Origin of the sequence: Bacillus sp. RCC_6_1 (assembly GCF_041360755.1) — a bacterium.
Classification (GTDB): Bacteria; Bacillota; Bacilli; order Bacillales; family Bacillaceae_G; genus Bacillus_A; species Bacillus_A cereus.
The window spans coordinates 62,648-120,318 of record NZ_JBFUPV010000008.1; the positions used below are offsets into that span (position 1 = coordinate 62,648).

The window sequence follows — 57,671 nt, forward strand, 5'->3', positions numbered from 1 at the left end:
AGCTCCTGACGTAGAGGCGCTTTTTGCCTCGCAGGAAGGCGCGAAGCCACCGAACATTCTTGCCGCTGGAGCTGGATTTCATATAAAGCGGAAGCGGCTCGTTTAGAATGCGAGGGGGATAGAGCTCCTGACGTAGAGGCGCTTTTTGCCTCACAGGAAGGCGCGAAGCCACCGAACATTCTTGCCGCCGGAGCTGGATTTCATATAAAGCGGAAGCGGCTCGTTCAGAATGTGAGGGGGATGGAGCTCCTGACGTAGAGGCGCTTTTTGCCTCGCAGGAAGGCGCGAAGCCACCGAACATTCTTGCCGCTGGAGCTGGATTACTACAAAATTAAAAAACCGCCAATTGGCGGTTTTTTAATTTACCTTTTGCTCATTTTCCATTTCCCATAACTTTTCAAAAAATGGCTGTCCTTTTACGAGACGCTCGCATAATTGTTCATGCTTATCAGACCAGCCTGTTTTCGCTTCATCATACAGCTTAACCCAAATATCTTCAAATTCCATATGTTGAACCATTCCATATGCTGATGGATCCCACTCTGTGAACCAATAGCGAATTTCTGCTGTATTTTTCGTTGTATGTAATTGATCTAACGCCATAAATAATAATTGTTTTAGCTGTCTTTCTTTACGAGTCAAGCCATTCATAATGAAAGGCGATGGTGATAAAATGTGATGTTCTTTTTCTGTTTCTTCTACTTGGAACTCATACTTTTCTGCTTGTACGTTTTCTACCATCTCATATACCATCTGCTCTTGGCGTGGTATAAGTCTGCTTTTGCGAATTGGTACATTGTAACCAATTGTGTCAATCGCAATAATTCCTTTTCCATCTGTAACAACAAAGCAATACTCTTGCTGCAAACGTTCATGATTTTTACGAATATAAGCCTTATGATGTACGTCTTCCAGCATTTTTTGCGGAAGCTCTAACAATTCGTTCTCGATGTAATGATATAATGTGGCATCTACTTTTAATAATGGCACTTGATCTAATAGCTCAATCGTATCATCTTTCCGCCATTCGTAAAAATGACAAACGTTATACCCATTTTCTTCACCTTCAAACCAATTTACCCATACATCATGTAGATATAACATTCACTACCCCTCACTTCACTACTGTTTGTACCAATCATTATGTTCATTTTCGCTTAACTTTATTCCACTTGAGGAAATATATTCTAATTATTATTTTTTCTTCTATTAATACTAAAAAAACAGGAAATAGAACTCCTGTTTTTTTATATATGAAATGTACTTGCTTTATTCAATATTTCTTTTGCATCTATAGATAATAAAGAAAGTGTATCTTCTCCTTCCAAAGTTACACAATCTTTGACAATATGAAATCCAAGCGCATAGCCAAGCATCTTCGGATAAGAGTGAAAGCCATTTAATAAGATGTCATGTTCCCTTGTTCCTCGTTTTATACTTATTCTTTCATGTACAATATTTTTCCAATAATAAATAGCCTCTTCCTTTGAAAGATACGCCGTCCACGGTGCATTGTTTTTTTCTGTATACCTTTCTGTTACTGCTTGTTCAGCTAGCCCTTCCATAATCATCGTATCAAGTAATGTATATTCTGTTTCTTTCGTCTCAATTTGATGTAACCTGCATATGTGATGATATTCATGCGCTAATAACACTTTTAATTCTTCTACCGAATTCCGTCCACATACGAATAAGAAAATAACATGACGCATAGATAATCCAGCCCTACCGTTATACTCTTCTTGTACAGTTCGATTATAGGAATCTGATAATAAAATAAAGACAGGGACATCTGGACCTTTTAACCAGTTTTTCAGTTTATCATACTCCAGGCTCAATTCTTTCCAAATTTCCTTTTCCTCTAATTCTTTAATTTCCTTTTCTCCGCGCATGATCGGGCGATACATCCCTTTTGAAATTAAAAAGCGATACAACCTTTCTTTTGGCAACGGAATATACTTCGTAAATTTCTCACAAAGTTTTTCTGGCCGCCCATAATATAAATGTAGCCATTCAGCTGTTTCAACAATCCCCATCTTTATCCCTCCTTTTTCTTATGTATATGCTACAGGAGAAAAAGGCGTAAAAATAAATAAGGAGTTTTTTCGCAATATATTGCGAAAAAACTCCTTATTTCACCTATTATTTATACGATTTAAATACTAACACTGCGTTATGACCACCAAATCCTAATGAGTTACTTAATACTGCATTTACTTCTTGGTGTCTCGCTTGATTCGGTACGTAATCTAAGTCACATTCTGGATCTGGTGTCTCATAGTTAATTGTTGGCGGAATTACTCCGTCTGTAATTGATTTAATAGAGAAAATCGCTTCAACAGCACCAGCTGCTCCTAATAAGTGACCTGTCATTGATTTCGTTGAGCTAATCGCTACTTTATACGCGTGCTCACCGAAAGTTTCTTTAATTGCCATCGTTTCATATTTTTCATTCGCATCCGTACTTGTACCATGCGCATTAATGTAATCAATATCTTCTGGCTGTAGGCCTGCATCAGCTAAAGCTTGACGCATTGCACGCACTCCGCCTTCACCACCAGGAGCAGGCATTGTAATATGGAACGCATCTCCAGTTGCACCATAACCAGCAATTTCCGCGTAAATGTGAGCACCACGCGCTAATGCGTGCTCTAATTCTTCAAGAATTAGAATACCTGAGCCTTCACCCATTACAAAACCGCTACGGTTTTTATCAAATGGACGGCAAGCCGTTGCTGGGTCTTCATTAAATGTTAATGCTTTCGCTGAGCTAAATCCTGCGAATGCCATACTTGTTAGCGGTGCTTCTGCTCCGCCTGTAATCATTGCATCAGCATCACCACGCTGAATTGCTTTAAATGCATCACCAATTGAGTTTGCACCAGATGCACAAGCCGTTACAGAACAAGTGTTAATTCCTTTTGCTCCTGTTGCGATTGATACTTGACCTGCTGCCATATCCGGAATCATCATCGGTACGAAGAATGGGCTCACGCGGCGTGGGCCTTTCTCAGTAAAAATCTTAAATTGTTCTTCGTATGTTTCCATACCGCCAATACCTGATCCAATCCATACACCAATTCGAGGTCCGTTTTCTTCTGTAATTTCAAGCTTTGCATCTGCAACTGCCATTTTCGCTGCTGCTACTGCATATTGTGTAAAGCGGTCCATACGGCGCGCTTCTTTTTTATCAATATATTTCTCGACTTCAAAGTCGTTAATTTCCGCTGCTACTTTTGCTGGAAATAGTTCCGGATCAATTCTTGTAAGTCGTCCGATTCCAGATACACCCTTTTTAATGTTTTCCCATGCTGTTTCAACATCTGTTCCGACCGGTGTAACAGCTCCTAGTCCTGTAATTACGACCCTCTTTTTTTCCATACAAAATACACTCCTTTTTTTCTCTCAGTCCTTATTTACCCCAACGAAGAGCGACTGCTCCCCATGTTAATCCGCCACCAAAACCAACAAGTATAATTAAATCACCATCTTGAATACGTCCATTTTGCAATTCCTCTACCATTGCAATTGGAATTGAAGAAGCTGATGTATTACCAAACTTTTCAATTGTCATACTCATTTTTTCTTGTGGTAAATTTAATCTCTCTCTTGCAGATTCCATAATACGAATATTCGCTTGATGCGGTACTAAGAAATCCACATCCTCTTTTGTAAGACCAGCCTTATCTAAAACGCGAAGACAAGATTCACCAAGTTGACGAACGGCAAATTTAAAGACTTCTCTGCCATTCATCATAACATACTCGTCTTGATATAGATGCTTACCGCCGCTTCCGTCTGCTCCTAATTCGAAAGATAGAACGCCTCTTCCTTCTGAAACTGCTCCCATTACGATAGCACCGGCTCCGTCTCCAAATAATACCGCTGTATTTCGATCATTCCAGTCTACAATTTTAGATAGCTTATCACTACCAACTACTAATACGTTTTTATAAGTCCCCGTTTTAATAAATTGCTGCGCTGTAATCATTCCGTACATAAAGCCAGCGCATGCTGCACCTACATCCATTGCAGCTGCATGTTTCGCTCCAATCGCTTCTTGAATGACACAAGCTACTGCTGGAAACGCACGATCTGGTGTTACTGTCGCCACTAAAATAAGATCGATATCTTCTCCGCTAACCCCTGCATCTTCAAGTGCTTTTTTTGCAGCCTCTACGGCCATATATGAAGTATCTATTGTATCATCGGCAATGCGTCTTTCTGCAATTCCCGTTCTCGTACGAATCCATTCATCGGATGTATCCATTATTTTTTCTAAATCGTGATTTGTGACTACTTTTTCTGGCACATATCTTCCGATCCCTAAAATGCCCACGTTCACATCGCAGCCCTCCGTTTTATATCAATTATTATGACTTGGTACTAATTTTAAAACATAAATGTATTTTTGTCTAGAATATATTTCGCATAAAACAGAAAGCTAACGCATTATCCACTTTATTTTTCATTAAAAGAAACAGAATCATACCTTTTCGTGTTTCATTCCAAATAAAAAGGCCCGAACCGCTTCTACTCACGATTCGAGCCTCCCCTCCATCAAAAAAGAAGGATTTTATTCTTTATCTGCTTTCCCAAGCTCATAAGCCTCGTTCATAACTTTCATTAACAACTCTAACACCGGCTGTGCCTTCTCCATATCAAGTGCAATTCCATTATCATCTAAAATTGCCTTTGCTTCCGGTAAATGCTTCATTGCAATTTGTAAAAACTGCATGCTTTTTTCGTTCATATTATACTCTTCCTCTCCATTAAAACTTTCACATACAATAGTGTAACACGCGTACTACCCTTCGTATAACTCTTTATATTTTTTCATGTGTGCCAGTTGCTTATTTAAACCGTATTCTAACGGAGTATTTCTTTTTATTGAAATTACTTCGATAGCCTCATCTCTTACTTCGTTATTATTTTTATTTACTTTATCATCCGCGCGTAAAAGATTCATACCTTTTTCCCATAATGACTGTTTACCACTAAGTAAATTGTATATACCAAGATGCGCCCCGTTCGTTCCATGTTCCCATAAGTATTCACATACATCTTCAACGTAAAGTAAATCATTCCCCTTTTCCTCAATCGTACAACGCCACTCTTTTTCAACTAATTCTGATAAAATAAGCTGATGAAACATCATAAAGGACGGTTGCCACGGTCCATATAATGTTGGAACTCGAAATACACTATATTGTAAATTCCCTTTTTTCAATCCTTCTTCTACTTTCAAAAATAGGCGCTTATTTTCGGATTCATCTGTACTGCCTACTTCAATAGAAGAAATTAAATTTAACTTCACTTTTTGTTCTTCACACATTCTTATAATTCGCTTTAAATATTGTAATATGACTCTTTCATTCCGAAATCCACTTTGCTGATTTGGCTCATATAAGCAAAAATAAACAGTATCGAATCTCTCTTCCTCAACCGATCTCCATCCATCTTCATCTCTTATCGAATAATACGTAAATAACGCATTTCGCCCAATTAATAATAACTTCTCTTCATTAATTTTGGTCATACTATCGAATTCATCAAAATCAAGACCATAGACTTCCACTTCTTCTGCAATCATTTTATTTACAAGGTGATAACCTACAAACGTAAGTGCACCTATTATCAGCACGCGTTCCATACCACCAACCCTTTCCCTCTGAAACAAATAGCTCCTCATTTATGTATATGGGAGCTTCATAATTCTTCTTCATATTTTTTAAAGAAATCAGTCGTTTGCCTAACCATTTTATATTTCACATCTTGCAGATGGAACAAGACAGAAGTATCACATTGATTTAGTTGCCTCATTTTCTCATATCTACGCAACTGCTGTTTTCTTCCTCTTTTTTCTTGTGTTGATACGAAAATTTTAACAGGTACACAAGATGGAAGAAGCGTAAATGATTTCTTATTTATTTTTGATTCTAATTCTTCTTCTTTGGCATCATACGCCAAACTTAATTCCTTCACGAGTCTCTTGTAAAAAAATTTATGCTCTTTCTCAAAACTTACATATTCCGGTAAATCTAAACACGGATTTAGCATAACAACAGAACGAATACATTCAGGATATTTGTTCATCATTTCAAGTGCTACAAGCGCTCCCATACCATCTGCCATAATGTGCATTTTCGCATTTAACGTCTCTTTTCTCAAAACAACATCATATAAACGTTTTGCCAGACGAACAGATTGATCGTTTCCCCAATGTCTTCCGTATAAATTAGAGGAAAAGACCGTGTAGCCTTGTTCAATAAGACCATGTAAAAAATAAGATTTACCCGCATGTTGTGTCCATAAACTTGTACCATTCTCAATAAAGTAGTTATAATCACCGAGGAGCATAACAGAAAATCCATTTGGCTTCTCCGGTAAATAAATGACACATGGTTCTTTTTCTAAGTAAAAAAAACGTTCCGTAATACTCATTTTTCCCCCGCCTTATTTTCTAAACATATAAAAGTACTCTTTTATAATGTATGAACGGAATGCAAATTTGCGTTGAAAAATCTACAAATATTTTTCTATATTCTTTTTTCAATTGTGTTACAATAAGGACAGATTGAACGAATAGAGGTGTAAAATATGCGTTTCATTTGGGCATTAATTTGGTCGTTCTTACTTGTACATATGATGAGCTATGTAATCGGCTCTATGACTGGCGGTACATACGACTTTAACCAAGCGTCTATTTTCTCAGTTGTTCTTGCTGTGTTAGTACTAGCAATTTCAGCTGCAATTCCAAACGAGCCAGTAGAACAACACTAAAAAAAGAGTCCGGATTTTATCCGAACTCTTTTTTATTTTTATTTCACATGAACGACTAATTCGTTATTTTCTACATCAACAACTACGTGACTATTGTCAGTAATTGTTCCTGCAATTAATTCTCGTGCTAATTTCGTTTCCACTTGACGCTGTACGTATCGTTTTAATGGACGAGCTCCGTACATTGGGTCGAAACCAGCTTCCACAACAAATTCTTTTGCTGCATCTGTTAATTCTACTGTAATGTGACGGTCAGCTAGACGACCTTGTAGTTCTTTTACAATTTTATCAACAATGCTTTTAATTTCATTCGTTGTAAGAGGTTTGAATAAAATAATTTCATCAACACGGTTTAAAAATTCAGGGCGGAAATGTCCTCTTAATTGCCCCATTACAAGGTCTCTTGATTCCTCTTTAATCGAACCATCTTCTTCTAATCCATCTAGTAAATGAGCAGATCCGATATTTGAAGTCATAATAATAACTGTATTTTTAAAATCCACTGTACGACCTTGCGAATCTGTAATGCGTCCATCATCTAACATTTGTAATAAAATGTTGAATACTTCTGGATGTGCTTTTTCAATTTCATCTAATAAAACAACGGAATATGGTTTACGTCTTACCGCTTCTGTTAATTGACCGCCTTCCTCATATCCTACATATCCAGGAGGTGCACCAATTAAGCGTGACACTGCGTGTTTCTCCATATACTCAGACATGTCAATGCGAATCATTTGCTCTTCACTATCGAATAAAGACTGGGCTAGCGTTTTTGCAAGTTCTGTTTTACCAACACCTGTTGGTCCTAAGAAGATGAAAGAACCAATCGGGCGGTTCGGATCTTTAATACCAGCGCGAGCACGAAGAACTGCGTCTGACACTAAGCTTACTGCTTCCTCTTGTCCGATAACACGCTCTGATAAGATTTGCTCTAAGCGTAATAATTTCTCGCGTTCACCTTCCACGAGTTTCGCAACAGGAATACCCGTCCAGCGTGAAACAATATCTGCAATTTCTTCTTCACTTACTTCCTCACGTAATAAACGATTTTCTTGTTTATTATGCGCGCCCATTTCTTCCGCTTCTTTTAACTCTTTTTCAATTGCTGGAATTTTCCCGTGACGAAGTTCGGCTGCTTTATTTAAATCGTAATTACCTTCTGCTTCTTCTAATTCACGACGCAGACGTTCTAAATGTTCACGTAAGTCACGAACTTTGTGAATTTCTTCTTTTTCTTTCTCCCATTTCGCTCTCATACCACTTGCAACTTCTTTTAAATCCGATAATTCACGTTGCAATGTTTTTAGACGCTCTTGGCTACCACGATCCGTTTCTTTTCCAAGAGCCGCTTCTTCAATTTCCAGCTGCATAATGCGTCGCGTTACTTCATCTAATTCTGTCGGCATAGAATCAATTTCTGTACGAATTGTTGCACATGCTTCGTCAACAAGGTCAATTGCTTTATCAGGTAAGAAGCGATCTGAAATATATCGATCTGATAAAACTGACGCCGCTACAATCGCACGGTCATGAATATTTACACCGTGATAAATTTCAAAGCGTTCTTTTAATCCACGTAAAATTGAGATTGTATCTTCAACAGTTGGTTCTTCTGCTAATACTTGTTGGAAACGTCTTTCTAGTGCTGGATCTTTTTCAATATATTTGCGATATTCATCGAGCGTCGTCGCCCCGATACAATGCAGTTCACCACGCGCAAGCATCGGTTTTAACATATTTCCTGCATCCATCGCACCTTCTGTTTTACCAGCTCCAACTATTGTATGAAGTTCATCAATGAATAATAAAATGCGGCCCTCACTCTTTTTAATTTCATTTAATACAGCTTGCAGACGCTCTTCGAACTCACCACGGAATTTCGCACCTGCTACGAGCGCACTCATATCTAACGCAAAAATCGTTCTATCTTTCAATCCTTCAGGTACATCCTTTTTCACGATACGCTGTGCTAGCCCTTCAACGATTGCTGTTTTACCAACACCTGGCTCCCCAATTAAAACAGGATTGTTTTTCGTTTTACGTGAAAGAATACGAATTACACGTCGTATTTCACTATCACGGCCGATTACAGGATCAATTTTCCCTGCTCTCACTTCCGCCACTAAATCACGACCATATTTTTCTAACGCTTCATAAGTTGCTTCTGGATTTTGACTCGTCACTCTTTGATTCCCCCGAACTGTCATTAAAGACTGTAATAAGTTATCTTTCGTAATATGCAATCTTGTAAATAATTGATTTATATCGCCTTTTTCTTCAGAAAAAGCAAGCAACACATGTTCTACTGAAATGTAATCATCCTGCAGTTTTTCTGCTTCTTTCCCTGCTCTTACAAGCAGTTGTTGCAGAGCGCTCGTTACATACAATTTTCCAACTTCTGCACCGCTCCCCGTTACAGAAGGTTTCTTTTTAATTAAACTTTCAGCACCTTGCTTTAATGCTTCTATATCAACATTCATTTTTTGAAATATACGTACTGCTAATCCATCTTGCTCTTCTAATAATGCAAGTAATAGATGAACAGTATCCACCTCTTGGTGATGATGAGATACCGCTAAAGATTGGGCACTCATAATCGCCTCTTGTGTTTTTGTTGTCATTTGATTTAAGTCCATCTTTACAGCCCTCCAAAAGTTTGACTTTCTTTGACCTTTGATTTGATTATACGCCAACTGACTTTTTTATACAATAATTTTGCCTATGTATTTTCAAACTTATTATTTGAAAAAGAAAAAGAGAGCATTCATTATACTGTTAAAAATACGGTAAATGAAATTACAATGTGTAACGACAAAAAAGCCGCAATAATGATTGCGGCTTCTGTTACGGTTTTCTTTTATATGTCCACTGGCGGTTATGATTCGTGTTATCCGGAAACTTTTCACCGGCAGTTAATTTCACCATTTGCGGATCTTTCACCATACTTCCCGTTTCACCAATTTCTACGTAAATGCCATCATTCGGCGCTTTTTGTCCAGAACGAAACCTGCGATTTTGTCCCATCTTCATTCTCCTTCCATGACGTCTTGCCTCATTAGTATATCCATTTTAAAAGAAAGCTTTTCTGTCATGTTTAGGAAACAGTACTACATCTCATTCTTGTACATATATATGAATGACACAAGCGTAAGCAGGGATTTCTTTCCTACTTGTAGAAAAAAAAGAAACCAACCTACTCTAGGCTAGTTTCAAAGGAGAGTCAAACATATACGAGAAGATTACATGTTCATTATATGCCTCACCACACGAGCAATGTAACCCTTTTCACAATTTGTACATAATGAAAGAAACATTGTTTGAACTTTCTAAAAAGATGTTGACTTTTCTTAATTTCCAACGATAAATAGTAGACACCACAGCGCTTTGAGACGTAAGATGGATATATAGTGAAATTTCCATCTATGGTGATTTCACCGAGCCTAACCTCTTATTTCTGCATATTAAAAACGGAAATACAGATAGATACAAAAAAATTATTATAAGAGGTGAAATTATGAACAAACAACATTTAATCGCATTAGACTTAGACGGCACTTTATTAACAGACAACAAAATAATTTCCACTCGAACGAAACATACAATTGCAAAAGCAAAGGAACAGGGACATATTGTTGTTATTTCAACAGGACGTCCATTCCGTGCTAGTTACGATTACTATAAAGAACTTGATCTTAACACACCTATCGTAAACTTTAACGGCGCTTACGTACATCATCCTCTTGATTCAAACTGGGGAACACATCACTCTCCTCTTGAGCTAGCAACAGCGCAAGAAATTGTCCGAGCTTGCTTTGATTTTGGCGTAAAAAATATATACGCGGAAGTAATGGACGATGTGTATGTTCGTGAAATTGATGAAGATAAAAAACATATTTTCGAATTCGGCTCTCCTAAGATTTTTACCGGAGACTTATTAAATATTTTAAACGATCATCCAACTTGCTTATTAATTGACGCACATGACGAGCATTCTACTGCAATTCGTCAACATTTAACGGATATGCATGCGGAAGTAATCGACCATAGAAAATGGGGCGCACCTTGGCCGATTATTGAAATTGTGAAAAGCGGATTAAATAAAGCAGTTGGATTACAAAAAATTTCTAGTCATTACAACATTCCACAAGAGCGCATTATCGCTTTCGGTGATGAAGATAATGATTTTGAAATGATTGAATTTGCTGGTCATGGCATCGCAATGGGAAATGCCATCCCTGAATTAAAATCACTCGCAAACCATACGACGTTAACGAACGAAGAAGATGGTATTGCTTTATATTTAGAAGAGGTTCTTGGGTTGTAATCTAAAAATTCCCTACTTATAGTTTCCTGCCAAATGTCCATACTATAAGTAGACGCATGAGACATTGCGTCGATTGTTTTCAGCTAAATAAAGGGGGTTTTTCGAATGGGTAAAAAGAACAAATCAAAACGTTTTATCCAACAAGGAGCCGATGCTGTTATGAAGCATGATGCAAGATTCCCGTACAGAGGTACATTAGCTGAGGCAGAAAAAGCAAGAAGTAACTCTTCTTTTGGAGGGGTTTAAATGGGGAACTTACTATTCCAACAAGCTAGAGATGCCGTTGAAAATGCCGTATCTTGTTCAAGCGGTACTGAGCAACAAGATCTCGTGTATAGAGCAAAAAATGCTTTGCAATCCGCTTACGCAAACTCTTCAACTGCTGAAAAAGTTCAGCTCCGTGAAATGCAAGAGCAATTGCAAAACATTACGAATTTACATTAAAAAAGAGGACCAACTTTGGTCCTCTTTAATCTTTCCGAAACAATCCGAACACCCCAACTGTTTGCAGTATATTTGTAAATGCACCTGGGTCCACTTGTCTAATAATCCTCTCTAATTCGTATAACTCGTAACGGGTAATAACCATCATTAACATTTCTTTATTTTCATTCGTATAAGCACCTGTTGCTGGTATCGTTGTAATCCCTCTTACTAATCGCGAGTGAATCGCCTTTCTTACGTCTGCCCCATTCTTCGTAACAATTAATGCTGTAATCTTTACATGACGAGTATGAATTGCATCAATAATTCTCGTTGATACATATAAAGTCACTAGCGTATACAACGCTTTTTCCCATCCATATACATAGCCAGCAGCGATAATGATAATTGCATTAAAAAAGAAAAAGTATGTACCGACAGGCTTATCTTTTATTTTTGATAAAATCATGGCGATAATATCTAATCCACCTGTAGAAGCACCCCACTTTAAAGCAATCCCTACTCCAATTGCCGAAATAATCCCACCAAAAATCGCATTTAATATGATATCATTCGAAACCGCTCTAACAGGGATGATTTCTAGAAACAGAGTCATAAATATAACACAAAGAAAACTAAAAAAGGTGAAGGCCTTTCCAACCTTTTTCCACGCTAAAATAACGACAGGAATATTAAATAAGCTAAACAATACTCCCGTAGATATGTGAATCGATAAAAAATCACCTAATATTTGCGATAATAATTGAGACAATCCAGCAAAGCCGCTCGCATACACTTTTGCTGGTGTTAAAAATAAATTCATCCCAATCGCGTTTAATAAACCTGCGATGATTACAACGATTAACTTCTTTATAAGTTCAGTATAATTCAACTTCAAATCCATTTCGAATCCACCTTTACCCTTCATAAATGCACCGCTATACATAGTCTTTACGAAAAAGGAAATGATAAACGTACAACGTTTAGAAATGGAGTTGATACATATGCCACATACGAGTGATAACGACAAAAAAGCACGCGATAATAACGCAAAACGCACACAAAAAAATGAGCAAGAGCAAAAAAATATTCAGCAAGGTAAACGTGCATACTCTAAAAAGACCGATCACCTTTGATTCCATCGTACATCAACAATTATGTTGATGTACTTTTTTACATTTTAAAGGAAAAAAACATTAAAAATTCACTTCATGTTCACTTCTATATTCTACAATAGCGATAACATATTCGGATGAGGTGTTGGCATGAGAGGGAAACATATTTTCATTATTACTGCACTAATAAGTATATTGATGTTATCTGCTTGCGGACAAAAAAACGGCTCAGCTACAGTCGCTACAGCAACAGACTCGACCATTACAAAGGATAACTTCGAAAAACAATTGAAAGATCGTTACGGAAAAGACATGCTATACGAAATGATGGCACAAGACGTCATCACAAAAAAATATAAAGTATCTGATGAAGAGGTAAATAAAGAAGTAGAAAAGGTAAAAAAACAATATGGAGATCAATTCAAAAAAGTATTAGAAAATAATGGTTTAAAAGATGAAGAGGATTTTAAAAATCAAATTAAGTTCAAACTTGCTATGAATGAAGCGATTAAGAAAAGCATTACAGAGAAAGACGTAAAAGACCACTATAAGCCAGAAATTAAAGCGAGTCACATTTTAGTAAGTGACGAAAATGAAGCGAAAGAAATAAAGAGTAAACTAGATGCTGGTGCTTCATTTGAAGAATTAGCAAAACAAGAATCACAAGATCTACTATCAAAAGATAAAGGCGGAGACCTTGGATACTTCAATTCAGGTACAATGGCTCCTGAATTCGAAACGGCTGCCTACAAACTAAATGTTGGACAAATTAGCAATCCCGTAAAATCATCAAACGGTTATCACGTTATTAAATTAACTGATAAAAAAGATTTAAAACCTTACGATGAGGTAAAAAACTCTATTCGCAAAAACTTAGAGGAAGAACGTACTGCTGATCCTGTATTCAGCAAAAAATTGTTACAAGAGGAATTAAAAAAGGCAAATATTAAAATAAATGATAGTGATTTGAAAGATACATTTACTCTTGTTTCTCCGCAAGGAAATTAAAAAAAGCACACCCTTATCTTTTTAGATAAGGGTGTGCTTTTTAATCTTTCATCTTATTTCTTAAAGTACGTCCAACCTTCTTCTTGGTAAACCTTTTCTTCTTTCATCAACTTACCAAGTGCGCGCTTAAATGCAGCTTTACTCATGTTAAAGCGTTCTTTAATATCTTCTGGATGGCTCTTATCCCAAAACGGCATTGCTCCGCCTCGTTCTTCCATATATGCATAAATTACTGCAGCATCATCTTCCATTCCTTCTTCTTTACGAGGAAGAAGTGAAATGTTAATTGTACCGTCATCTTTTACGTCAATAATACGGCCCGTTACACGCTGACCGATGCGGACTTGTTCTTTTCTTTCTGTATGGTGTAGGAAAGCACGGAAATGCTCATCCGTTAGTATGAATGAACCAACTTGAAGTGAACGATATACACGTCCGTTTACGTTTTTATTACGCATAGATGGCGTTGCATCTACGATAATTTCTTGCATATCACTGTCTCTTGCCGGAAGAGCAATTAAACGATCACGATTCGTTAATTTTAACGTACAATATAATTCGTCGCCTACTTCTGGCCATACCGGCATATAAATCGGGAACTCATCAGCTGGAATTAGTATATCTTTTGACACACCAATATCAACAAACACACCTAAACTAGGAATAACTTCTACAACCTTTACCCAGTTCCAATCATAAGTTGTAATAATCGGTTCCTTCATTGTTGCTGAAATACGATTTTGGTGATCAAGGTATAAGAATACATCAATCGTATCGCCTTCTTCAATTTCTCCAGCCACTTCGTTTTTATGTAGGAAAATTTCTTCTTCTTCATTCCCAACCATATATCCGATTTCCGTTTCGCGTAAAACAGTTACCTGTTCAATCGATCCTATTTGCAAATACATATTTTTTAATTCCCTTCTATATATATAAAATTATCTTTTTTATCATTCCAAACAAAAGTTAATTATAACATGATTTTTCCTATATTTGTCCAACTGCCCAAAATTCACTATAATAAAATGAGGTTACATGAATATAAGTACGAAAACACTTAAGTCTAGACTCGTTTTCAGCTATACTTTAGTATGTACAGTACATAAAAAGATTAGAAATTTATTTGGAGGTGCTAACTATGGCAAAAGATAGTTCTTTTGACATCGTTTCGAAAGTAGAATTACCTGAAGTAACAAACGCAATTAATATCGCATTAAAAGAAATCCAAAACCGATATGACTTTAAAGGAAGTAAAAGTGATATTAAATTAGAAAAAGAAGTACTTGTTTTAACTTCTGATGACGAGTTTAAATTAGAGCAAGTAAAAGACGTTCTTATCTCTAAACTTGTAAAACGTAACGTTCCAATTAAGAACTTAGATTACGGAAAAGTTGAAGCTGCAACTGGCAACACTGTTCGCCAACGCGCAACACTTCAACAAGGTATCGATAAAGATAACGCGAAAAAAATTAACAACATCATTAAAGAAATGAAATTAAAAGTAAAAACACAAGTACAAGATGATCAAGTACGTGTTACAGCAAAAAGCCGTGATGACTTACAAGCAGTAATCGCAGCTGTTCGTAGCGCTGATTTACCAATCGACGTACAGTTCATTAACTACCGCTAAAAAGAAAACTCCTCTTAATTAGAGGAGTTTTCTTTTTTGTCTTGTAGAGACAATATTACGAGAACAAACTATAGAAAAAGGTATATGCGGTGAAAATCGCTAAGTGAACAGAGTCTAACCATACGCATACTTTACAAGTGACCGTATGATTAAACTAGGCCTTATTGTAGAATTTGTTTTATACATGTATTTAGCAGACCTTATTGAAAATAAGAAAAAGACACCTCAAGACGTTTCCCCCTTCGATTTGAATTACTTTTCTTAGTAACTACACCCTAGACCAAAGTCATCTTAAAAATCGCTGTAACTCATAATTCCTCCCCCCGCCAAAACGTAACAATTTATGAGTATAAGAATATTTCCCAACCTTTAATGTATTGTAAAATTAATAAGGAACTTAAAAAATGTTAATTAAAAAAGAGTTAGAAGTGGTTATATGAAGAAATTAATACTATGGTTTTTATTGGCCACATTCTCCCTAAATACTGTAGGATGTTCTAATAATGCGAATTCACTAACGGATAAGTCTAACTGTATCAACAAAGCTTGGTACAAAAAAACTATGTCATGTAATCATTTAAAAAAACATTAAATAGTTAATGATAAAAGTCATAAAAAAAGACACCTCAAAGCGCCTTCCTCCGACTTGAACCATCTTAATTTTAATTATATTTGGATGGAGTTAAAAAGAAGCATAAATGGTTAATAAAGATGCAGACTTCAAAATAAAAAGTACACTAAGTAAACTCTTATTCAAAAATTTATATTAAACACTAATATTTTAGAAGAAAGTTTATAAGTTTAGAACCTACAGGGATTTTCCCTGTAGGTTCTATTATATTTCAAGTAATCCCCAAATGAATTATGAGTGACTTTTTTCATTTTGGTTTTCAAAATATTTTTCTTCAACCATTTTTATCAGATTTTCTTTTTCTGTTAGTTCAAATATAAATAATGCTTTTTTCATGTTATTTGCAATATCTTCTTCATTCTGTTGTTTAAATCTTAATAAATTCCATCCCTTTAAATAGTAAAGTTCACCTAATAAGTATAAAGTATTTAGATTAATAGCTAATTTGACTTTGTGAACATATTCCATGACATAATTCGGATTGTGATATATTTTTTTTAATTCTAAGCTCTTTAATGGTAATACCCAAATCGTAAAATTCCATTTTCCACCTACTATTTAGCACTGTATTAGTATAAGAGTATTCTCTAACTTTTAATGTAATGTAAAATCAATATAGTTACAATTATTGATTGCTTCAAAGATTTTTCCCTATCGGTGCTAACACAAAAAACAGGTTAGGAAGAACATCCCCTTCCTAACCTGGCCCTCCTCTCACTAGGGACGTTTTCATTCTCACATCGTTTCTCTTAAGAAATTTCATATCAACAGAATAAATACTATCGCGCCACCGAACAAACTTACATATACAATAAGAAGACATGAACATAGAGCCAGCAACTTCTCATCTACGTTTCCTTTTAACTGCAATTAAAAACGCAATAAATAATACATTCACACCAACGATTAAGGAGATAAATAACCAATTCACACCTGTTTCTCCGTTAACTTTATACACGTTTGATTCTTCACGCTTTAAAACGAGATAAAATTTTCCGTTTTCCTCTCTTATAATTTCATCCTGCAACAATCCTCTTAACTCTTGTTTTTCACCAATTGCACTTGCAGGTAAGGAGACTTTTTGTGTTTCTTTCGTATTATTAATTGCTACTAAAGTTACTTCATCTTTATATTTTCGTTTTAGTATGCTCATCCCGCTCTTATCATACAGAAGCTCAAACGTACCGCGTCGTAAAGACGGTCTCGCCTGCCTAAGTTCACCTAGTTTTGTTATGTGCTGCATAAATTTTTCGTCTGACTTAAAATCCATTAATCGTCTATTATCGGGTACACTTCCTCCATCTAATGCAATTTCAGTTCCGTAATAAAAATTCGGAATTCCAGGTGATGTTAACAAATAAGTAAGCGCCAGTTTTAAACGTGATGGCGGATAATACATATTTTCTTTTGCAATACGCGCATATCTTTTTGTTTCTTGATCATCTAAAAACGTAACAAATTCCCCTTCTTTTTTACTCACATCGTATAACGATTTCACCGATACATCCGCTTTGGAAAACGATTCTACTATTTTTTCGTTGTATTCGCTATCCTCCTTTGTCATAATACGAAAATCTTTCTTTATCACTTGCATATCTTTTTGCGCGTTATCCCAAAAGGAACGCGGCTTTTTTTCACTATGTATAACATAGCTTCCGTCTAAATCAACTTCTTTTATCCACCATTTCATTGCGTCAATTACCTGTCGTTCGTTTTCTCCAAGTGGAAATTGAAATACAACTTTCATTCCTTTTGCATGAACTTCTTTTACAAGTTCTTTCACATCATTGTCTGTCCCGAAATGTTCATTTACCTTTTTAAAATTTCGCACGTCTAATCCATCGTACTTTCCACTTTCAAAAAGTGGCGAAAGCATAACGGTAGTAAAACCCATTTCTTTTATGTAATCCAACCTTTTTATAATTCCTCTTATATCCCCGCCTTGATACCCTTCTAAATTACCAACTTCTAATTGTTTGTCATTTTTCGGTTCTCCATTATTGAAGCGATCAATCATAATGGAGTATATAACTTCATCTTTCCACTCTCTTTTTTCGTCTGCAAAAGTATGTATTGGTACAAACAAAACAAAAGCTAAGCAAAAACAAATGAATAGTTTCCTAGTCCGTATTTTTCCCACACGCATCCCCCAAGTTTTTAATTGTAAGAATATTATACCAATTATCCAAGTGAAACGCATATGTCGATTTCAATCCTCACAAAATAATATATGTTACATTTTCTAACATCACGTATATATTTTTCTGAATTTTTAGTTGATTTTTAATTTCTTTTCGAATATGATATGAAACATAACAAAACGATGTTATTTTTTCTAACATTATAGGAGGAGAGCTCATGAATATGGGAGATACAGTTTTTATGTTTGTGACGACAGTAATGGTCATGTTGATGACACCAGGATTGGCACTTTTTTATGGAGGTATGGTTCGCAGCAAAAACGTACTCAGTACAACGATGCATAGTTATAGCGCAATGGCTATCGTTTCGATTCAATGGATTGTTATCGGCTATTCTTTATCATTCGGACCAGATTGGCACGGGCTTATCGGTACACTTGATTGGTTCGGTCTAAACGGAGTTACCTACGCACCAAATCCAGACTACTCATCTACTATTCCTCACAATTTATTCATGATGTTTCAACTCATGTTCGCCATTTTAACTCCAGCTTTAATTTCAGGTGCATTTGCTGAAAGAATGCGATTTTCTGCCTTTCTTATTTTTATCCTTCTATGGACAACAATCGTTTACAATCCTGTCGCTCATTGGGTATGGGGCGTCGGTGGGTGGCTAAGGGAACTTGGCGCCCTAGACTTCGCTGGCGGAAACGTCGTTCACATCACTTCCGGAGTTGCTGGTCTTGTATTAGCTATTTTCCTTGGAAAACGAAAAAACATAAATGGTTCTTCTCCTCACCATTTGCCATTTACAATGTTAGGCGCAGGTTTATTATGGTTTGGCTGGTTCGGCTTTAACGTCGGCAGCGCATTATCCTTAAACGACGTAGCGTTAACTGCATTTATTAATACAAATATAGCCGCCGCTGCCTCGGCTCTAACTTGGATGCTTTCTGAATGGTTCTTCCAATCAAAACCGACCGCAATGGGAGCTGCTTGCGGAGTTGTTTCTGGTCTAGTCGCTATTACACCAGCTTGCGGGTTCGTTACACCTTTCTCCGCCCTTCTTATCGGAGCAATTGGTGGCATATTATGCTTTGGCGCCGTTTTCTTCTTAAAAACAAAATTCGGTTATGACGATACACTTGATGCCTTTGGATGCCACGGCATCGGAGGAACTTGGGGCGGTATTGCAACAGGACTATTTGCAACTACTGCCGTAAACGGGGATGGTGCGAACGGATTGTTTTACGGAAACGCCGCGTTACTGTTTAAACAACTTATAGCGATTGGCGCAACATATGCATTCACAATCATCATGACGTATGCCATTATTAAAGCGATCAACTTCTTCCTCCCTGTTCGAGTAGATGAACATGAAGAACACATGGGTCTTGATATTTCAATGCATGGTGAGAAGGCTTATGAACATGCAGAGCGAGCAAACTAAAAAAGAGATGCAATCTATCGATAGTAGATTGCATCTCTTTTTTGCGCACCGGGCAACATACCCCACCTAGTATAACCGGAAATATATTAACGGTTTTTTGGATATATCAACGATTTTTCAAATATATCGATTGTTTCTTTCAATATATCAACGGTTCGACACAACATATCGATTTACCAACAAATTCCGACATGTTTTACATGCGAAATACCCCACATAACTTTATACAAAAAAGACGACCGAAGCCCGGTCGTCTTTTCCTATTTATTTCGGAGCATTTCCTACATATTGCGTAATATCAACATTTAATGCCTGTGCTAAACGCATACCGTATTCTTGATCTGCACGGAAGAAGTTACAAACAGCTAATAATTTTGTGCGTTCATTTACGTCTTTTAGATCATTTGTTAAGTTTGCAATTAAGTTATCTTGCTCTTCTTTAGAGAATGAACGGTAACGCTCACCTGCTTGTTTGAAGTCATTTGGTTTCTCAATTTTTTCACGAGATACATAGCCTTCTACTTTCATAGTTGAATCGCGGTAAGTTTTATCTTCAACTGGATTCTCTGCATGACGACTCGGTTCGTAGTTGATTGTAGATGGGTTTTGATTCACTTGCATCGCACCATCACGTTGTTGATTATGAACAGCTGCGTATGGGCAGTTTACAGGAATTTGTAAGTAATTTGCACCAAGACGATAACGCTGTGTATCTGGGTAAGAGAATAAACGACCTTGTAATAATTTATCTTCCGATGGCTCAATACCATTTACAGTTGCACTTGGAGAGAACGCTACTTGCTCTACTTCTGCAAAGAAGTTTTTCGGATTACGATTTAACGTCATTGTCCCTACTTCCCTTAATGGGAAGCGATCTTCTGGCCATACTTTCGTTGGATCTAGTGGATCAAAGTCTAAAGAGTCCATTTCATCTAATTGCATAACTTGTACGTGTAAATCCCATTTTGGGTAATTTCCTTTTTCGATTGCATCGAACAAGTCACGAGTTGCATGATTGAAGTCTTTCCCTTGTACTTCTTGCACTTCTTTCGCATTTAAGTTACGTACACCTTGCTGTGGTTTCCAGTGGTATTTAATATAAACAATTTTGCCTTCTTCATTAATCCATTTAAATGAATGGACGCCGAAACCTTCCATTTCACGATAGCTTGCTGGTGTACCGTAATCAGAAAATACCCATGTCATCATATGTGTAGATTCTGGACTTAACGTCATGAAATCCCAATAACGATCTGGCGTTTGAATATTCGTATCAGGTGCTGGTTTTAAGGAATGTACCATATCAGGGAATTTAATTGCATCACGAATGAAGAAAACTGGTAAATGATTACCTACGATATCGTAGTTTCCTTCTTCTGTATAAAATTTAACAGCAAACCCACGTGGGTCACGTGCTGTTTCAGGAGAACCTTGACCATGAATAACCGTTGAAAAACGAACAAATACAGGCGTTTCAGTTCCTTCATTTTGTAAAAATGCTGCTTTCGTATATTGCTTCATACTATTTTTCGTTACGAATACACCGTGAGCACCTGCACCACGTGCATGCACAACACGCTCCGGAATACGTTCACGATCAAAGTGCGCAAGTTTTTCTACTAAATGATAGTCTTCTAATAATACTGGTCCACGACGACCAGCTGTACGAGAATTTTGGTTGTCTCCAACTGGAGCACCTTGGTTTGTTGTTAAGCGATTATTTGGATTCATCTAGGGGGATCCTCCTCTTTCTTTCGTAGTAATCATTATTTATTTAAAATTATTATAAATTAATTATTATTCAAAACTAAATCTTTGTCAACTATTTCCTTCACTTTTTTGGAAACAATTTCAGCCAAACAGTCGATAAATGCAGATTGTGCATTCGGCATATTTGGTCTGAAATATTTGGCATTTAATTCATCCGTTACAACTTTACATTCATAATCGTTGTCATATAAAACTTCTAAATGCTCCGCTACAAAACCAACTGGGCAATATACGAAAGATTCGTACCCATGCTCTTCATATAAATCTTTCGTTAAATCTTGCACATCTGGACCAATCCACGGATCTGGAGTATTCCCAGCACTTTGCCAACCGATTGTATAGTTTTGAATATTTGCAGCTTCTGCAATTAAATCTGCCGTATGCTTTAGTTGTTCTACATATGGGTCTCCTGTTGCAATAATTTTTTCTGGCAAACTATGCGCTGAAAAAATTACGACTGCTTTCTCTTTATTATCAATTTCTGTAAACGTCTCTTTTATTTGGTCTGCCCAATACGAAATAAATTTCGGTTCATCATACCATTGTTCAACTGGTTCAATAACAGGACCACCAATTTCTTGCGAAAGACGAATAGCACGGTCATTATACGCTTTAATGCTAAATGTAGAGTAATGTGGCGCTAATACGATACTAATCGCTTGCTCAATCCCATCACGCTTCATTTCTTCTACCGCATCTTCTATAAATGGTGCAATATGTTTTAAACCTAAGTAACAAGTAAATTCATACTCTGTAAATATGTTATTCATTGAATCTGTTAATTTATGCGCCTGCTCTTTCGTAATTTTTGCAAGCGGTGAAATTCCACCAATCGCTTTATAGCGCCCAATTAAATCTTCAAGCGCTTCTTCTGATGGCGTACGCCCGTGACGGATATGTGTATAATATGCCTCTACATCGTCTAATGATTCTGGTGTTCCATACGCCATTACGAGTAAACCTATTCTTTTCTTTGTCATCTATATAACACCTCAATTTTATAAATGAGAATCTTTTTCCGAACGTTTGTTTCCAATTATAACAAGTAATAATAAGTACGTCAAAATAATAATTCTAATTAAGTATTATTTATAAGGTGATTTTGAATTTTATATGACAATTTCTTTAATAAAAAGCGACTTACATAATTGTAAGCCGCTTTTCCCTTATTCCTTAATATTTACCCCATATTCTTTAAACCAAACATGAATTTGTGCTAAATGAGCTAAAAGCTGTGGCCCAGTCATCAATTGACCAAACCATGGTGTTTGAAATGCACTGCCGCCAGACTGAATCAATCCGCTCAACTGCTCTTTATCAAACAGTTCGTGTAAAATTGAACCTTTATCCGTTAATATATTTTGAAGCCATACTGTTACTGCGTTTGTATAGTGTGGATTGTGCGTTTTCGGATACGGACTCTTCTTTCTATATAAGATGTCATGCGGAAGTACATCTTCTAACGCTTTACGTAATAGACCTTTTTCGCGGTTTTTATACATTTTCATTTCCCAAGGAATATTCCACGCATATTCGACAAGACGATGATCTGCAAATGGAACACGTACTTCTAAACTTGCCCCCATACTCATGCGGTCTTTTCTGTCTAATAATGTTGTCATAAACCATACCATATTTAAATAAAATAATTGGCGTCTTTTTGCTTCTAGCGGACTTTCCCCCTCTAAAATAGGAACTTCTTGAATCGACTCTTCATAACGCCTTTGTACATATTGTTGTAAATTTAATTTATTTCTCCATTCTTTTTTTAGAAGTTGTTCACGTGCCTCTGTAGAACGCATCCATGGAAATGCACTCGATTGTAAATCATCTTCTCTATAAAACCACGGATATCCACCAAATATTTCATCTGCACATTCTCCAGATAAGCCAACGACAAAATCTTGTTTAATTTCTCGGCAAAACCATAATAATGACGAATCGATATCTGCCATACCAGGCAAATCACGAACAAGTACTGCTTCAGTTAAATACTCTGCTAATTTTTCATTCGAAATGACGCAGCGATGATGGGTTGTTTGAAATGTCTCAGTCATTAAATTAATAAACGGAGCATCTGAATTTGGCTGGAATGCATTTGCTTTAAAGTATTTGTCATTATCTTCGTAATCAATAGAATACGTGTGTAATTGCCCTTTTCCCGATCTCTCATATTCTTTCGCTGCAATAGCTGTAATAGCGCTCGAATCTACACCACCTGATAAAAAAGTACATAGTGGTACATCAGAAACAAGCTGTCTTGTAATAGCATCTTGTAGTAAAAAGCGCGTTTTCTCTACTGTTTCTTCAAAAGAGTCTTCATGTTTTTTACTTTCTACATTCCAATATCTCCATATACACAAACCGTTCTTTGAAAATGTCATCGCATGACCTGGACGTAATTCTTTTATACCAGCATAAATACCGTGGCCAGGCGTTCTTGACGGTCCGAGTCCGAATATTTCTGATAACCCTTCTAATGTTACTTCCGCCTTCACATCTGGATGCGACAATATCGCTTTTAACTCCGAACCAAATAGTAAGCGTCCGCTATCATATTTATAAAAAAGTGGCTTTACACCTAATCGATCTCTCGCAATAAATACTTGTTCTTTCTGTTCATCCCATACTGCAAACGCATATATACCGTTTAAATGATCGACACATTCTTCTTTCCATTCAATATAAGAAGCTAATAATACTTCTGTATCAGAATGACCTTTGAACGTATACCCTCTTCTTAATAATTCCTTTCGAATGTCTTCTGTGTTATAAAGTTCACCGTTATAGCAAATGGCATAATTCGTTTCATCTTTTAAACAAGTCATCGGTTGTTTCCCCCCCTCAGGATCAACAACAATTAACCGTTTATGCCCAAATGCGACATTTCCTTTAATCCAAACTTTATTATCATCCGGCCCCCGCTTCGCTAACGTCTCAGCCATCTTCGTAACGACATCTCTTTCTCCTTCTAATGAGCGTTTATAATCCACCCATCCTGTAATCCCGCACATATAAATCATCCTTCCATCTTATTTCTTTTCTTGAACGTGCAGTAATCCCCACCCTAAGAGTGCGGATCAAAAAATGAAAAACTTGACGATAACCTACTATCCACATATGGAATAGCATTCTCACTCAGTAAAACGTGTTTTATTGTATGCCCACCTATGTCTAGATGTGTCTAGTTATAAAGAACGCACGAACTGTCTATAACAGGAATAACTACTTTTCATAAAGGAGAAATCGTATATGATACAACGTAAACATATTTTATATAACCAGCCCCGTGCTCATACAGTCGGTAATGTAGAATATATAAACAATGAATGGGTATTCTTTGATGATGAAAATGATGAAGCGTTTCTATTAGAAGATATTGCCGAAGATGGGTTTGAAATTTTGTATAATAACAATTGGTTACCAGCCCGTTTCTATGAACAAGATGTATTACAAATCGCCAACGAGCAACACCATTTGCAAAATGGTGAAATGGTACGTATTCGAAAAAAGTTACTTCTTAGCTATAATGAATGGCTCGAGGAATTACCTGACTCTGTCTTCACATTATTAACTGAATCATTGCAATCACTTCACTACTCTTTATATGATTGCATGTATTGTCATAATTATTTATCTTTCTTACCGAAAGAGGAGTCACGCGAAGGAGTAAATATTCTTTTGTTTGATAACGACGAAATGATCTGTACACTGCAGCACCATTTCGTCCGTCACACTACGTCAAATAAAAATATGTTCCGTTTTACGAAAGTAAATGGAGAAGAGTTGCATATCGATGCGACATAAAATAAAAAACCACCTTATCTCCCAAGTCTTTGAGATTATAAGGTGGTTTTATTTTTATTTGAATACGTACCAGCCAAGTGGCAATTTCAGTCCTAAGTATAATACTGCTACTAGCGCAACAATAAATAAGCCCCAAACCGCCCCTGTTGGTTTGTTTTTGCTCATTTTCACAAGAACCATTTCCATTCCGCCGATAACTAAAATACCAGCTAACATTTTCAGGCCGTACCACATGTGCATGCTACCTGTTGCTGTCTTCACAATACTCATGTACAACATGAAGCCTGTCACAATAATGATGATATACATTAGGCGAAGCCCCATATGTACACCCTTACCTTTTCTTCCTGCTGAATAAAGTGAATACGCAACGAAGAATAAAATTAAACCTAACGCCCATGCTGTAATATGCATATGTACCATCGTATCCCTTACCTCCTCTTTTCACACTTTTTCACTCTATATGATAACATGTTCATTTATTTTCAGGAAATGTTTCGCTTTTTTACATTTAAATGCTATAATATTTAGAGTATTTACAAACTTCTTGTAATAACAAAAGGGGGAACAATCATGATTCAAACTAAGGATATTATCGAACTTACAGACACATACGGAGCAAATAACTATCACCCACTTCCAATCGTTATTTCTAAAGCAGAAGGTGTTTGGGTAGAGGATCCTGAAGGAAACCGCTATATGGACTTATTAAGTGCATATTCTGCAGTAAACCAAGGTCATCGTCACCCGAAAATTATTAACGCTTTAATTGACCAAGCTAATCGTGTTACGTTAACTTCTCGTGCTTTCCATAGCGATCAATTAGGTCCTTGGTACGAAAAAGTTGCGAAACTAACTAATAAAGAAATGGTACTTCCAATGAATACAGGTGCTGAAGCTGTTGAAACTGCAATTAAAACAGTTCGTCGCTGGGCTTACGATGTGAAGAAAGTAGAAGCAAACCGCGCTGAAATCATCGTTTGTGAAGATAACTTCCACGGACGTACAATGGGTTCTGTTTCTATGTCTTCAAACGAAGAGTACAAGCGTGGATTCGGTCCAATGCTTCCTGGCATCGTTGTAATTCCTTACGGTGATTTAGAAGCATTAAAAGCCGCAATTACACCAAACACAGCAGCATTCATTTTAGAGCCAATTCAAGGTGAAGCAGGAATTAACATCCCACCAGCTGGTTACTTAAAAGAAGCTTTTGAAGTATGTAAAAAAGAAAACGTTTTATTTGTAGCAGATGAAATCCAAACTGGCTTAGGCCGTACTGGTAAAGTATTTGCTTGTGACTGGGACAATGTAACTCCTGACATGTACATACTTGGTAAAGCACTTGGCGGCGGCGTATTCCCAATCTCTTGCGTAGCAGCAAACCGCGACATTTTAGGCGTATTCGAGCCAGGTTCTCACGGTTCTACATTCGGTGGTAACCCACTTGCATGTGCTGTTTCTATCGCAGCTCTTGAAGTGTTAGAAGAAGAAAAATTAACAGAGCGTTCTCTTCAATTAGGTGAAAAATTAGTTGGGCAATTAAAAGAGATTGATAACCCAATGATCACTGAAGTTCGCGGTAAAGGTTTATTCATCGGTATCGAATTAAACGAACCAGCTCGTCCTTACTGTGAACAACTAAAAGCAGCTGGTCTACTATGTAAAGAAACACATGAAAACGTAATTCGTATCGCACCACCTCTAGTAATCTCTGAAGAAGATTTAGAGTGGGCATTCCAAAAAATTAAAGCTGTATTATCGTAATGATAGAGAGGTTGTCCGACATGTTGGGACAACCTCTTTCTTTTTATATTCATTTACATTAAGATAATTTTGTAATTTTCTGTATTTTAAAATCGTAAAGGAGATGCGATATGCTATTAAGATATGGTAAACATATTAACTATTTAGCTACATCTTTTATTTTAGTTACATTCTTTGGCTTCCTACTTTCCACAACATGGCTTACTCACTACTCAACTCCTACTACATTCACACTACTGAAAGCATCATTTTGGACTGCTGTTATTCTTACTATCATTGGTTTTGGACGAGAAAAAAGCGCACTTACGGTTATACTATTTGGCATTTGTACACTTGCATTCATTGGTCTTTACACTTTTTCCGTTATTGATTACCTCTATAACCCAAGGCCATAAAAAAGAGCTATCTTTTAACAAGATAGCTCTTTTCTTCACTTCACTACATTTCGCAAAGTACCAATTCCTTCTACTGTAATAACCACTTCATCACCAGCATGTAAAAACTTCGGTGGTGTGAAACCTTTTCCGACACCAGCCGGGGTTCCTGTTGCGATAATATCGCCTGGTTCTAAAGTCATTCCTTTACTTATCGTTGAAATAATTTCTTCTATTGAAAAAATCATTTTATTTGTGTTGGAAGTTTGCCTTACTTCTCCATTTACTACCGTTTCAATGTGTAATGCATTCGGCGCATTAACCACCGATTTATGAATTAAATACGGTCCCATCGGACAAAATGTATCGAAGCTTTTCCCAAGGAAAAACTGTTTATGTTTTCTTTGAATGTCTCGAGCTGTTACATCATTTATAATCGTATAACCAAAAACATGCTCAAGCGCTTTTTCTTTTTTTATTTGCTTCCCTCGCTTACCAATAATGATAGCTAATTCTCCTTCGTAATCTAGTTCGTCCGTTGCATGAGGGTGACCATTAATTTGCTCATTTATGCCAATAACTGTTGTTGGTGCTTTCGTAAAAATCATTATATTTTCTGGAATAGACTCTATTCCGCCCATTTCTATGGCATGCTCACGATAGTTTTTTCCAACGCACAAAATATTCTTTCTTGGCCTTGGAATCGGTGCTAATATTTTCACCTCTGTTAACGGATAATACGCCGCTTCCCCGTTCTCTTTTGCCCAATTTACAATTTCACATACTTTCTCAAAGCATTCAGTTCCTCTTTCAATACACTCTAACATTGTAATAGGGATTGTAACCTTTTCCCCTTTTTGTCTTTGCGCTTCTCTTAAGTGTAATACCTTTTTTTCTTCTTCATCCACAATACCTACAAATACCTTTTCTTCTTTCTTCGCCGTTACAAAACGCAATATTTCCACTCTCCATCCTAAAACTCATGCCCTTTAATTGTATTCGCATCCGTAAGAAAAAAACCTTCTCATACACGCTAATTTTTACAATATTCTTCTCATACCCTATTCGTTACGCCTTTATATTTGGCATAAAATGTAGAAATTTTACTTTTTTTAGCGAAGGTATTTCTTTTTTATGGAGTTTTTGTATAATATGTACTACATATATACTAAAAATTTCATTTAGAGATGGAGCCGATTTCAATGTTTGAGCAAGCGATTGAAAAAAAACGTGAAAAAATGATTTATTTTGCTGAACGCTATGGAATGACTTCTCAAAAAACAGTGGATTGTAGCCAAGAACTGGACAGGCTCTTAAATGTAATTTGGCATGTACATACGGATTTTCACCCAAATCAAACACTCGACACACACACGCAATAGCGTGTGTGTGTCTTTTATTTCAAAAAAACACACATTTTATTGAAAACGCCCATACAATAGTAGAAAAGAAAATTTTAAAAACGAAGGGTGTTTTATATGCCAGCTATGGTCGGACATATTCGTATCGTCAATATTGGATCAAGTGGTATTTTTCATATTGGAGATGTATTTGCGATTAGGCCTATTAGTTACTCACGTGCTTTCGCCGGGGCCGGCTCTTTCAACGTTGGAGACAATGTTTCTGTCTACAATTATCAAAGTGCAACGACTGTCAACGATTCAGATGTAATCGATCAAGCGATAATTGGCTCAACTTAAAGGAGGCAATTGCATTGAATTTTTATGTAAACCAAAGTATCATCATCAACAGTATTAAAATTGATAGCATTACAACCTCTTCTGTGTTCCAAATTGGTACTGCCGGAAGTATTAAAGCCCTATCTAAATTTTCAAATACGGGCGGATTTACGGAGCCGCTTCGCCCATTACAGGCGAAAGGACAAATTATTTCTATCAAACCATCAACTAGTTCTTCTTAAGACATCCTTGTCATAAATATATAGCAGGAATATTTTTACCCTCCCTATTGAAAAGGAGGTTTCACAAATGAATCAAGATATATATACTTACTTACACCAACTTCAACAAGCTCTTCAAACACAACAAGCAGCCATCCTGAATTTAGAAGATCAAGTGCGCCAACTCCAAGAAGAGCTTAACGAATTAAAAAATCGCCCCTCCTCTTCTGTAGGAAAAGTGGAATACAAATTCGATCAATTAAAAGTCGAAAATTTAAATGGTACTTTAAATATTGGTTTAAACCCATTTTCAGCAAAAGGACAACAAATTGAAGATTTTCAAGTGGATACAGAAACATTGAAGGTAAACCCTGAAACTGAAACAAACCCAGACTTTTATCAAGGTATCCTCCAAGAAATGCATCGATACTTAGATGAAGAAGCATATAATCGTATTCTCCATTTTGAACAAGAAGAGCGAACACCGCTTGATGAAATGTATCGACAAATGATGGTGGATGACATAAAAAAACAGATGGAGCATCGACTCCCTTATTATTTATCACAAGCGCAATCATATGAAGGTATTTCAACAGATCCAGATTATTTACGAGATATCATTATTCAGGCAATGAAACAAGATATTGACAAAGCCTTTCTCTCCTTTATTCAGCACATACCGGGAAATTTCCGAAAGGAGTAAGTATGTATGAACCTTAACGTTGTAAACCGTGAGTTAAAAGTCGGACAGATTAAAATGAACGGTGTATCGTCGTCCGCACTCTTTTTAATTGGAGATGCAAATCTCCTCATTCTATCTTCTATTCTCGATACACCATTTGAAACAGTTACAGAGGGTCCATTTGTACCATTAGTAACAGATGTCCCTCCTACTCCAGGTTAAGGAGACTGAGAAATTATGTTGCATCATGTGTCTATTGTCCAAAATGTTTCTATTATTTCTTTAGGGATTGCTGGTGTATTTCAAGTTGGAGATGCAAACCAAATGGAATTAAAAAGTAGAGCTATTGCCGTCCACCGTGAAATTCCTTTTTATATACGGGGAGAAGGTCGCTTTGATGCTTTTGAAATCTTTACAGATGAACACATTACAATTCCAAAACGAACGACAGATGTAAAATTAAACATTGTAAATGAATGCCCTTTTATTGAAGTTAATAACGTTGAATTACGCACACTTTTAAATTCTGGTTGCTTTCAAATTGGAAATGTTGATTATGGTTTTAATAACTCTCGTATTATACAAATCCGCCAATATATTACGGATGAACCTTCCGCACAATAATTCATATAGTAATTAAAAAGCTTAGTAAAGTAGGTGGATGGTATGCCTTCGGTTGTAGGAAATCTCGTCGTGCAAAACAGTAACGGCTCTTTCAACTTAGGAGATTTTTATAACGTATCTCCGAAAGAAAACACGAAAGCCTATAACGGATCTGGAGCTTCCAATGTTGGGTTTGTCGTGAATACGTTTAACGGTGTTAGTGCAACGAATACATTTGATTCTGATGTGGCAGATCAAGATCAGATTGGAACAGCGTAAAAAAAGTAGGAGATATTCTCCTACTTTTTTCTTTTATCTAATTCAAAATTATTAAAATAAAATTTTAATAAGCAAGAACTTTACTGTCCACAAATAGTGGTATAAACAAGTAAGTAGTGAAGAGGCACTATTTCATTTTATTTAAATGATAACCCGCTCTCCTCCAAAGCCCTCCTAAGCTTCGGCAAAGACGCATGTCCCATACCATGCAGTTTTAATATTTCTTTTTCACTATATTTTGAGAGTTCTTCTACAGTTTGAATTCCATGGTGTTCTAATGCCCTTCTTGCTGGCGCTGAAAGAAGAGAGAGAAAACCTTCTTTTGGTTTTCTCTCTTTCTCACAGACTGGACAAGTTGGACAATCGCTACTTTTATAGTACTCGTGTCCCTGTTCACAAGTTCTTAACGTTTTTTCCGTTACCATTTTCAAGCCCCTCTATTCTTCAATATTTACAACGTGATTCCCATCAAAGAAGTATAAACATTTCTCTTTTACAGGATGTTGTAAGCTTTTCTCCAGTGCTTTTGCATATAACGAAAGCTGCACTTTATATCGATCTTCTAAAATTGGTTTCGCTTGTTCGAATCCGCCTGGAAATTTCCCTTCAATCGTATCTGTTTTGAAGTCGATTAACGTAATGCCATCTTCCTCTTCAATCATGCAGTCGATAACCCCTTGGACAAGAATCGATTCCCCGCTATTCCCTTGCCAATCTTGATATGCTTCTTCTGCTGCAAGCATCATCGTAAATGGAACTTCACGCTCAACACTTTTCGCCGCTAATACCCTTTTACCTAAGTCACTGTCAAAGAATGAAATTACTTTTTCAATCGCTATTTCTTCCGCCTGCTCGAATGTTAATAATTCCTTATTTACCATTCCAGCAATTTGCTCTTGAAGAACTTCAACCGTAATCGGCTTCTTCAAATCAACATGCTGCATAACGGCATGGACTGCTGTTCCGCGCTCTGCGTACGTTAACCCTTTTTTCTCCATAAAGCGCGGACGTGTTTTAATTGGTGCACGTAGTTTTTTAATAAAGGCGTTATCACTACCATCTTCTGATTGATAATTTCTCTTTATTTCTGTAACAGATTGCTTCGCACGGTGAGATGTTGCTTCCTCATATCCGTACTTCCACATTAATCTGTCGTACACTTCATCTTTTCGTTCACTTTCTAACGGCACAGCCTTTTTCTCACGAAGCGCTTCTAACAATTCTTGTTTCTCTTCTTGAACTGGCTCTGGTGCAAGTAGCGTATTACCGTCCACAACTTCTACTTTCCAGCTCGTGTCATACCCGTAAATTTCATCTGGAATACTTCCTTGTCCTAATTCAAGAAGCATTTCACTATCACGGTGTCTATATAATGAAGGTGCAATCCAGTCTAAATAACAAGACGCCCCGGCACGTATGTGATCTGGTAATAACCATTCACTATGTTCCCTCGCATCAAGCCATTTTTCCATTTCCTTATTTGCATCCTTAACTGTTCCGATTAAAATTAACTTCTCTTTCGCGCGCGTCAACGCTACGTATAGTACGCGCATTTCTTCCGCAATTAATTCCATTTTCATTTTACGCTTAATCGCAAGCTGTGATAATGTTGTATATTTAATTCGTTTACGCGGATCGATAAATTGCGAACCGAAACCGAAATCTTTATGCAATAAGAAACGTTTCATTAAGTCTTGTGTATTAAAACGACGACCGAGTCCAGCTACAAATACAACCGGGAACTCTAACCCTTTACTTTTATGAATCGTCATAATGCGAACAACGTCTTCTTGTTCACCGAGGGCCCTCGCCGTACCCATGTCATCACCGCGTTCTAAAATACGTTCAATAAAACGTAAGAAGCGGAATAATCCTCTAAATGATGTTGCTTCGTATTGTCTTGCGCGGTCATATAGTACGCGTAAGTTTGCCTGCCTTTGCTTTCCAGCTGGTAAACCGCCAACGAAGTCGTAATAACCTGTCTCACCGTACACTTTCCAAATTAAATCAGAAAGTGATTGTTGACGTGCAAATTCACGCCATCCTTGCAGTAAGTTATAAAACCACTCTAATTTATCATGAAGTTCTTGCTCCTCTTCAAGTGGTGCCCCTTTTAAGAATGAGCTCATTACTTCATAAAACGAGCTTTTCTTTCCATGAGCACGAAGCGTTGCAAGTTCTTCATCGCTCAATCCAACGATTGGAGAACGAAGTACAGCTGCAAGCGGAATATCTTGCATCGGATTATCAATAACGCGGAATACGTTCATCATAATATTTACTTCCGTCGCTTCAAAGTAACCAGTCGCAAGGTCAGCGTACACTGGAATTCCTTGTAATTTTAACTCTTCCATAATTTGCGGGGCCCACGGCATGGAGCGAAGTAAAATAACGAAGTCGCGGTATTGTACTGGGCGCATACTATCATTTTTACGGTCATACACTTCATAACCTGAATCAACCATCGCTTTAATGCGCTGCGCCATAAGACGAGCTTCAAGCTGTGCTTTTTCGACTTCTGCACCTTCTTCTCCGTCTATTACTTCTTCTTCCGTTTGCTGAATGCACAGTAGTTCTGCCGCTACATCTTCACCTTCTGGATAGGTAGCACCTAACTTTAATTCAGCGTCTGCATCGTAGTCGATTTCTCCGACTTCTTCACCCATAATTTGTTTGAAGATAAAGTTCGTACCTGCTAACACTTCATGACGACTACGGAAGTTTTTCGCTAAGTCGATCTTCATTCCACCGCCCAATCCTTCTTGTGTGAAGCGTTTATATTTTCCTAGGAATAGTCCTGGTTCGGCTAGTCGGAAACGATAAATCGACTGCTTTACGTCACCAACCATGAACAAGTTTCCTTCACTCTCAGAATCTTTCGTTACGAATTTAATAATAGATTCCTGTACAAAGTTCGTATCTTGATATTCATCGACTAATACTTCAGCAAATTTATTACGATATTGGAGCGCCACTGCTGACGGATTCATTTCACCATTTTCACTTTGTTCACTTAAAATTTGTAAACAGAAATGCTCTAAATCTGTGAAATCGACCATTCCTTTATCTCGCTTCATCGCTTGGAAACGCTCTGTAAATACTTTTACAAGTTGAACAAGCTTTTCTAATACTGGGTGCATATCTTGAAAATCTCGTAAGAAACTTTCAGGTTTTCGGCTAAATAACTCTTCTTGTAATTTCTTCACTTCATCTTTCGCTTTATTACGAAGAGAGTCTACTTGTTTTACAACATCTTCATTGTAATCACTTTTCTTAATACGCTTTAACGTTTGCCACGATACATTTTGCATCGCTTCATACAAACTTGTCCACGACTCATGAGCAGCTGATGATAGCGTTCCAAGTAAAGCTAGATCTGCTTGCAGGGTTTCAATGCGAGGCGCTGGACCGTCAGGAAGCATTGCGAGTTCAGTTGCCTTACGAATATGCTGTTCCGCTGTTTCAAGCTGGAATTTCACATCTTCTAATAAATAAGAAGCATATACTAAATCTTCAATTGTCTTTCCTTCTACGTCATATGCTTCTACTAATTTATCAAGCCATTTTTCCGGATTTGGATGCGCTCTTGACTCTGTATGAAGCGCTAAAATCATACGTTGTAAGTCATCATCACTACGGTCACTCGTATAACGATCAACAAGTTCAAAGAAGATTGTATTATCTTCGATTCCGTACTCTTCTTCTAATATGTCATCTAGCACTTCTTCTTTTAACAATTCATTTTCTGTTTGATTCGCAATACGGAAACGAGGATCAACATCAAGCATGTAGTAATATCCTCTAATTACTTGTAAACAGAATGAGTGAATTGTTGAAATGGAAGCTTTATTTAATAGGCTCAGCTGCTTTCTTACGTGTTGAGAGCCTGGTTCATCAATTAATACCTTTTCTAACGCTTCCCCGATTCGGTTTTTCATCTCTTGCGCCGCTGCATTCGTAAATGTTACAACGAGCAGGCGGTCGACATCGACTGGATTCTCTTCATTAATAATCTTTTTAATAATACGTTCAACTAATACTGCTGTTTTCCCTGACCCAGCTGCAGCCGCAACTAAAATATCACGTCCATTCGCTACAACAGCTTTCCACTGGTCATCTGTCCATTGACTACCTTCTGGTTTTTCAGGCCAATTTTCTATCATTCTCCGCCAACCTCCTCTCTTATTTTCTCCATCGCTTCGCTATCTTTCATATCTTTTAACGATCGGAACTGATTATCTTCAAGTGACTCATCAAATTGACAAACAGATTTGAAGTTACAGAACGTACATGCTGCTTTATTTCCCATTTTATAAGGAGCAATATCGATAACACCTTCTGTAATATCTTTTCCGATATTTTCAAACGTATGGTGTACATATTTTTGCAGTACGTTAAACTCTTGCTCACTTGCAATACTTGAACGCGCACTAAAGCTACCGTCTTTTTTCAGGCCAGCAGAAATAATATCTGAACTTCCTGTTGAAAGTTTGTTATCCATTAAACGAACAACGTCAGCATCTCCTAATACGAGTCCTTTCATTTTAAATTTCTTTAAAATTTCTTTTTCAATTTCAGCTTCAGATGCGTCACCTTTCATCTCAACGATTGGGTTATGAATATGGAAATACAATACACCAGCTGGTGATGCTGCGTGACCTTTTTTCATCCACGTCTGCGCATTCGAAGTAACAACATCTAAATACGTTAACATTTGAAGTGCTAATCCGTAATACACTTCCGTTAAATCTAACGCTTTTGAACTTGATTTATAATCAATAATACGTAAGAACGTCCCGTTTTCATCTTCTGCCTTATCAACACGGTCAATACGGCCGACAACTTCCATCTTCACACCATTTGGTAATGAGAATTCCATCGGCGGAAGTGATCCTGTACCACCCATACCGAACGGCACTTCTAAATCAACTGGTACGAATCCGCTTGACTTCGCATGTTCACGAAGAATGATTGACGTACGGAAAATGATTTGTTGTAGTTTTTGTTTTAAATAGAAATGACGGTTTGAACTTAATAAAATTTGTCGTTGTAATAACGGTGCGATTTCTTCTATTACTAAAACAGAAAGATGCTCACACTCTTTTATGGATAAATCCGCCCAAGTACGGTTTTCACGCAATAGCTTGTCCGCAATTTTCTTTAATGCCGCATGGAATAATTCGCCGATGTCCGGCGCATCAAGCTTGAAAATATCACGCTCTCTAAGCGATAAACCGTGCTGCGCAAAATGAGCGTATGCACAACGGTTAAATAGTTCCATACGAGAGACGCTTCCTTTAATTATATCTCCGTATAAATCTCTACTTACTGCTGTACTTAGTTTCTTCGCACGATTTCGATAGAATAAACTTGATAAGACGCGGCTACTTTTTTGTTTCCATTCATCTGAAGTTACGTAGAAATTATATACGTCCCACCAAAAGTCTAAATTCCCTTCAAATCCGTATCGCTTCCACGTTTGTAGTTGCTGCATAACGTAAGATAACGTTACTTCTGGCGTTGCTACGTATGAAATTTGTTCTGAACGTGATAAATCGTTTACGTCATTGGTAATAAATGAATCTTTCACATTAGGGAACATTCTTTTTATTTTCTTAATAAAGCTAGACGCAAGTAACGTCTTTCCTTCTTCATCTGCAAGCGGGCATGAAATATATAACTTCTCAGATGCTCTCGTTACCATTTGATACATAACGAACTGTTCTTCTAACAAAGTTTGTCTCGTCGTTGGCGCTAATTCAATCCCTGCTGCACCAAGAACTTCTCTTTCTTCATCAGAAAGCATACCTTCGTCCATAGGTGCTGCTGGAATAACACCCTCATTTACACCTATAATAAACGTTGCTTTCACGTCAGATAACCTGGAGTGATCAATATTAGCAATTAACACTTGGTCTAATGACGGCGGAATGTTAGCAAATTGAAGTGCCTCAAGACCTGTCGACATAACGTCCGTAAACATAGAAAGAGACATTTTCTCTTCACCAAGCATCTCTACAAACGTATCAAGAAGGCTCATTACTTCTTCCCATACTTGTTCATGATCTGTCGCAAATAAGAAATCTCCACTTTTTTCTGCACGTATACGTAATTCTTCTAGTTTTTTCGGAACATCCAGCTCTTCTAGAAATAAGTAAACTGCTTCACACATTTGCATAACTGTTCCTGCACGCTTTAACCTTTTTTGCATGCGAATAACAGGTGTTCTTACAACGTCACGTAACCTATTTATTTTCTCTTCCATTTCACGTTCACTGTCTGTAATCATCCCGTTCGTATCATCAAGAGAACGATAACGGCGATACATCCATGGATCCTCTGAAGTCCACCTCTTTCCTTGTACACCGTACGCTAAACAGTAATTTTCAAATTCATCCATTTCTTCACGCATCGTTTCTTTTCTTACGTCTAATGGATATAAAAGCTCTGTTTTCACGCAGCGGAACACCGCATCATAACGCCAATTCCCACTAATAATCTCGAGTGCAGAACGAATACATTCTACTAATGGGTGGTGTGACATCGGGCGCTTTTCATCGATGAAGTGCGGGATATTGTAATCTGTAAATAACGTGCGCATCACATCGTAATAACTTTCCCCATTACGAAGAAGCACTGCAATATCTCGGTAACGATATTTTTCATTCGCAACAAGTTTACGAATTTCACGAGCAACACCTTCTACCTCCGCTCGTAAATTCGCAGCTGTGCTAATCGTTACACTCGCTTCACCGTTAAATTTTTCATTCGGACGCGCTTCATAATGAGCTTCTAAATGCGCTAATGCGGGAGAATGAAAACGCGGCTGTTCCATAAGTGGAATTGTTTTTTCAATTTCTATTTTCTCTTCACGCGCTACTTGTTTGATTTTTTCATACGTTAACGTCGTTTCATAAAATAAATCGAGTTCATTTACTGGCTGTGCTAACGCTTTTTCATCTATCGTTAACGTGATCGTAACTCTCGCTCCGCAAATCATAAGCTGTCTTACAATCTCTAACTCTTGCGGGGAGAGTGAATGAAATCCATCTATATAAATTTCCGCACCATTTACATATTCAGACTGCGGAAGCTTTTCCACTAGCAATTGTAGGTAGTCTTCTGAATCTAAATATTTTCCAATTAAAGCACGTTCAAAATCATCGTATAGTAACTGTAAATCATACACTTTATTCGCTAGTAACTTTTGTTCGGCACTGCTACTATGCGCATCCAATTGTTGCCACATTTCATATACGTTAGATGGCGTTACATTGTAACGTTTAAACTCTGCAATCATACTGCCAAGATGTTCAAAGAAACCGTTTTGCTCCGCTGCTTTTTGGAACACCGATAATCCATCTTTACGAGACTCTACAATTTTACGGAGTAACATATGTACACCCGCTTCATCAATATGAAGACGACTCGCTCCGCCAACTTCTTGTAGTACCTTCCACGCTAATCGTGAAAAACTAAAAACTTGTGCCCGAATAGAACCTCTTACATCCTCACTTCCAATTAACGCCTGCTGCGTCTGGAATGTCATCTGTTCTGGCACAAGATATAATATTGTTTTCCCTCTCGGGCGTTGTTTTAACTCTTCTTGCACTTCGCGTAAACAAAGTGTACTTTTTCCACTTCCCGCTCTACCAATCACAAATCGAAGTGACATGTAACCCCACCTTTCACTTACATAACGAACGTTAGTTTGCTACTATAATTGTATTATAGTACACGAAAAAAGACAAACTGAGTTGTTTGTCTTTTCTATACTTCTACTTCATTATATCAACCTTTTGAAAAATTCGTTTGCACCTCTTGAATTGGCCAATATCGCAAATCAACTTTACCGACAACTGTATCAGCTTTTACAAAGCCAAAGTGTCTACTATCCCAGCTCCCGAGCCGGTTATCACCTACTACAAAAATAAACCCGGGTGGCACCAGCTTTTCTTTCGTTAACTCTTCTAATGTAAAGTCGCCTGTTAGTTGCCTTCCATTTATCTCTTTCTTATACTTCTCTAAATACGGCTCATCAATAAATTGACCGTTTATATATAACTTATCCTGCTTATATTCAATATGATCTCCAGGTAAACCGATAACCCGCTTTACATAGTCCTCTTTTTTATTCGCATGAAATACCACAACGTCAAATCTGTTCAAGTCCCCAACTTGATAACTCACCTTATTTACAACTAGCATATTGCCATCCTGCAATGTCGGCATCATTGACTTCCCCTCTACAACATACGTTGAAAAGAAAAACGTTCGAAAAAATACAGCTAATAATACACCAATTAAAATTGTTCGTATCCACTCTATGCCTTCTTTTTTCAAAGTTTTCTTCATCTGCTTCTCCCCTTATCCTTTAATACTGAAGCTTTCCTTTACAAAGAAGACTATTCTTAATGTAGTTCTAACTTCACTTCGATTTTCTTACCGACATACCATAAAATAAAAATACCAATCGCTACAATAACTGATTTCACTGGATTATGAATAAATGACATTAAATCATGACCGATATACGTTAAAATAAAAATCATCACAAGTTTTCCGAATGCTAACGCTAGACCAAACTGTTTTACACTAATTCGGGATAAACCAGCGACAACATTTATTAGCGCTGACGGTGTAAACGGAAAACAAAATATAACAAAAATCGGTGCGAATCCTTTCCTTTCAATCCACCCCATTGCTTTTCGTACTCTCTCATGCTTATTTACAAACGAAAAGAAACGACTGCGACCAAAATGGCGGATGATGAAAAAGACAAGTAATGCACCCATTACTGATCCAAGCCATGAATAAAGAAAACCGAGCCAAAAGCCAAATGCAACAGCATTCGCCAGTACAAATACAATAAGCGGTAATGCTGGAATCAACGCCTCTATCATCGGTAAACCAATACCAAGAAGTGGTCCGAACGCTTTATAACTCTCAACAATATGATCCATATTTTCTGGTGAAAAATACTCTTTGATTGTCTGAAAATCCATTCTACACTTTACCCCTTTACTCTAAATACTATCCCTACTGTATCATTGCTTATATGAAAGAGGAAATGGTAGATACGACATACGGAGATGTATTTATTAAAGTTTCCATATCTTTCATAAGAATTCCTTCATTATTTAGCTATGATAATCTATCAATATTCGACAGGACGTGTCGTTCATTTTGTTATTTAGATTGTTTTTCGGTTTTTATCGGTAAATGAAATTATACTGGTGATTTTCTAAATATATCAATTACAACTCGTTTTTTCTAATATATCGCCTTATCTACAAAGACTGACTGACAAACAAAAAAAGAATGGGGATTCCCCCATCCTTTCACACTTCGCCTTCCTTCACAAAATACACCTTCTCATAAGCGGGTCTTAATGTTGATTCCTCTTTTTTATCGACCTCTTTAAAACAAGGATTCCCTTGTTTTTTCCTACGATCTTCATATTCAGTACGTAATTTCGCTGTACGATTTTGTTGATTTTCAAAACTAGTTTTTGATATTTCTAATTTCACAGCAAAGCCATTTATAAATCTAATAATAAGATTTCCATCTTCTAATTCTTTATTACTTTCAATATAAAAATGAGACAACCAAGCGCACTCTTTTCTAGAGTAAGAATAGGTAGGGAAAAAATAAAGTTGATCTGCTGGACTAATCGCAATCGGTGCTTTATGTGTAATATGAGTTAACTCTTTCGTTCCTTCTTTTCTGCCTAAGAAACTAGAGCCATGCTTGCGGCAACTTCTTTCTATAATATCTAGAGGTTTTTGAAATACGAAAAAAGAATCATTCATTTCAACGACTCGCGTAACAATTTTCTTTTCACTTAGAATAACAGGAAGTAAGGCCATCGTATTTTTCGTTACAACATAATTTTCGACATAGCGTTCCACTTTACTTTCCATACTCCATTATCTCCTTTTTTCCATTTATATTAGCAGCTGCATATATAATTTTAGCATCTATGAAAAGGAAATAGCTTACAAGTTCCGCTTTTTTACAATTTTTTATCATTTATCAAACATTTGTTAAATAATAAAATCACAATATAGAAATTAATTAATTTCAAAGTTATAAAAACAGCATTTATACTACCTATAAATATTTATTATCCATTCCTCATTTCACATCATTACAACAACTAACTTTGCTATAATTAAAATGTAAATCCAATATATGGAGGGCCACTATGGAAGAAAAAGAGATTCAACCATCGATTCAAATGAAAAATAGTAGCGTCATTATCGTGAAAAACTCAGCTAGTATTATATTCGGTTTATTTTTCATTCTGCTATTCTTTGCCAAACCGTTTCGTAAATCAAAATGTCCAGAATGTAAAAAACGTGAGAAGAAAAAATCAGGGCAAGAACAATAAAAGGCCTTCCTTTATGGAATGCCTTTTTACATTCGTAGTATCATTTTATTTATTCTTCTTCCCCCTAAAAAACGACTATATTTTCTTCCAAGGTTCTCTACATCTTTTTTGATTTGTAATATGATCCTTATATAAAACATGAGAAAGAGTATTTGTACTTGTTATCCGCTTTTAATTTTTATTAAAAAATTCAAATTTGCACATCTTTATCCATCACTAACAATTCGTTAATTAGTTAACTTTGTAATATAAGTTTTGTATATAATGTCATTCAAAAACACAATATATATAAGTAGCTATTTATAATTACATTGCTTTTTATCGAATTCTAAAAAGGAGTTGTATACTATGGATAAAGAAAATCCATTAAATCAGCAGGTTAATAGCATTCCCTCAGATGCTCTGAATACCCCTAGTAAGGAACAAGAACAACTGTTAGAAACATCATCTCAAAACGTACAAAATTCCAACAACAACGCTAACAAAAAAGATGTTACTCAAGGTCTATCTGGAAAAGATTTCCCCATTTCAACAGAGAATACAAATTTATAGTTATTTACTATCATACGCAGCAAATGCTCTTGCTGAACTAATTCTTCTACAGAAACTAATACGCATTCTAGATAATTTTTTACCAGTTGTAACATCGAAAAAGAGATTTAGATATAAAAACAGGCTCTAAAAAAACTTTCTCCACAACAAAAAAAGGATGGCATTAGCCATCCTTTTTTCCATCATCAACTATAAAATTATAGTTTGATTACGTTTTTAGCTTGAGGTCCACGGTTACCGTCTTCGATTTCGAAGCTAACTTTTTGACCTTCTTCTAAAGATTTGAAACCGTCAGTTTCGATTGCTGAGAAGTGTACGAATACGTCGTTTTCGCCTGGAACTTCGATGAAACCGAAACCTTTTTCGTTGTTAAACCATTTTACTTGTCCTGTTACTGCCATAATTATTTCCTCCTAAGAAAATACAAATTTTAAATTTTTTAGTCTTCCTGTCTAAAAAAAGAATCCACACATTATCAAATACGAAACATAAACTAGTTCTCACATACTTTTTCTCGTTCGTTTTCAGCACTTGATAACATATGGATTGCTTAATTTAACTATTCAACTGACATCATCATAGCACATTAAAATAAAATGTACAATCTTTTTCGAAAATAGAATTTCTAATTTTTAGTATTTCTTATAAAATATAATTATCTCTATTCTAAATAAGGAGGAGTTTATGACCAATAAAATTCCTAAAAAAACATTAAAAAGAATTGAAGAGGATATTGAAAATAATAATCTTGGAAAAGCAAGAGATAGATTGCATGGCCTCATCTTTACATACCCAAATGAATTACATCTTCGAAAACAACTCGGAGATATTTATTATAAATTACAATATCCAGAAATGGCTGGACGTTACTGGTATCTAGAAGAGCATAAAACAGGTATTATGCATGAATCATGTTTATTATTTGAAAAATCAATGGGAAATAGTCCTCATCATATTGCACGTGCTTTAAAGTTTAAAGGCGATTCTAACCATATAAAAGGTTTGTATAAAGATCAACCTTTATCTTCAGTGCAGAAGAAAGTAGCAGAGGAGTTAATTTATGAGTATAAAGAAACATGGAAAGATAAGCTAGTTCCTTTTGGCTGTCTAGCATTGCTTGCTTCCCTTCTCTTTTCTGCCGTTGTTGGTCTATTCACTATTTGGAATTGGATTTTTTAATCACAGGGGGAATTTTCACATGTCAAACTACGCTAAAGAAGAAAGGCTAACAGGGGGAAACGTCTCAAGCGTATATCGTTCTGAAAATACTGTTCGGCGAGAGTTAAAGCCAGACAGTGAAAAGATTCATAAGCTATTGCAACATTTAGAAAACAAAGGATTTCATTATGCTCCAAAGTTTTTAGGTGTAGATGAAAAGGATAGAGAGATTTTATCCTTTATTGAAGGAGAAGCTGGCAATTATCCTTTAAAAGAATATATGCGATCTAATGATGTATTAAAAGAAATAGCAAAGATGCTCCGCCTTTACCATGATGCTGTAAGTGATTTTCCGTTATTAGCTGATTGGAAACCGATGGATCATACTCCAAATAACATTGAGGTTTTATGTCACAATGATTTTGCCATATATAACATTATTTTTAATAATAAGAAGCCAGTAGGGATTATTGATTTCGATGTTGCTGCTCCTGGTCCAAGACTATGGGATATCGCTTATACACTCTATACTTGTGTGCCTTTAAGTAGAGTGTATTATACTGAATCCGGTGAAGCCGTTCATTATGACTCATCGCAACATGCAGATCGTATTAAAGAGAGAGTGAATTTGTTCGTTCAGTCCTATGATAAAAATATGGATGAAGATTACTTAGGAATGGTGTTGCTTCGATTAGAAGGGTTATGTACATATATGAAACGAAAAGCTCAAGAAGGCGACTTGAATTTCCAAAGAATGATCGATGAAGGACATCTAGAGCATTATGAGAAAGATATGAAGTTTATTCGTGATCATAGGGCTGAGTGGAGTTGATTTAGTAATAAAGAAAAGTTAGTATCGTTTTTTGCCGACAACTCAATCTCTCTTTTCGAATCGTTTAGAAAATAACAAGGGCACCTTTCAAAAAGGTGCCCCTTCCTTTTATTTCGTAAACTGTGCTTCTTCCGTAGATCCTTTTAACGCTGTCGTTGATGAAGTTCCGCCTGTAATCACTTGTGCCACTTCATCAAAGTAACCTGTTCCTACTTCGCGTTGATGACGTGTTGCAGAGTAGCCATGTTTTTCAGCTGCGAATTCTGCTTGTTGTAGTTCAGAGTATGCTGCCATGCCGCGCTCTTTATAGCCACGTGCTAGTTCAAACATACCGTAATTTAATGAATGGAATCCAGCAAGTGTTACGAATTGGAACTTGTAACCGTAAGATGCGATTTCCTTTTGGAAGCTTGCAATTGTTTTTTCATCTAGTTTTTGTTTCCAGTTGAATGAAGGTGAGCAGTTATATGCAAGTAGCTTCCCTGGATGCTCCTTATGAATTGCGTCCGCAAATCGTTTTGCATCTTCTAAATTTGGTTCTGACGTTTCACACCAAACGAGGTCTGCGTACGGTGCATACGCTAAACCGCGCGCAATTGCTTGATCAAGACCTGCATTCGTACGGTAAAATCCTTCTGGTGTTCTTTCTCCTGTAATAAATGCTTTATCAACAGGATCAATATCGCTCGTAATTAAATCAGCTGCATCCGCATCTGTTCTTGCAACGATAATTGTCGGCACTCCCATTACATCTGCTGCAAGGCGTGCAGAAATTAAATTGCGTACTGCTGTTTGCGTTGGTAGTAGTACTTTTCCGCCTAAATGGCCACATTTTTTCTCTGAAGATAATTGATCTTCAAAATGCACACCTGATGCACCTGCTTCAATCATACCTTTCATCAGTTCGAATACATTTAATTGCCCACCAAATCCAGCTTCTGCATCTGCTACAATCGGTACGAAATAGTCTGTATCATCGCTTCCTTCCATATGCTGAATTTGATCCGCACGTTGAAGCGTTTGATTAATTCGTTTTACTACAGCAGGTACGCTGTTCGCTGGATATAAACTTTGGTCTGGATACATATGCCCAGAAAGGTTTGCATCAGCTGCTACTTGCCAACCACTTAAGTAAATCGCTTTTAACCCAGCTTTTACTTGTTGCATCGCTTGGTTTCCTGTTAATGCGCCAAGTGCGTTAATATAGTCTTCTGTATGAAGCGATGTCCAAAGCTTCTCAGCACCACGACGCGCTAACGTATGTTCAATATCAATTGACCCGCGCAGGCGAATTACATCTTCTGCCGAATATGGACGTGTGATCCCTTTCCAACGCTCATCTAATTCCCAGCTTTCTTGTAACTTCTCGATTCTTTCGTTTTTCATTTGTTCCATCCCCTTTTCATTTTTTATAAAATTTCATAACCCGGTAATGTTAAAAATGGTACGAATTCATCATTTCGAACGAGATTTGTAAACAACGTTGTCGCCTCTTGGAATCTCCCTTTCTTAAAGGCTTCCTTACCAATCTCTCTTTCTATTTTTGCTAATTCTTCTTCTTTTAATTCTTCCATTAATTCAAGCGTAATATTACGACCATCATTTAGTTTTCCACCTTCATGACGAATCCATTGCCATACTTGTGCTCTTGAAATTTCAGCTGTTGCCGCATCTTCCATTAAGTTATAAATGGGTGCTGCTCCCCGTCCGCTTAACCAAGATGCAATATATTGAATACCTACGCTAATATTCATGCGAAGGCCCTCTTCTGTAATCGTTCCCACCGGTACCTCTAGTAAATCGTTTTCTGTTACACATATTTCTTCACGTCTTCTAAAAATTTGATTTGGTGTTTTCATAATGTGATTAAACACTTCCATTGCAACCGGTACAAGTCCAGGGTGGGCAACCCAAGTCCCGTCATGACCGTCTAAAGCTTCGCGTTCCTTATCAGCACGCACTTTTTCAAAAGCTGCTTCATTTGCTTCTGGATTATTTTTAATCGGAATTTGTGCCGCCATTCCTCCAATTGCTGGTGCATTACGGCGGTGACATGTTTGAATTACTTTCAAAGAATACGAACGCATAAATGGCGCCGTCATCGTGACTTGTGCTCTATCTGGTAGTAAGAATTTATTATGATTACGGAAACTCTTTAAAAAGCTAAAAATATAATCCCATCTTCCGCAGTTTAAGCCAGCAGAATGATCTTTTAGCTCATACAAAATTTCATCCATTTCAAACGAAGCGTGAATCGTTTCCAGTAACACAGTTGCTTTAATCGTTCCATTTGGAATGCCGATATATTTTTGAGCAAATACGAATACATCATTCCATAATCTCGCTTCTAAATAACTTTCCATTTTCGGTAAGTAAAAGTATGGGCCGCTCCCTTTTGCTAAAAGAGCTTTCGCATTATGGAAAAAGTACAAGCCGAAGTCTACTAAGCTACCCGACATATTTTTCCCATCAACTTGCATATGCTTTTCCTCTAAATGCCATCCTCTTGGACGTACAATGAGTACAGCTGTTTTCTCATTTAATCTATATTCTTTCCCTTTATCATTTTCATGTGAAATCGTTCCCTTTACTGCATCTCGTAAATTGATTTGGCCTTCCACTGCATTTTCCCAAGTTGGTGAATTCGAATCTTCAAAATCCGCCATAAAAAGATGCGCTCCTGAATTTAAAGCGTTAATGACCATCTTTCTATCTACCGGTCCAGTAATCTCTACACGGCGATCCTCTAAGTCTTTTGGCAGCTTGGCAATTGTCCAATCCGCTTCACGTATGTGTTTTGTTTCTTCTAGAAACTTCGGAAACTCCCCTGCATCAATTCTCTTTTGTTTTTCTACACGTTTTTGTAAAAGTTCTATGCGGCGCTCATTAAAATTCTCATGTAGTTCCTTCAAAAAACTAAGCACCTCAGGTGTCAATATTTCGCTGTACGCTGGTAACATTTCTCCAACGAGTGTAACCCGTGAAGTTTGCGTCGACATATTAGCATCCCCTTCTTAAACTGTTTTATAACAGATTTGATTTCATGTTTTATATTATATAACAAATCTTCAGAAAAGGAAGTTTTTTTTGAAAATTCATTTCGTTTTTTTTCAAAACGCCATTCTTTCGCGCTTTATTTCATACAAAAAAGGCCGCTGTTATACAACAACGACCTTTTTGTATTATTTTTGAATTTCACTTTGACTAGTTAAACTTTATTACTGCCCTTGTTCCATATCATGCAATATTGCTCTATGTAAAAACTGTGCGTATTGTTCTCTCGTTACCTTCATAGACGGACCGAATTTACCTTCTCCGATTCCCATTGTAATACCATTTGTTTGTACTGCACTAATTGCATTCGTTGCCCATGAATTTGCTGAAACATCATTAAAGTTATGAGATCCCTTTGCCTGTAGGTCAAAAGCATTCGTAAGAACTTGTGCCATTTCCGCACGCGTTAACGTCGCCTTCGGTCTAAAGTTTCCATTCTCGTCTCCCTGGAAAATTCCGATTTCCGTTAGAGCCAATATCTCCTCGATAAAGCTTGTTGAATTTTCATCGATATCTCCATATGGGTTTTCATATTCATCTTGTTCTTCCATATCAAACACACGGTAAATTAAAGCTGCAACTTGCTCACGTGTTACATTATCCCCAAAACCGAATATTCCATCGCCATATCCCAAAATTATTTCTTGTTCCGCTAATTCATGAATTGCCTCATATGCCCAATGTCCTTTTGGTACATCTTTAAATACAATTGTATTTGCTTTTTGCAACGGTGCACTTTCCGCTTTTACACTATTACTCTCTGCTGAGAATAACACCCCACCCATAATTGTTAATGCTGTAGCTGTTTTTAATAATTTTTTGCTCATCAAATTATCTCCCCAATATGTATATGTTTTTTTAAAAATATACAGAATAAATGGTATAGTGACAATATATTTTCCGACACATTTCGTGACGGTTTTGTGAATCATATTACACATCATGTCTTTTTCATCGGGTTGATTATAAAGCTTGTTTATAACCATAAAAATACATAAATACGAATAATAATTCTTTTTTAAACAAACAAAAAAGCACAAATTTTTCTATTTGTGCTTTCATATTTCACTCTACTTCCAATCCTCTTTCAAATGATAATTAATAATCGCATTATTAATAAACTGAGCATATTGTTCTCTAGGTACAGGGCGATTTAATTCATACATGCCATTCCCAGTTCCTCTCACAACATTATTAGATTGTAACGCACTAATTGCATCTTCTGCCCAGTGACCTTTTGGAATATCTTTAAATGTATGTTTTTGTTTCGTTTCAAAATTAAATGCTCGTTTTAAAATGACAGCCATTTCCGCTCTAGAGATTGGTGCTTTCGGCCTAAAATCCCCTTGGCCATCCCCTGTAAAAACACCACGTTTTGTTAACGCTAAAATTTCCTTTTTAAAAGTGGTTGTACTATCAGAAACATCTTTATATGGATTCGCTACTGGCCCTTCTTCTTTTATCTCAAGTGTTCTGTAAATAGTCCCAGCTACTTGTTCACGTGTTATAAGATCGCCAACACCATACTTCCCGTTTCCATACCCTAATATAATTTTATGATACGCTAAATCCATAATAGCATCATATGCCCAAAATCCGTATGGAACATCTTCAAACACAATCATTTGTGGATACTCTTCCGCTTTTACAGGTGTCACATTCGCCCCTGCAAATATACCTCCTGCCATTGTCGCAATCATCATTACACCCAATATTTTTTTCTTCATTATCCTCTCTCCCTATTTCATTCAAATAAAATGAACTTCATTGTTTCAGGAGTACTATTTTTTTTGTGAATGTAAGATAAAATGCAAATCTTCTAGAAGAAATATTCCCACTACCTTTCTGCTTTATACCCCCTTCTTTCTTTTTCAAAAAGGAAGTTGTCACATCTAAGGTGTTATATACTAAAACATTCTACAATCTCTTTATAAACTCCTTTTCACTTTATAACTTCCCTTTATTGGCACCTAAAGGAGATGCCTAATGGAGATTACTATATTCATGGTTTATATTTCAGAGGTAGCATCCCCCTTCACTGATAACTCGCTTTCGCTGAATTTTGAGGTGGGGGTCTTACTGCCCAGCAAATAACGGGATAAAAAAATCATCCTTTTTTCTTAAAAGAGGATGATTTTTTTATATTTATTAACACTCAAATATGCTACTACTTTTGAAGAGTAAATTGGGCAACTATTTGTTTTAATTTTCCTGCTGCGTTATGCATATGTTCAATTGAAACCGAAATCTCTTGAACAGATTTTTCTTGCTGTTGAATAGACTCTTTTACCCTATCAGTTCGGTCAGATGATCTTTGGGAAATTTGAGCCATGTCTTCTGCAGAAGCCGAGATTTCCTCACTACTCGCTGCAATTTCATCTGTAGACATAGATACCGTTTGAATTTGCTCAGATACTTGCTGTACTTTTTCTGTAATTGTTCCAAATACTTTTTCTGTATGCATTACTACTTGTGTACCTGCCTGTACCTCATTATCTACTTTCCCCATCATATGTACCGTATGGTTCGTTGTTCCCATAACTTGAGTAATAAGATTCTCAATTTGTTTTGCAGAATCACTAGATTGTTCTGCTAATTTCCGCACTTCATCTGCCACAATTGCAAATCCTCTACCACTTTCACCAGCACGTGCAGCCTCAATTGCGGCGTTTAATGCTAATAAGTTAATCTGGGAGGTAATACCTTGCATAACATCAATGATTTTAACAATTTCTTCTGATTGTTCTTTCATAGTCTCTACTTGTTTCACACCGCTATGTACCGAATTTTGGATTGTATCCATCTGTTGAATCATTTGTTTCATTAATTTGTTACCACTCTCTGCATCTAATGCTGATTGAGCAGATAATTCATTTACAGAGGATGATGTATTGACTATACTCTGCATTCCTTGCGTCAACTCTTCCATCGCACCCGCAGTTTGTTCCATTGCTTGCATTTGACTCTCTGCACCATTTGCAACTTCTTCAATATCCATAGTGATTTTCTTCGCTGCACTACTAGATACTTCTGATGCAGATACTACTCCGTCTGCATGTTGGAATAAAAGCTGAATATTATTCTCTACTTCTTGCATATTTGTTCTTAGCCCTGCAATCATCTCGTTAAAATTACTTACTAATACACCTAATTCATCCTTAGCAGTATAATCACCATGTACGGTTAAATCTCCTTCTTTCGCTCTTTCCATCATACGACTAACCGTTTGTAAAGGAGTAACTATGAGCTTGCTAATAATATAACTTACTATACATATAACGATTGTAGTAACTACTACAAGAATGATAAAGGTAATAACGGAACGATCAATCATTTTTTGAGAATCTTTAAATACTTGGTCAGCTAAATTTGAAACATACGATTCTAGATCCACTGCATAACCAGCTAACTCTATTCCCTTCGGTTTTAATTCCTTCTGAAATTCATTTACCATTTGTGGCTCATTTGTTGCCTTCGCCTTTTCAAATAATTTTTTATATGTATCTTTATAACTTGGCAAAGATTTCTTCATCTTCTGAAATAGTTCATCCTCTTGCTTACTTAAATTAAAACCATCATCATATTCTTTTAATAAAGAATCATATTTTTTAAGATCCTTTTCAATATTATCAATTATCCCCTCTTTATTTGCCACTTCATTTTGTGATGCCGTAATTAATTCTAGTAAGTTATATTCTAATGAATTTTGTGTACGAAGCATTCCTTCTAATAAAATTGCAGAATATTGATAATCATCTACTACAACCTCTGTATCGTGCTTAATCTTATTAATAGAATTAATTGCTACACTGCTCATAATTACCATACCTAAAACTGCTAATGAAATAAGCGCTAATAATTTATATTTCACTTTTAAATTTTGTAAAAAATACATTTTTCCACCTTTATTCCTTTATATATAGATTTTTAGAATTTTATAGCTTATTATTTACAAAATCGTAATAAAAAGCAATGATAAATATTCCCAATATGAAACTTATATCTCTATAAAAAAAGAAGTAGCTATCATGCTACTCCTTTTTGCTTTGTTTCTCATATTGTTCAAACGTATGAATTCTTTCAAAAATTGGTGGGTGCGTGTATAAGAAAAATTTTACTAACGCAGGCGGATTTACTTGGCTTAAACTTGTTTTTGATAAATATTGAAAAGTTTTCACACCAGATTTCCCATCCTTCGTCATATTTAAAGCATATTGATCTGCCGCTCTTTCTTCTATACGTGAAACGTAGTTTGTTGCTGGTTGTGCTGCAAAAGAGAGGACAGAAGAAATTAAGAAAAATAAAGGTAACATGGAGAAACATGCTACTTTTGAAATTTGCAATGTATCTCCCCATTTGCGAATACACATATTTATAATACGACTAATTAAAAACATACCTATAAACGATAGCAATACATAACTTGCAACGCCAAAATATATATGTTTCATAACATAATGCCCCATTTCATGGGCCATTATAAATAAAATCTCTTTATCTTTTAACTGCTTAAGTGTTGTATCCCACATTACAATACGGGCGTTAGGGCCAATTCCTGTTACGTAAGCATTTAATGCATTCGTTTTTTCTGACATATTTACTTCATATACGTGTTTAGCAGGAATGTCCGCTTTGTCTGCTATCGCTAAAATTTTCGTTTCTAATTCTTTATTTTTCAGCGTCGAGAAGTCGTTATACAGTGGATCAATAACGACAGGCTGTATGAATGTTAAAAAGATTGTAAATGGAACAGAGAGCGCCCATCCTGCGAGCCACCATCTCTTCGGAAATTTACGGATAAGCCATAATAGAACGGTAACTACGATTAACATAGTCGCATAACTTTCCCAAAAACCGATAACATGATCTTTTATCCAGCTTTGTGTACTTTGTGTTGAAATGCCGTAATCAACGGACACTTTCCGGCCAATCCATTGCATCGGTAAGGCAAGCACTGTTGTCAGTAATGATAAATAAAAGAAATAAATCGCAACTTGCAAAACACTTATTTTAGTCGTTTCCTTCGACCATTTCTCAAACTTTCTTGAAATACCTAGCACAAGTACAAATAATAAAATAATCCATTCAAGAGGCGTCGCTAAAAAGTATAGTAAATTTTTCACGCGCGAATAATCTTGGCTTAGCGTAAGCTCTCTCGTACTCATAAACGTTTCTGGATCTGCACTCGTTCCCTTATACATGTCCGGAATAAGTTCATGATTCCATCCAAATAAATACCAATATATAAGTAACGCAAATCCAACGTACAAAAAAAGCGACCAACCGATAACCTTCTTCACGCTATTCCCTCCTCTATGCTGCCTGTCTATTATTATTGTAAGTTCGTACACGCTAAATTAGAACAAGCTTATTATGTGAATTGCTCTGGATCTTTTTATTTACATAAAAAAACTCTTCTACATAAGAAGAGTTTTACCTATCTTTAAACACTTTCTTCGGTTCACAATCCGTACACTTACAAACCAACACGTACCCTACTTCCTTTTTAGATAAAATAAAAAGCCTCTTTAAGGAAGTACATCTATTAATAAACTAAAATCTTGTAAAGAGAAAGAACTATATTTCATAATACCCTGTACGGCTAAAAGTAAAACAAGACCGATCACACACATATAGTTAACGCTTTCTTCATTCTTTTTTTCAGTAACGACTCCACCACTTATACATAAAATCCCTAGCAAATGGAGCGCTAAATACATGAAAAAATAAGCTTCCTCCCAGCGCAAAATAACATTCACTGTCGTTATTAACACTAGACTAAGTAAAATCAAATAAAAAAACTTATTTGATGATATCGTTTCATTCATATAATTTTATACATCCCTTTCAAATTTCGAATTAATGATGTTTCAAAGCTATAAAGTAAATGATTGTTTTTATACCATAAAACAAAAGGAAAGCCACCATTACTTTCTCGAATACTTTATGAATCCACATATACTTCTCTTCATTCTTTTTGAAGATGCGCTTCATCATTTCTTCTACAATTAGACCAAATATTAGTAAAACCCCGAACACAATAAGAAGAGAAATAATATTTTCTTTTAAATGAGTACTAGAAAATAAGTAATACTCTGGAAACACAATCGTATCTACTACAGGTTGAAGCCAATGACAAACGCTTTTATCACACATATCTGTAATAGACGTAGAATCTATAATGTCTTTTAATATTTTTTCAACCGTCTTCTTCATCTTATTTACTCCCGACTACATCTGAAAAGCTCTTTTCCTGCTCTGCATATATAACCGGCACTTCTTTACTCCAATATTTGCGATTAACAAATAAAAAGATAAGTACTAAGTTTAATCCTGTTATAAAAATAATAAGTCCAGGAAAGAATGTCGTATAATTTGAGAAATCGGCAAAACTAATAATTTTTTCTCTACTTATTAGAAAAGACGCACCTATTACAAATGCATTGTTTAACATATGTATTGCAATTGGCATGAGTAAACTTTTCGTACGAATATATACGATTGACAATACGATGCTGAATATGGCTGCACCGAGGAAATCAACATGTAACAACGCAAACAATATTGCTACAACGATGGTCGCTATGCTCGTTCCCCATTTTGTTGCAAAACGTTGAAGTAAAAATCCGCGAAAAACAAATTCCCCGATAATTGGTGCGATGAATACGACCCTAATGACTTGAGATACATATCCCCCAGTACTATCTACAATTGGTTCATGCAGGGCGTTCATAATAAAGTCCGGTGTAATCCATGCAAAACTATACATATACAAAATAAGATACCCGTAACTAAACATGCATAACATAACCGTAATGTATAAAACTTGTACCAAGTTAAATGTTTCATTTTTATTAACAAATAATGAAAATGAAATGTGGTGCTTTCTATACTCATAAGAAATCCATACCATCGGAAGGATATAGAATATAAGGATATTTATAAAAGAAGAATTTTGTATATGAAATATACTTGTTAGCAAATCGCCACTACTTCTCGCTATTAAAATTAATAGTGCAAATACAATTAAAAAATATCTAGCTCGCATCACTTGAAACGGGTTCACACTCATCTCCTCCCCTATGTTACTTTTATCATATCATTTGATTCTTAATTTTTTGCGAAAGAAAACCTTAAAATTTCCTTAAAAATTCCATAAGTTACAAAATGATGATATGATATTCGAGAAAATTAGGAGGGATATTTATGTACCAAGCAAATATTTTACTCGTTGATGATGAAACAGCAATTTTACAATTACTAACTACCATTCTTGAAAAAGAAGGCTTTTCTCATATTACAACTGCAACATCAGCTGAAATGGCTTTATCTCTAACTAAGCAAAACAATTACGATTTAATTATTTTAGATGTAATGCTTCCTGGACAATCTGGTTTTGATATTTGTCCAATCATTCGCCAACAAACAGATTGTCCAATTTTCTTCCTATCAGCAAAAGCATCTGATTTAGATAAAATATCCGGATTTTCATACGGTGCAGATGATTATATTACGAAACCATTTAATCCATTAGAAGTAGTAGCACGTATGAAAGCACAGCTTCGGAGACATATGAAACAAACCGTACCACACGAACAAAAACCACACTCAATTTCATTTGGAAGATTTGAAATTGATCAGCACTCTGCAGAACTAACAGTAGATGGGCACATTGTCGAATGTTCTGCTCAACTCTTTCAACTACTACTCTTCTTTTGCGAGAATCCGAACTACGTATTTTCGAAAGAGGAAATATATGAAAAAGTTTGGGGAGCACCTGCCTATAATGGCGATGACAACACTGTTATGGTCCACATTCGAAAACTACGTGAAAAAATTGAACATGATCCAAGTAAACCAGAATATATAAAAACCGTTCGCGGGCTTGGTTATAAGTTCGTTACAAAGTAGGGTGACGATATGAATTTTAATAAACGACTTATTATTCAATTTATCATGCAACACGTTTTTGTTTTAGTTACATTACTTATCGCTGTAGTTGCTGCTTTTACTTATTTAATTTTTCTTCTTACTAGTACTTTATACGAACCTAACATTCCAGATTCTGATAGTTTTACAATTTCAAGATACATCTCTTCAGAAGATGGGCATATTTCGTTACAATCTGAAGTGCAAGATTTAATAAAGGAGAAAAATGATTGGCTCCAAGTTGTAGATGAAAACGGAAAAATCCTCTACCACTTTAATACACCAAATGATGTTCCGGATGCTTATACGAAGACATCTTTAGTCGCATATATACAACATCATATCGAAAGCAATTATAAATTTACATATTGGGAAATTGAATTAGAAGAAAAGAAAGCACTTGTTATTTATGGTGGTATGTTAAAAAGCAATGCGTTACTGACAGCAATTCAAAAGGAGCATTCCTCTTTAACGATGGATTCGTTCGCATTAACAGATCAAGAAAAACAGTTACTGTCTAAAGAAAAAGCAACACTTCAAATATTTAATCAAAATGGCGAAGAGGTTTTTTCCTATCCAACTGGAAAGAAAAAAACATTTTCAGCAATACAAATTGCCCTTAATGAAAAAGAACCGTGGAATCATAAAGAAAACACGTCTAGCTTTTACGATGCAAATAGTGGCAACCTTCTCGTTGTAACTGCAAAAAATGAGCACTACTATCCAGATGACGAAATTGAAGATGTATTTACTAAGAAGTTTCTCATCGGATGCGGATTAATCCTTCTTATCGTATTTGTTTATTTAGTCATTCTTTCTATTTGGTACGGTAATAAATTCGGGAAACCGTTATTACATGCGATGCGCTGGCTTAAAAATATCGCTGGTGGAAAGTATGAAGAACCTATTAGTAAAAAAGGAAAACCCGTCAGGTTCCGGCGATCTGGTAAAGAAAAATGGTCATTCCGTTTGTTTAGAGATGTAACAAGTTCACTAGAACACCTTTCTATTACACTCAAAAAAAATGATGCGATGAGGCAAGTCCTCCAGCAAACACGAGAAGAATGGATTACCGGTCTAACACACGACTTAAAAACACCACTTAGCTCTATATATGGCTACGCATTATTACTCGAATCGAATCAATATAACTGGACTGATCGTGATATTCAGCAATTTGGTAGTGTTATGAAAGAGAAATCTCAATATATGACGACATTAATTGATGATTTAAGCTTAACGTATCAATTAAAAAATAACAGCCTTCCTGCCCAACACGTAAACGTTGAAATCAATCAGTTCGTCCAAAAAGTATTATTGCAATTTATTAACAATCCAACACTTCAAAATCAAAATATTGAATTCGTACCGAGCTCAAATAAAATTCAATATTTCATTGAAGAAAAATGGTTCCAGCGTATTATCGAAAACTTACTAGTAAATGCTGTAAAACATAATAACGAAACAACTACTGTCATCGTAAAATTATCACAAAACGCTAATTCCTTTACACTCTCCATTTCAGATGACGGAAAAGGAATGGATGAAAAAACGAAAGAACTTCTATTTGAACGATATTACCGCGGAACAAACACAGAAGAAAGCAACATAGGAACTGGACTTGGCCTAGCCATTACAAAACAGCTCGTTCATGCTCATAACGGGACAATTTCCGTTGATAGTGCACTCGGAAAAGGAACGACGATTATTCTTGTGTTTCCGTTTCGTTCGTAGGAAAGACGCTATGTGGCGTCTTTTTTTCTTTTCTGGGAGAGTTTTGCGGTAATTGAAATTATGCAGATCGTTTTTTTGGGGTGTTTTAGCGGTATATGAAATTATATCGGCGATTTTTTGAATATATCGGCGCAATTCAAAATATATCAGCGATTTTTTGAATATATCAGCGCAACTCGAATTATATCAGCGATTTTCTAAATATATCGACTTACCGACAAAAACCGACAATACTAACCTACTTCCTCTACTACTATACAAAGTAAAAATAACCCTTCATAACTCACTATGAAAGGTCACTCCATATTTCAGCTATTTCCCTACTAACACAAACACATTCTCATCAGGTGCTTCCATTACTGCAACATGTCCTGATTCTGTTGGAAATGGTTCGCGAATCCACTTTACATCTTTATTATCTTTTAAACTCTCATACGTTTGTTGTACATCTTCTACTAATACTTCGACTTCCATAAAATTAATATCCGGATGATTGCTTATTACTAACTCCGAACTTTTTTCATCTGGAAACTTCAATCCTATTAACGTCCAAATAGCTCCTTCTTCTAGTTCTCTTTCTATCATCCAGTTTTGCTTCATTCCCATTTCTTTATAGAAAGAAACTGATCTTTCTATATCTTTCGTATGTATAGATACACATTCTAGTTTTTTGAACATTTTCCCATTTCTCCTTTTATGAAAAAGCGAACCATCTCCCAATGATTCGCTCTTACCTTATTATTTTTTCTTCACCGGTATCCAAAGCTCTACTTGTGCAAACTCACTCTTATCTTCGTGGCAACGCTCATCGTACAGTTCAAACTCTGTAACTCCGCAATGTTCATACCCTGAATGCGGGAACCATTCTGAGAATACTGCATTCCACGTTTGGTGAATAGACGATACCATTTCTTCATGAGGAACTTTCGGCGTTGTAAATACAGCATATGTCGCTGCTGGGAAAGTACGCTTCGCAACTTCGTTTGGTACATTTTCAAAGCCTGTAACTTCCATTCCGATAATATAAGTGAAATCGCCTGTTTCTAAATTAAAATCAGTACATAATCCAAGCTCTACCCATTGGCTCGTATCTTTACGATTCGGAATCGTTGTTCCAAGATCTTTTTGTAAATATTCTTGCCAAAATGCTGGGATGTCTTGATGGTTCTTCCCCTCTTTACTTGTCGTCTTCAGTTCATAACCTGCCATTAAAAATTCTGGTTTATTTACAATACGATATTCCATTTGTATGCCTCCTAAATACGGATTTAATTTTCTTTGCTTTACATTCACGCTGTAATACATCGGTGTTTCAATTTCTTGTTTTCGATA

Annotated in this window: 59 protein-coding genes and 2 pseudogenes (1 of these 61 cut by a window edge); 24 read left to right on the top strand and 37 right to left on the bottom strand. The window is 36.3% G+C overall.

What is annotated here, in order from left to right; genetic code table 11:
- Window positions 1-357 precede the first annotated feature (357 nt).
- The 7 genes from AB6801_RS20870 to AB6801_RS20900 all read right to left on the bottom strand — a co-directional run bounded on the left by AB6801_RS20870 (window position 358) and on the right by AB6801_RS20900 (window position 6,444).
- Window positions 358-1,104 (bottom strand): YjbA family protein, encoded by a 747-nt coding sequence (locus AB6801_RS20870; RefSeq protein WP_000966128.1) that lies wholly within the window; start codon window positions 1,102-1,104, stop codon window positions 358-360.
- 143 nt (window positions 1,105-1,247) lie between these two features.
- Window positions 1,248-2,036, bottom strand: a complete 789-nt coding sequence (locus AB6801_RS20875) for a DUF2268 domain-containing putative Zn-dependent protease (protein ID WP_000513275.1) — start codon at window positions 2,034-2,036, stop codon at window positions 1,248-1,250.
- 106 nt (window positions 2,037-2,142) lie between these two features.
- On the bottom strand, window positions 2,143-3,381 hold the full coding sequence (gene fabF, locus AB6801_RS20880; protein WP_000412656.1) for a beta-ketoacyl-ACP synthase II: 1,239 nt from the start codon (window positions 3,379-3,381) through the stop codon (window positions 2,143-2,145).
- 31 nt (window positions 3,382-3,412) lie between these two features.
- Window positions 3,413-4,345 (bottom strand): beta-ketoacyl-ACP synthase III, encoded by a 933-nt coding sequence (gene fabH / locus AB6801_RS20885; RefSeq protein ID WP_001100532.1) that lies wholly within the window; start codon window positions 4,343-4,345, stop codon window positions 3,413-3,415.
- 231 nt (window positions 4,346-4,576) lie between these two features.
- Complete coding sequence (locus AB6801_RS20890; protein WP_001986215.1) at window positions 4,577-4,753, bottom strand: ComZ family protein; 177 nt, start codon at window positions 4,751-4,753, stop codon at window positions 4,577-4,579.
- 54 nt (window positions 4,754-4,807) lie between these two features.
- Window positions 4,808-5,680, bottom strand: a complete 873-nt coding sequence (locus AB6801_RS20895) for an NAD-dependent epimerase/dehydratase family protein (RefSeq protein ID WP_002102826.1) — start codon at window positions 5,678-5,680, stop codon at window positions 4,808-4,810.
- Window positions 5,681-5,709: 29 nt separating this feature from the next.
- Window positions 5,710-6,444: a lipase family protein gene (locus AB6801_RS20900; RefSeq protein WP_000028691.1), complete on the bottom strand. Its 735-nt coding sequence runs from the start codon at window positions 6,442-6,444 to the stop codon at window positions 5,710-5,712.
- Between the two features lie 156 nt (window positions 6,445-6,600).
- Here AB6801_RS20900 and AB6801_RS20905 point away from each other — a divergent pair, with 156 nt between their 5' ends.
- Entirely contained in the window at window positions 6,601-6,783 is a 183-nt protein-coding gene (locus AB6801_RS20905) for a YjzD family protein (protein WP_001211116.1), read from the top strand.
- A gap of 38 nt (window positions 6,784-6,821) precedes the next feature.
- Here AB6801_RS20905 and clpB read toward each other — a convergent pair whose 3' ends face one another.
- Together clpB and AB6801_RS20915 are read right to left on the bottom strand one after the other, a co-directional pair.
- Window positions 6,822-9,422, bottom strand: coding sequence for an ATP-dependent chaperone ClpB (clpB, locus tag AB6801_RS20910; RefSeq protein WP_000365404.1), 2,601 nt, complete (start codon window positions 9,420-9,422; stop codon window positions 6,822-6,824).
- A 208-nt stretch (window positions 9,423-9,630) separates the two neighbouring features.
- On the bottom strand, window positions 9,631-9,810 hold the full coding sequence (locus tag AB6801_RS20915) for a YjzC family protein (RefSeq protein WP_000531421.1): 180 nt from the start codon (window positions 9,808-9,810) through the stop codon (window positions 9,631-9,633).
- Between the two features lie 490 nt (window positions 9,811-10,300).
- Here AB6801_RS20915 and AB6801_RS20920 point away from each other — a divergent pair, with 490 nt between their 5' ends.
- The 3 genes from AB6801_RS20920 (at window position 10,301) to AB6801_RS20930 (ending at window position 11,554) form a co-directional block, all read left to right on the top strand.
- Entirely contained in the window at window positions 10,301-11,110 is an 810-nt protein-coding gene (locus AB6801_RS20920; RefSeq protein WP_001041232.1) for a Cof-type HAD-IIB family hydrolase, read from the top strand.
- A 105-nt stretch (window positions 11,111-11,215) separates the two neighbouring features.
- On the top strand, window positions 11,216-11,356 hold the full coding sequence (locus tag AB6801_RS20925) for a hypothetical protein (RefSeq protein ID WP_000516816.1): 141 nt from the start codon (window positions 11,216-11,218) through the stop codon (window positions 11,354-11,356).
- The gene (locus AB6801_RS20930; protein ID WP_000527407.1) at window positions 11,357-11,554 is read left to right on the top strand and encodes a DUF3813 domain-containing protein; all 198 of its coding nucleotides are present in this window, start codon (window positions 11,357-11,359) and stop codon (window positions 11,552-11,554) included.
- A gap of 25 nt (window positions 11,555-11,579) precedes the next feature.
- On the opposite strand, the gene AB6801_RS20935 is transcribed toward AB6801_RS20930, so the two are convergent.
- Window positions 11,580-12,437, bottom strand: coding sequence for a YitT family protein (locus AB6801_RS20935; protein ID WP_000364432.1), 858 nt, complete (start codon window positions 12,435-12,437; stop codon window positions 11,580-11,582).
- Window positions 12,438-12,537: 100 nt separating this feature from the next.
- Between AB6801_RS20935 and AB6801_RS20940 the strand changes: the two genes are divergently transcribed.
- The gene (locus AB6801_RS20940) at window positions 12,538-12,669 is read left to right on the top strand and encodes a DUF3941 domain-containing protein (protein ID WP_001120851.1); all 132 of its coding nucleotides are present in this window, start codon (window positions 12,538-12,540) and stop codon (window positions 12,667-12,669) included.
- Window positions 12,670-12,798: 129 nt separating this feature from the next.
- Window positions 12,799-13,656 carry a peptidylprolyl isomerase PrsA gene (gene prsA / locus AB6801_RS20945; protein WP_001214216.1) on the top strand — a complete coding sequence of 286 codons (858 nt, stop codon included), beginning with the start codon at window positions 12,799-12,801 and terminating at the stop codon, window positions 13,654-13,656.
- A gap of 53 nt (window positions 13,657-13,709) precedes the next feature.
- Here prsA and AB6801_RS20950 read toward each other — a convergent pair whose 3' ends face one another.
- A complete protein-coding gene (locus AB6801_RS20950) occupies window positions 13,710-14,564 on the bottom strand; it encodes a CvfB family protein (protein ID WP_000281260.1) in 855 nt (284 codons plus the stop codon).
- A gap of 230 nt (window positions 14,565-14,794) precedes the next feature.
- Between AB6801_RS20950 and AB6801_RS20955 the strand changes: the two genes are divergently transcribed.
- Window positions 14,795-15,286: a YajQ family cyclic di-GMP-binding protein gene (locus AB6801_RS20955; RefSeq protein WP_001040149.1), complete on the top strand. Its 492-nt coding sequence runs from the start codon at window positions 14,795-14,797 to the stop codon at window positions 15,284-15,286.
- Window positions 15,287-16,148: 862 nt separating this feature from the next.
- Here the strand turns inward: AB6801_RS20955 and AB6801_RS20960 are convergent.
- Both AB6801_RS20960 and AB6801_RS20965 read right to left on the bottom strand, forming a co-directional pair.
- A pseudogene (locus AB6801_RS20960) lies at window positions 16,149-16,370 on the bottom strand (hypothetical protein); the annotation flags it as partial.
- 391 nt (window positions 16,371-16,761) lie between these two features.
- The gene (locus AB6801_RS20965) at window positions 16,762-18,117 is read right to left on the bottom strand and encodes an alpha-amylase family glycosyl hydrolase (protein WP_114555783.1); all 1,356 of its coding nucleotides are present in this window, start codon (window positions 18,115-18,117) and stop codon (window positions 16,762-16,764) included.
- Window positions 18,118-18,275: 158 nt separating this feature from the next.
- Here AB6801_RS20965 and AB6801_RS20970 point away from each other — a divergent pair, with 158 nt between their 5' ends.
- Window positions 18,276-19,508, top strand: coding sequence for an ammonium transporter (locus AB6801_RS20970; RefSeq protein WP_097998879.1), 1,233 nt, complete (start codon window positions 18,276-18,278; stop codon window positions 19,506-19,508).
- A 264-nt stretch (window positions 19,509-19,772) separates the two neighbouring features.
- Here the strand turns inward: AB6801_RS20970 and katB are convergent, their stop codons facing one another.
- From katB to asnB, 3 genes are all read right to left on the bottom strand, one after another.
- Window positions 19,773-21,239, bottom strand: a complete 1,467-nt coding sequence (gene katB / locus AB6801_RS20975) for a catalase KatB (RefSeq protein WP_097998878.1) — start codon at window positions 21,237-21,239, stop codon at window positions 19,773-19,775.
- Window positions 21,240-21,298: 59 nt separating this feature from the next.
- Complete coding sequence (gene hemH, locus AB6801_RS20980) at window positions 21,299-22,258, bottom strand: ferrochelatase (RefSeq protein WP_065704614.1); 960 nt, start codon at window positions 22,256-22,258, stop codon at window positions 21,299-21,301.
- 186 nt (window positions 22,259-22,444) lie between these two features.
- On the bottom strand, window positions 22,445-24,292 hold the full coding sequence (gene asnB, locus AB6801_RS20985; RefSeq protein ID WP_000334003.1) for an asparagine synthase (glutamine-hydrolyzing): 1,848 nt from the start codon (window positions 24,290-24,292) through the stop codon (window positions 22,445-22,447).
- Between the two features lie 238 nt (window positions 24,293-24,530).
- On the opposite strand from asnB, the gene AB6801_RS20990 reads away from it, so the two are divergent.
- Entirely contained in the window at window positions 24,531-25,085 is a 555-nt protein-coding gene (locus tag AB6801_RS20990) for a DUF2777 domain-containing protein (protein ID WP_000616049.1), read from the top strand.
- Between the two features lie 54 nt (window positions 25,086-25,139).
- Here AB6801_RS20990 and AB6801_RS20995 read toward each other — a convergent pair whose 3' ends face one another.
- On the bottom strand, window positions 25,140-25,508 hold the full coding sequence (locus AB6801_RS20995; protein ID WP_000233495.1) for a YisL family protein: 369 nt from the start codon (window positions 25,506-25,508) through the stop codon (window positions 25,140-25,142).
- A gap of 150 nt (window positions 25,509-25,658) precedes the next feature.
- Between AB6801_RS20995 and rocD the strand changes: the two genes are divergently transcribed.
- Together rocD and AB6801_RS21005 are read left to right on the top strand one after the other, a co-directional pair.
- A complete protein-coding gene (rocD, locus tag AB6801_RS21000) occupies window positions 25,659-26,849 on the top strand; it encodes an ornithine aminotransferase (protein ID WP_000616658.1) in 1,191 nt (396 codons plus the stop codon).
- A 110-nt stretch (window positions 26,850-26,959) separates the two neighbouring features.
- On the top strand, window positions 26,960-27,244 hold the full coding sequence (locus tag AB6801_RS21005) for a hypothetical protein (RefSeq protein WP_000926864.1): 285 nt from the start codon (window positions 26,960-26,962) through the stop codon (window positions 27,242-27,244).
- A 35-nt stretch (window positions 27,245-27,279) separates the two neighbouring features.
- Here the strand turns inward: AB6801_RS21005 and AB6801_RS21010 are convergent, their stop codons facing one another.
- On the bottom strand, window positions 27,280-28,179 hold the full coding sequence (locus tag AB6801_RS21010; protein ID WP_001213086.1) for a fumarylacetoacetate hydrolase family protein: 900 nt from the start codon (window positions 28,177-28,179) through the stop codon (window positions 27,280-27,282).
- Window positions 28,180-28,425: 246 nt separating this feature from the next.
- On the opposite strand from AB6801_RS21010, the gene AB6801_RS21015 reads away from it, so the two are divergent.
- From AB6801_RS21015 to gerPF, 7 genes are all read left to right on the top strand, one after another.
- A complete protein-coding gene (locus tag AB6801_RS21015; RefSeq protein ID WP_000462845.1) occupies window positions 28,426-28,605 on the top strand; it encodes an aspartyl-phosphate phosphatase Spo0E family protein in 180 nt (59 codons plus the stop codon).
- A 96-nt stretch (window positions 28,606-28,701) separates the two neighbouring features.
- Window positions 28,702-28,923 carry a spore germination protein GerPA gene (gerPA, locus tag AB6801_RS21020; protein ID WP_001111187.1) on the top strand — a complete coding sequence of 74 codons (222 nt, stop codon included), beginning with the start codon at window positions 28,702-28,704 and terminating at the stop codon, window positions 28,921-28,923.
- Window positions 28,924-28,937: 14 nt separating this feature from the next.
- On the top strand, window positions 28,938-29,144 hold the full coding sequence (gene gerPB, locus AB6801_RS21025) for a spore germination protein GerPB (RefSeq protein ID WP_001012508.1): 207 nt from the start codon (window positions 28,938-28,940) through the stop codon (window positions 29,142-29,144).
- A gap of 67 nt (window positions 29,145-29,211) precedes the next feature.
- A complete protein-coding gene (gene gerPC, locus AB6801_RS21030; protein WP_001070760.1) occupies window positions 29,212-29,826 on the top strand; it encodes a spore germination protein GerPC in 615 nt (204 codons plus the stop codon).
- Between the two features lie 6 nt (window positions 29,827-29,832).
- Entirely contained in the window at window positions 29,833-30,027 is a 195-nt protein-coding gene (gerPD, locus tag AB6801_RS21035) for a spore germination protein GerPD (protein WP_001052807.1), read from the top strand.
- 15 nt (window positions 30,028-30,042) lie between these two features.
- Window positions 30,043-30,429, top strand: a complete 387-nt coding sequence (locus AB6801_RS21040) for a spore germination protein GerPE (protein WP_000902322.1) — start codon at window positions 30,043-30,045, stop codon at window positions 30,427-30,429.
- A gap of 42 nt (window positions 30,430-30,471) precedes the next feature.
- Window positions 30,472-30,687 (top strand): spore germination protein GerPF, encoded by a 216-nt coding sequence (gerPF, locus tag AB6801_RS21045; protein ID WP_001141566.1) that lies wholly within the window; start codon window positions 30,472-30,474, stop codon window positions 30,685-30,687.
- Between the two features lie 137 nt (window positions 30,688-30,824).
- Here the strand turns inward: gerPF and AB6801_RS21050 are convergent, their stop codons facing one another.
- The 6 genes from AB6801_RS21050 to AB6801_RS21075 form a co-directional block, all read right to left on the bottom strand.
- Window positions 30,825-31,112 carry an RNA polymerase alpha subunit C-terminal domain-containing protein gene (locus AB6801_RS21050; protein ID WP_000255725.1) on the bottom strand — a complete coding sequence of 96 codons (288 nt, stop codon included), beginning with the start codon at window positions 31,110-31,112 and terminating at the stop codon, window positions 30,825-30,827.
- Between the two features lie 12 nt (window positions 31,113-31,124).
- The gene (gene addA / locus AB6801_RS21055) at window positions 31,125-34,850 is read right to left on the bottom strand and encodes a helicase-exonuclease AddAB subunit AddA (RefSeq protein ID WP_097998877.1); all 3,726 of its coding nucleotides are present in this window, start codon (window positions 34,848-34,850) and stop codon (window positions 31,125-31,127) included.
- Entirely contained in the window at window positions 34,847-38,362 is a 3,516-nt protein-coding gene (addB, locus tag AB6801_RS21060; protein ID WP_098290110.1) for a helicase-exonuclease AddAB subunit AddB, read from the bottom strand. The genes addA and addB overlap by 4 nt, the downstream gene beginning before the upstream one ends.
- Before the next feature lie 116 nt (window positions 38,363-38,478).
- On the bottom strand, window positions 38,479-39,042 hold the full coding sequence (gene lepB / locus AB6801_RS21065) for a signal peptidase I (protein ID WP_000751910.1): 564 nt from the start codon (window positions 39,040-39,042) through the stop codon (window positions 38,479-38,481).
- Between the two features lie 56 nt (window positions 39,043-39,098).
- Window positions 39,099-39,692 (bottom strand): TVP38/TMEM64 family protein, encoded by a 594-nt coding sequence (locus AB6801_RS21070; RefSeq protein WP_000347517.1) that lies wholly within the window; start codon window positions 39,690-39,692, stop codon window positions 39,099-39,101.
- Window positions 39,693-40,028: 336 nt separating this feature from the next.
- Window positions 40,029-40,610, bottom strand: a complete 582-nt coding sequence (locus tag AB6801_RS21075; protein ID WP_000444439.1) for a competence protein ComK — start codon at window positions 40,608-40,610, stop codon at window positions 40,029-40,031.
- Window positions 40,611-40,894: 284 nt separating this feature from the next.
- On the opposite strand from AB6801_RS21075, the gene AB6801_RS21080 reads away from it, so the two are divergent.
- Both AB6801_RS21080 and AB6801_RS21085 read left to right on the top strand, forming a co-directional pair.
- A complete protein-coding gene (locus AB6801_RS21080) occupies window positions 40,895-41,080 on the top strand; it encodes a hypothetical protein (protein ID WP_000391373.1) in 186 nt (61 codons plus the stop codon).
- 348 nt (window positions 41,081-41,428) lie between these two features.
- On the top strand, window positions 41,429-41,632 hold the full coding sequence (locus AB6801_RS21085) for a hypothetical protein (RefSeq protein WP_000356922.1): 204 nt from the start codon (window positions 41,429-41,431) through the stop codon (window positions 41,630-41,632).
- 197 nt (window positions 41,633-41,829) lie between these two features.
- On the opposite strand, the gene cspA is transcribed toward AB6801_RS21085, so the two are convergent.
- Entirely contained in the window at window positions 41,830-42,033 is a 204-nt protein-coding gene (cspA, locus tag AB6801_RS21090) for an RNA chaperone/antiterminator CspA (RefSeq protein WP_000301518.1), read from the bottom strand.
- A 283-nt stretch (window positions 42,034-42,316) separates the two neighbouring features.
- Here cspA and AB6801_RS21095 point away from each other — a divergent pair, with 283 nt between their 5' ends.
- Together AB6801_RS21095 and AB6801_RS21100 are read left to right on the top strand one after the other, a co-directional pair.
- Entirely contained in the window at window positions 42,317-42,811 is a 495-nt protein-coding gene (locus AB6801_RS21095; protein ID WP_000182386.1) for a DUF6584 family protein, read from the top strand.
- A 19-nt stretch (window positions 42,812-42,830) separates the two neighbouring features.
- Entirely contained in the window at window positions 42,831-43,622 is a 792-nt protein-coding gene (locus AB6801_RS21100; RefSeq protein WP_000073788.1) for a phosphotransferase, read from the top strand.
- Window positions 43,623-43,730: 108 nt separating this feature from the next.
- Here the strand turns inward: AB6801_RS21100 and aceA are convergent, their stop codons facing one another.
- The 10 genes and pseudogenes from aceA to AB6801_RS21145 all read right to left on the bottom strand — a co-directional run bounded on the left by aceA (window position 43,731) and on the right by AB6801_RS21145 (window position 53,742).
- Window positions 43,731-45,008, bottom strand: coding sequence for an isocitrate lyase (gene aceA / locus AB6801_RS21105; RefSeq protein ID WP_000787346.1), 1,278 nt, complete (start codon window positions 45,006-45,008; stop codon window positions 43,731-43,733).
- Window positions 45,009-45,031: 23 nt separating this feature from the next.
- Window positions 45,032-46,621: a malate synthase A gene (gene aceB, locus AB6801_RS21110; RefSeq protein WP_000107349.1), complete on the bottom strand. Its 1,590-nt coding sequence runs from the start codon at window positions 46,619-46,621 to the stop codon at window positions 45,032-45,034.
- A gap of 219 nt (window positions 46,622-46,840) precedes the next feature.
- The gene (locus tag AB6801_RS21115; RefSeq protein ID WP_114159535.1) at window positions 46,841-47,608 is read right to left on the bottom strand and encodes an S-layer homology domain-containing protein; all 768 of its coding nucleotides are present in this window, start codon (window positions 47,606-47,608) and stop codon (window positions 46,841-46,843) included.
- A gap of 138 nt (window positions 47,609-47,746) precedes the next feature.
- Complete coding sequence (locus AB6801_RS21120) at window positions 47,747-48,403, bottom strand: S-layer homology domain-containing protein (RefSeq protein ID WP_000727094.1); 657 nt, start codon at window positions 48,401-48,403, stop codon at window positions 47,747-47,749.
- A gap of 440 nt (window positions 48,404-48,843) precedes the next feature.
- Complete coding sequence (locus AB6801_RS31265; protein WP_409194079.1) at window positions 48,844-49,797, bottom strand: methyl-accepting chemotaxis protein; 954 nt, start codon at window positions 49,795-49,797, stop codon at window positions 48,844-48,846.
- Window positions 49,792-50,571: pseudogene (locus AB6801_RS31270) on the bottom strand (MCP four helix bundle domain-containing protein); the annotation flags it as partial. The gene AB6801_RS31265 and the pseudogene AB6801_RS31270, both read right to left, overlap by 6 nt.
- Window positions 50,572-50,707: 136 nt before the next feature.
- Window positions 50,708-51,976: a M48 family metallopeptidase gene (locus AB6801_RS21130; protein WP_000755730.1), complete on the bottom strand. Its 1,269-nt coding sequence runs from the start codon at window positions 51,974-51,976 to the stop codon at window positions 50,708-50,710.
- 228 nt (window positions 51,977-52,204) lie between these two features.
- A complete protein-coding gene (locus AB6801_RS21135) occupies window positions 52,205-52,504 on the bottom strand; it encodes a DUF2101 family protein (protein WP_001006050.1) in 300 nt (99 codons plus the stop codon).
- Window positions 52,505-52,535: 31 nt separating this feature from the next.
- Window positions 52,536-52,892, bottom strand: coding sequence for a hypothetical protein (locus AB6801_RS21140; RefSeq protein ID WP_000754332.1), 357 nt, complete (start codon window positions 52,890-52,892; stop codon window positions 52,536-52,538).
- Between the two features lies 1 nt (window position 52,893).
- Entirely contained in the window at window positions 52,894-53,742 is an 849-nt protein-coding gene (locus AB6801_RS21145; RefSeq protein WP_001067984.1) for a CPBP family intramembrane glutamic endopeptidase, read from the bottom strand.
- Between the two features lie 140 nt (window positions 53,743-53,882).
- On the opposite strand from AB6801_RS21145, the gene AB6801_RS21150 reads away from it, so the two are divergent.
- Window positions 53,883-54,587 (top strand): response regulator transcription factor, encoded by a 705-nt coding sequence (locus AB6801_RS21150; protein WP_000283870.1) that lies wholly within the window; start codon window positions 53,883-53,885, stop codon window positions 54,585-54,587.
- 9 nt (window positions 54,588-54,596) lie between these two features.
- A complete protein-coding gene (locus AB6801_RS21155; protein ID WP_001010440.1) occupies window positions 54,597-56,339 on the top strand; it encodes a sensor histidine kinase in 1,743 nt (580 codons plus the stop codon).
- 312 nt (window positions 56,340-56,651) lie between these two features.
- On the opposite strand, the gene AB6801_RS21160 is transcribed toward AB6801_RS21155, so the two are convergent.
- A complete protein-coding gene (locus tag AB6801_RS21160; RefSeq protein WP_000473642.1) occupies window positions 56,652-57,017 on the bottom strand; it encodes a VOC family protein in 366 nt (121 codons plus the stop codon).
- A gap of 60 nt (window positions 57,018-57,077) precedes the next feature.
- Window positions 57,078-57,671 carry the 3' portion of an AraC family transcriptional regulator gene (locus tag AB6801_RS21165; RefSeq protein ID WP_000446846.1) on the bottom strand. It continues 309 nt past the right edge of the window, so the window shows 594 of its 903 coding nt (coding positions 310-903); its start codon lies beyond the right edge, outside the window — the gene reads right to left on this strand; its stop codon occupies window positions 57,078-57,080.

Bases quoted from the DNA above. Each gene is read 5' to 3' on its own strand.
- AB6801_RS21005 (WP_000926864.1), top strand. From the start codon at position 26,960: ATGCTATTAAGATATGGTAAACATATTAACTATTTAGCTACATCTTTT.
- AB6801_RS21050 (WP_000255725.1), bottom strand. From the start codon at position 31,112: ATGGTAACGGAAAAAACGTTAAGAACTTGTGAACAGGGACACGAGTAC.
- AB6801_RS21115 (WP_114159535.1), bottom strand. From the start codon at position 47,608: ATGATTCACAAAACCGTCACGAAATGTGTCGGAAAATATATTGTCACT.
- lepB (WP_000751910.1), bottom strand. From the start codon at position 39,042: ATGAAGAAAACTTTGAAAAAAGAAGGCATAGAGTGGATACGAACAATT.
- gerPF (WP_001141566.1), top strand. From the start codon at position 30,472: ATGCCTTCGGTTGTAGGAAATCTCGTCGTGCAAAACAGTAACGGCTCT.
- AB6801_RS21070 (WP_000347517.1), bottom strand. From the start codon at position 39,692: ATGGATTTTCAGACAATCAAAGAGTATTTTTCACCAGAAAATATGGAT.
- AB6801_RS20965 (WP_114555783.1), bottom strand. From the start codon at position 18,117: ATGCGTTTCACTTGGATAATTGGTATAATATTCTTACAATTAAAAACT.
- AB6801_RS20920 (WP_001041232.1), top strand. From the start codon at position 10,301: ATGAACAAACAACATTTAATCGCATTAGACTTAGACGGCACTTTATTA.
- aceB (WP_000107349.1), bottom strand. From the start codon at position 46,621: ATGTCGACGCAAACTTCACGGGTTACACTCGTTGGAGAAATGTTACCA.
- AB6801_RS21095 (WP_000182386.1), top strand. From the start codon at position 42,317: ATGACCAATAAAATTCCTAAAAAAACATTAAAAAGAATTGAAGAGGAT.
- AB6801_RS20990 (WP_000616049.1), top strand. From the start codon at position 24,531: ATGATACAACGTAAACATATTTTATATAACCAGCCCCGTGCTCATACA.
- AB6801_RS20875 (WP_000513275.1), bottom strand. From the start codon at position 2,036: ATGGGGATTGTTGAAACAGCTGAATGGCTACATTTATATTATGGGCGG.
- AB6801_RS21100 (WP_000073788.1), top strand. From the start codon at position 42,831: ATGTCAAACTACGCTAAAGAAGAAAGGCTAACAGGGGGAAACGTCTCA.
- AB6801_RS21140 (WP_000754332.1), bottom strand. From the start codon at position 52,892: ATGAAGAAGACGGTTGAAAAAATATTAAAAGACATTATAGATTCTACG.
- AB6801_RS21155 (WP_001010440.1), top strand. From the start codon at position 54,597: ATGAATTTTAATAAACGACTTATTATTCAATTTATCATGCAACACGTT.
- AB6801_RS20935 (WP_000364432.1), bottom strand. From the start codon at position 12,437: ATGGATTTGAAGTTGAATTATACTGAACTTATAAAGAAGTTAATCGTT.
- rocD (WP_000616658.1), top strand. From the start codon at position 25,659: ATGATTCAAACTAAGGATATTATCGAACTTACAGACACATACGGAGCA.
- katB (WP_097998878.1), bottom strand. From the start codon at position 21,239: ATGAATCCAAATAATCGCTTAACAACAAACCAAGGTGCTCCAGTTGGA.
- aceA (WP_000787346.1), bottom strand. From the start codon at position 45,008: ATGAAAAACGAAAGAATCGAGAAGTTACAAGAAAGCTGGGAATTAGAT.
- prsA (WP_001214216.1), top strand. From the start codon at position 12,799: ATGAGAGGGAAACATATTTTCATTATTACTGCACTAATAAGTATATTG.
- AB6801_RS31265 (WP_409194079.1), bottom strand. From the start codon at position 49,797: ATGATTGCAGGGCTAAGAACAAATATGCAAGAAGTAGAGAATAATATT.
- cspA (WP_000301518.1), bottom strand. From the start codon at position 42,033: ATGGCAGTAACAGGACAAGTAAAATGGTTTAACAACGAAAAAGGTTTC.
- AB6801_RS20925 (WP_000516816.1), top strand. From the start codon at position 11,216: ATGGGTAAAAAGAACAAATCAAAACGTTTTATCCAACAAGGAGCCGAT.
- gerPD (WP_001052807.1), top strand. From the start codon at position 29,833: ATGAACCTTAACGTTGTAAACCGTGAGTTAAAAGTCGGACAGATTAAA.
- AB6801_RS20970 (WP_097998879.1), top strand. From the start codon at position 18,276: ATGAATATGGGAGATACAGTTTTTATGTTTGTGACGACAGTAATGGTC.
- AB6801_RS21150 (WP_000283870.1), top strand. From the start codon at position 53,883: ATGTACCAAGCAAATATTTTACTCGTTGATGATGAAACAGCAATTTTA.
- AB6801_RS20905 (WP_001211116.1), top strand. From the start codon at position 6,601: ATGCGTTTCATTTGGGCATTAATTTGGTCGTTCTTACTTGTACATATG.
- AB6801_RS20995 (WP_000233495.1), bottom strand. From the start codon at position 25,508: ATGGTACATATGCATATTACAGCATGGGCGTTAGGTTTAATTTTATTC.
- AB6801_RS21085 (WP_000356922.1), top strand. From the start codon at position 41,429: ATGGATAAAGAAAATCCATTAAATCAGCAGGTTAATAGCATTCCCTCA.
- AB6801_RS20955 (WP_001040149.1), top strand. From the start codon at position 14,795: ATGGCAAAAGATAGTTCTTTTGACATCGTTTCGAAAGTAGAATTACCT.
- fabF (WP_000412656.1), bottom strand. From the start codon at position 3,381: ATGGAAAAAAAGAGGGTCGTAATTACAGGACTAGGAGCTGTTACACCG.
- addB (WP_098290110.1), bottom strand. From the start codon at position 38,362: ATGTCACTTCGATTTGTGATTGGTAGAGCGGGAAGTGGAAAAAGTACA.
- hemH (WP_065704614.1), bottom strand. From the start codon at position 22,258: ATGACAAAGAAAAGAATAGGTTTACTCGTAATGGCGTATGGAACACCA.
- AB6801_RS21080 (WP_000391373.1), top strand. From the start codon at position 40,895: ATGGAAGAAAAAGAGATTCAACCATCGATTCAAATGAAAAATAGTAGC.
- AB6801_RS21160 (WP_000473642.1), bottom strand. From the start codon at position 57,017: ATGTTCAAAAAACTAGAATGTGTATCTATACATACGAAAGATATAGAA.
- AB6801_RS21075 (WP_000444439.1), bottom strand. From the start codon at position 40,610: ATGGAAAGTAAAGTGGAACGCTATGTCGAAAATTATGTTGTAACGAAA.
- gerPA (WP_001111187.1), top strand. From the start codon at position 28,702: ATGCCAGCTATGGTCGGACATATTCGTATCGTCAATATTGGATCAAGT.
- clpB (WP_000365404.1), bottom strand. From the start codon at position 9,422: ATGGACTTAAATCAAATGACAACAAAAACACAAGAGGCGATTATGAGT.
- gerPC (WP_001070760.1), top strand. From the start codon at position 29,212: ATGAATCAAGATATATATACTTACTTACACCAACTTCAACAAGCTCTT.
- AB6801_RS21135 (WP_001006050.1), bottom strand. From the start codon at position 52,504: ATGAATGAAACGATATCATCAAATAAGTTTTTTTATTTGATTTTACTT.
- AB6801_RS20890 (WP_001986215.1), bottom strand. From the start codon at position 4,753: ATGAACGAAAAAAGCATGCAGTTTTTACAAATTGCAATGAAGCATTTA.
- AB6801_RS21120 (WP_000727094.1), bottom strand. From the start codon at position 48,403: ATGAAGAAAAAAATATTGGGTGTAATGATGATTGCGACAATGGCAGGA.
- AB6801_RS20930 (WP_000527407.1), top strand. From the start codon at position 11,357: ATGGGGAACTTACTATTCCAACAAGCTAGAGATGCCGTTGAAAATGCC.
- addA (WP_097998877.1), bottom strand. From the start codon at position 34,850: ATGATAGAAAATTGGCCTGAAAAACCAGAAGGTAGTCAATGGACAGAT.
- AB6801_RS20940 (WP_001120851.1), top strand. From the start codon at position 12,538: ATGCCACATACGAGTGATAACGACAAAAAAGCACGCGATAATAACGCA.
- asnB (WP_000334003.1), bottom strand. From the start codon at position 24,292: ATGTGCGGGATTACAGGATGGGTGGATTATAAACGCTCATTAGAAGGA.
- AB6801_RS21040 (WP_000902322.1), top strand. From the start codon at position 30,043: ATGTTGCATCATGTGTCTATTGTCCAAAATGTTTCTATTATTTCTTTA.
- AB6801_RS21015 (WP_000462845.1), top strand. From the start codon at position 28,426: ATGTTTGAGCAAGCGATTGAAAAAAAACGTGAAAAAATGATTTATTTT.
- AB6801_RS20950 (WP_000281260.1), bottom strand. From the start codon at position 14,564: ATGTATTTGCAAATAGGATCGATTGAACAGGTAACTGTTTTACGCGAA.
- AB6801_RS20900 (WP_000028691.1), bottom strand. From the start codon at position 6,444: ATGAGTATTACGGAACGTTTTTTTTACTTAGAAAAAGAACCATGTGTC.
- AB6801_RS20915 (WP_000531421.1), bottom strand. From the start codon at position 9,810: ATGGGACAAAATCGCAGGTTTCGTTCTGGACAAAAAGCGCCGAATGAT.
- AB6801_RS20870 (WP_000966128.1), bottom strand. From the start codon at position 1,104: ATGTTATATCTACATGATGTATGGGTAAATTGGTTTGAAGGTGAAGAA.